The sequence below is a fragment of the Pseudomonas sp. 3HC3 genome (assembly GCF_044904505.1).
In the GTDB taxonomy this organism is placed as follows: Bacteria; Pseudomonadota; Gammaproteobacteria; order Pseudomonadales; family Pseudomonadaceae; genus Aquipseudomonas; species Aquipseudomonas putida_Y.
In genome coordinates this window covers 115344-173014 of the sequence record NZ_JADDRH010000007.1, presented here as the reverse complement: position 1 = coordinate 173014, position 57671 = coordinate 115344, and the positions used below count along the sequence as shown (strand labels likewise).

Here is a 57671-nt window from a genome sequence, read left to right as displayed (position 1 = left end):
GCTGACAGCGGCCGTATTCTGATCGACGACGTTCCGCTTGACGGCCGTTCGGAAGCTTCCTTGGCGCAGTGGCGGCGGGAAGGGATCGGCCTGGTGTTTCAACAGTACAACCTGATCAGTAGCCTGGACGTAGGCCTGAACCTTACTTTCCAGGCGCGCCTGGCCGGGCGGCATGACCCGCATTGGGCGGCTTACCTGGCGCAGCGCCTGGGCCTGGCGGACCTGCTCGGGCGATACCCGGAACAACTGTCTGGCGGCCAGCAGCAGCGGGTCGCCATCGGCCGTGCGCTTGCCGGGCGCCCGGCCTGGCTGCTGGCTGACGAACCGACCGGCAGCCTCGATGAAGCCAGCAGTGACGAGGTGTTGAGTTTGTTGCTGCAGTTGGTCGCCGAAGCCGGCAGCGGGGTACTGATGGTGACCCACAGCCCGCGGCTGGCGGCGCGTTTGCAGCACCGTTGCTACCTGCAGGCCGGCCGTGTGCGGCCCGAGCAGGGATGATGAAGCTTTTGTCGCTGGCGCTGTTGGCGCTGCTCAGCCACTGGCGGCGCCATCGTGTGCAGTGCTTCAGCATCTTCACTGGCCTGTGGCTGGCCACGGCGTTGTGGACCGGTGTGCAGGCGTTGAACAGCCAGGCACGCAGCGACTATGCCCGGGCCAGCGCGGTATTGACCGGGCCGCTGCAGGCGCAACTGATCGCGCGCAATGGCGAGCGCTTCGATCAGGCGTTGTACGTGCAACTGCGCAGGCAGGGCTGGGCTGTTTCGCCGGTACTGGAAGGGCGCTTGCGCTTGCCGGGCGAGCCCGCACGCAGTGTGCGGCTGATCGGCATCGAGCCGTTGAGCCTGCCGCCTGCCAGCCGCATTGCCGGGGTGCAGGTGCAGGCATTCGACCTGCAAGCGTTCATCGGCACGCCCGGGCAAGCCTGGGTTGGGCCAGATACCTTGCGTCAGCTGGGCACAAGCCCCGGGCAGCCGACCCGCGACAGTGAAGGGCAGTTGCTGCCGCCTTTGGTTTTGCAGCCTGCGCTGGCACCTGGGGTCATCGTGGTGGACATCGGCCACGCGCAGACGTTACTGAACGCACCGGGGCAGCTGTCCCGTCTGCTGCTGGCCGATACGCCCGGGCCGTTGCCTGCGGATATCGCCCGCTACCTTGAACTGCAGCCGCGGCAGGACGATGGCGGCTTGCAGCGCCTCACCGACAGTTTCCACCTCAACCTGACCGCGCTCGGCCTGCTGGCGTTCGTCGTCGGCTTGTTCATCGCCCACGCTGCGATCGGTCTGGCGCTGGAGCAGCGCCGTGGGCTGATCCGCAACCTGCGCGCGTGCGGCGTCAGCCTGAAGACCCTGCTGTGCGCCCTGGTGCTGGAGCTGGGCTTGTTCGCGGCACTGGGTGGGCTGGCCGGGGTGGCCAGTGGTTATGCATTGGCCGCATGGCTGCTGCCTGACGTGGCCGCCAGCCTGCGTGGTCTGTATGGCGCCCAGGTCGCTGGCACGTTGAGCCTGCCGGCGGGGTGGTGGCTGCTGGGTGTGCTGGTGAGTGTACTCGGGGCATTGCTGGCTGGGCTGCAGAGTGTAATGCGTGCTGCCCGTTTGCCTTTGCTGGCGCTGGCGCAACCCCAGGCCTGGCGGCTGGCGCAGGGGCCATGGTTGAAACGTCAGGCTTTGATAGCGGGCTTGCTGCTGTTGCTGGCCTTGGCCTGTGGCGTGTTCGGGGCTGGCCTGCTTAGCGCGTTCGGCATGCTGGCAGGGTTGCTGCTGGCAGCGGCGCTGTTGTTGCCGGCCTTGCTTGATCGGGTACTGGCCTGGCTGGCGCGTTGTTGCCACCGGCCATTGGCGCAATGGTTCGTGGCTGACAGCCGCCAGCAGTTGCCAGCCCTGAGCCTGGCGTTGGTCGCCCTTTTGCTGGCGCTGGCTGCCAGTGTTGGCGTGGGCAGCATGACCGAGGGTTTTCGCAAGACCTTTGTCGGTTGGCTTGACCTGCGCCTCTCCGCCGACCTGTATGTCACCCCACGGGATACGGCCCAAGGCTTGCAGATAGTCGAGTGGCTCAAGCAGCAACCTGTGGCCAGCGTGGTCCTGCCCGGCTGGCGCGCAGACATGCAGCTGCAAGGTTGGCCGGTGCAAGTGCAGGGCATTGTCGATCACCCCGCCTATCGAACGCGCTGGCCATTGCTGGAACAGCATTCGCGCGCCTGGCAGCGACTGGCCAGCGGACAAGCCGTGATGCTCAGTGAGCAGTTGGCCAGGCGACTGAACCTGCAACTGGGCGACAGCCTGCAACTGCCCGTAGACACGCCAGCCTTGCCCGTGGTGGGGATCTATGCCGATTACGGCAACCCCAAGGGGCATGTACTGGTCAATGCCGGCTGGTTGCGCGCCCACTGGCCACAGGCAACCCTGGCCGGCTTGAGTGTCGACCTGAGCGCTGAACGGGTGCCGGTGCTCAAGGCCGCGCTGCAACAGCACTTTGCCCTGGATGACAGCCGGGTGGTCGAGCAGGCGCGCCTGAAACGCTGGTCGACCGACGTGTTCAACCGCACCTTTGCCGCCACCGCAGCCCTCAACAGCCTTACCCTTGGCGTGGCCGGTGTGGCGTTGTTCATCAACCTGCTGACCCTGAGCCAGGCCCGGCTGGGCCAGTTGGCGCCGCTGTGGGCGTTGGGGGTGCGGCGCATGCAACTGGTCTGGCTGAGCCTCGGGCAGACACTCATGCTAAGCAGCTTCACCGTGCTGCTGGCAATACCGCTTGGGCTGTTGCTGGCCTGGTGCCTGGTCGCGGTGGTGAACGTGCAGGCCTTCGGCTGGCGCTTACCGCTGTATGTGTTCCCTGTGCAACTGCTGCAGTTGACCGTGCTGGGCATGCTCACCAGCCTGCTGGCCTGCGCCTGGCCGCTGTGGCAGCTGGCGCGCCGCCAGCCGCGCGAACTGTTGAGGCCATTGGCCGATGAAGCTTAATGCGTGGCTGTTGCTGACCGGGTTGTTGTTGTGCGGCTGTGATCAGCCTGCACCACAAAGCTATGCCGGGCTCGGGCAGCAGGCTGGCGAATTCAGCCAGGTGACCCGCGATCATCGTCTGGTATTCCCGCATGACCACGGCCCCCACGACGGCTTTCGTATCGAGTGGTGGTATGTCACCGCCAACCTCAAGGACGCCCAGGGCCGAGATTGGGGCGCCCAGTGGACACTGTTCCGCTCGGCCCTGCGCCCCGGCCCGGAGACCACCGGCTGGAACAGCCCGAACCTGTGGATGGGGCATGCAGCACTGACCGGGCCGGGTGGCCATCAGGCTGCGGAAACCCTGGCGCGGGGTGGTGTCGGCCAGGCCGGCGTGCAGGCCCAGCCGTTTCGGGCATGGATCAATGACTGGGTGTTACAAGGCCAGGGCGGTATTGAACAGCTGCAGATGGCCGCAAGTGGCGACGGTTTTCGCTATGACTTGCAGTTGCACAGCGATCTTCCTTTGGTGCTGCATGGGGAGCAGGGCTACAGCGAAAAATCAGGCAAGGGCCAGGCTTCGTACTATTACAGCCAGCCGTTCTACCAGGTCCAGGGGCAAGTCCAGCGTGGCAGCCTGTGCATCGCGGTTACCGGGCAGGCCTGGCTGGACCGGGAATGGAGCAGCCAGCCGCTGGCGCCCGGACAGACCGGCTGGGACTGGTTTTCCCTGCACCTGGACAGTGGCGCCAAGCTGATGCTGTTCCAGGTGCGGGAGGCCCACGGGGAACCGTATCGCGCCGGGACCTGGGTAGGGCCACAGGGGGAGGTGGTGGCGCTGGACGCGGCACAGATCCGCCTGCAGGCGCTGGCCTGGTCTGCGCAGAAAAACGGCAAGCAGGTACCGACGCGCTGGCGGGTACAAGTGCCGGAGCATGGGGTGGATGTGCAGGTCGATGCCGTTGAGCCGCAGGCGTGGATGCAGACACGGTTCCCGTATTGGGAAGGGCCGGTACGCTTGAGCGGAAGTGCGGGCGGGCGCGGATATCTGGAGATGACCGGGTACTAGTGCAACAACGTTCAAGCAAGACAGTTGCGCCCATGAAGATCGCGCCAGCCCCTTCAATCCTTGATCATCCCTCGCAGCACGGCCCGCGCTTCTTCAGTACGCAAGCATTCGATGAACAGTCGGCTTTCCCGCGCCACCGTGGCCTCCAGCTCCGCCCGCTGGCTGTCCTTGAGCAGCCGCTTGCTGATCCGCAGTGCCGCCTGCGGGTAGCCTTGCAGCTGCCGCGCCAGCGTGCGGGCAGCGTCCAGGCACTGTTCGCCGTTTTCATGCAGCTCATTGGCCAGCCCCCAGGCCAGCATCTGTTCGCCATCCAGCAGCGCATTGGTCAGCAGCAAGCGTGCCGCCCGGGCCTGGCCAAGCACACGCGGCAGCAGCAGGCTGGAACCAAACTCCGGGCACACACCCAGCGGCGCGAAAGGCATGCGCAGCTTGGTCGAGCGGCTGACCAGCACCTGGTCGCAGTGCAGCAACAGGGTGGCCCCGATGCCGATCGCCGCACCACTGACCGCTGCGATCAGCGGCTTGTCCAGGCCCATGACCACCCGCATCAGGCGGAACACCGGGCTGTCCAGGTCGCTGGGTGGGTTGTCGAGGAAGTCGCGAAGGTCGTTGCCAGCGCTGAAGCAGTGCGGCCCACCGGTGATGATGATGGCATCGACAGCGGGGTCCTCACTTGCCGCCAGCAACAGGTCACCCAGCAGCTGGTACATGGCAGTGTTCAGGGCATTGAGCTTGTCGGGGCGGTTGAAGGCCAGGGTCAGCAGGCCTTGGTCCAGCTCGCGTGTGATCAGGTCGTTCATGGCAGCCGCTTTTGTTGTTGTGAGGGGGCCCTGCCGGGCAGTGGCGCTTAGGGTTTATCACGCAGTCCGGCTTGTTGTACAGTCGTTCAGCCCAGCCCCCAAGCAGAGACCCACCGATGACTCAGGAAGCCCGCTACCATCGCATGTTGCCGGAATTGCGCAAAGCCAACCTGGTCGAGGCGACCCTGGTGTGCCTCAAACGCCATGGTTTCCAGGGGGCTTCGATCCGCAAGATCTCGGCCGAGGCCGGGGTCTCGGTCGGGCTGATCAGCCACCATTACGCGGGCAAGGACGAACTGGTGGCAGAGGCTTACATGGCCGTCACCGGTCGGGTGATGGGCCTGTTGCGCGAGGCCATGGCCCAGGCCGCGCCCAATGCCCGCGAGCGGCTGTCCGCGTTCTTTCGTGCCTCGTTCTGCGCCGAGCTGCTCGACCCGCAATTGCTCGATGCCTGGCTGGCCTTCTGGGGCGCGGTGAAGACCGCCGACGCGATCAACCAGGTGCACGACCACTCCTACGGCGAGTACCGCAACGAGCTTGGCCAGCTACTGGCTAGACTGGCCGAAGAGGAGGGCTGGCAGGGCTTCGATGCCGACCTGGCGGCCATCAGCCTGAGCGCCTTACTCGACGGCCTGTGGCTGGAGTCGGGCCTGAACCCCGGCACCTTCAGTCCCGAGCAGGGCGTGATCATCTGCGAGGCCTGGGTCGACGGCCTGCAGGCCGGTGGCCGGAGGCGCTTCAGCCTGCCCGAGGGCTGTTGATCACCTGTTCAGTAACGAGTACGCTGCTGTCGCGAGTGTGTAGAACAACACCAATAAAAAAGAGACAACACGCAATGACGCCTCGGGTATTGATCGTCGATGACGATCCGCTTATTCGTGACTTGCTGCAGGCTTACCTGTCCCAGGAAGGCTACGACGTACACTGCGCCGATACAGCCGAAGGGGCCGAAGCCCTGCTTGCCAGCCAGGATGTCGACCTGGTGCTGCTGGACATCCGCCTGCCCGGCAAGGACGGCCTTACCCTGACCCGCGAACTGCGGGTGCGCTCGGAGGTTGGCATCATCCTCGTCACCGGGCGCAATGACGACATCGACCGCATCGTTGGCCTGGAATGCGGGGCAGATGACTACGTGATCAAACCGCTCAACCCCCGCGAGCTGGTGTCCCGGGCGAAAAACCTGATCCGCCGCGTGCGCCATGCCCGCGAGGCGCACCCCACCCCGGCCTGTGCGCAATCGCTGAAGCAGTTCGCCGACTGGGCACTGGACACCGACCGCCGGCGCCTGATCGACGCCCGTGGCGGGCAAACCCTGCTGACCCACGGCGAGTTCCAGTTGCTCAGCGTGTTCTTGCGCAACAGCGGCCACACTCTCAGCCGCGATCAGTTGATGGACCAGATTCGCAACCGCGAGTGGGTGCCCAACGACCGCTCCATCGACGTGCTGGTCGGCCGCCTGCGGCGCAAGCTGCATGACGACCCGGCCGAACCGCAGTTGATCATCACCATTCACGGCACCGGCTACCTGTTCACCGCCAGCGTGGCAGCATGATTCCTCGCGCCTGGCAGTTGGCGCTGGCCTTGACGTTGCCCACCCTGCACGCCAGTGCCAGTGAGCCGGTGCGCTACTGCGACTACCCGGTGTACCCGCCCATTTCCTGGAGTGACGGCCACCAGGTGCGCGGCCTGGCCCCGACCGTGGTGCGCGAACTGTTCGCGCGCATGGGCTACGAGGTGCAAACCGTGGTGCTGGGCAACTGGAAGCGCTGCCTGATGGACGCCGCCGCCGGGCGGGTGGACGTGGTGCTGGCCTACAACAGCGACCAGCGTGACCAGCGCATGCGTTTTTCCACGGAGCCGGTGGTGCGCGAGGAAGTGGCCGTGTTCTACAACCGCAAGCGGCCGGTCCAGTTCCAGCAGCTGGAGGACCTGGCGGGTTACCGCGGCGGCCTGCTGTACGGTGAAAGCTATGGCGCCGAGTTCGATCGCTTCGTCGCCCGCCACCAGAACATCGAGCGGGTATCGTCCAGCCAGCAGAACTTTGGCAAGCTGATCCGCGGGCGCATCGACTATGTGATTCAGGAGCGGCGCACCGGGCTGCTGTTCATCGAACACCTGCCCGGGGCGCAGGATATTCGCGCATTGCCCACGGCACTGAGCGTGGACTACCTGCGGGTGGCGGTATCGCGACAGTCACCCTTGAGCCAGCGCATGGCTGAAATCGATGCGCAGTTGCAGTGGATGAACCATGCGGGCGAGATCGCGCGTTGGCTGGAGCAAAGTGAGGTCACTTACCGCGACATGATCAACCTGCCGGCGGATGCACGATGATCCGCCTGCGCACCGATGGCCTGCTGCGCCGCCTGCTGCTGTTCATCCTGCTGTTCAGCTTGTGCTTCACGGTGCTGGCCAGCGGCGTGCAGTTGTACTTCGAGTACCGTCGCGAAATGCGGGATATAGAGGCACGCATGGCGTTGATCCGTGCTGGCTACCTGGCCAGCCTGGAACGCAGCCTGTGGGACCTCGACGAGGCGCAGCTGGATGTTCAGTTGCGCGGCCTGGTGGACTTTTCCGATGTGGCGCGGGTGCGTCTGCTCAGTGATGATTTCCCGCTGTTGCGCGGTGAGCCCGCCCCCCAAGGGCCGCTGCGCATCGAGCGCTTTCCCCTCGACTACCAGCCGCCCTCAGGGCCGGTCAGGCATCTGGGGGAGCTGGAAGTCAGCATCGACCTTGGCGCGGTACACCGGCGGCTTTACGCCACGGGCCTTGCCAGCCTGCTATGGATGGGCGTGTTTCTGTGCGGCCTGGCAGTGGCGTTGTCAGGGCTGTTCTACCGCCTGGTCACCCGCCACCTGCAAGTGATGGCCGAGTTCGCCCGCCGCATTGGCGCCGGCCAGTGGCAGGAGCCCTTGCGCCTTGGCCGCCGCCGCTCATCGCGCCCCGACGAAATCGACACTGTGGCCAATGCCCTGGACGATATGCGCCGTGCCATCCTCAGCGATATCGAGCGCCGTGAGCGTGACCGCCTGGAACTGCAGGACAAACGCGACGAATTGCAGGCCATGGTCGAGCGGCGTACGGCCAGCCTGGCTCGGGCCAAGGACGAGGCCGAGGCTGCCAACCTGGCCAAGTCGCGCTTCTTGGCGACCATGAGCCATGAACTGCGCACGCCGCTCAACGGTATTCTGGGCATGGCCGAACTGCTGCGCGGCGGGCGCCTGGAGGTCGCCGACCGCCAGCGTGTCGAGGCCTTGTACAAGGCCGGCGAAGGGCTGTTGGCAATTCTCAACGAAGTGCTGTATTTCGCCCGGCTCGAAGAAGGCGAGAGCCGCGCCGAACGGGTGGTGTTTTCCTTGCGGCAGTTGTGCCAGGAAGTGCTGGCGTTGCTCGAACCCATGGCCATGGAGAATGCCGACACCCTGCAACTGCAGGTCGATGAGCAACTGGCTGCGTACCAGTACGGTGCAGAGCAGTACCTGCGACAGGTGCTGAGCAATCTGCTGGCCAATGCCATCAAGTTCACTGAACACGGCCAGGTACAGCTTACGGTGCAGGTGCTTGCCGGTAACGAATGCTCGCAGCGCTTGCGGCTGTCGGTACGTGACAACGGTATCGGCATCGAACCCGCCGTTCAGGCAAAGATCTTCGACCGTTTCGTCCAGGCCAGCGAAGCGGTGACCCAGCGCTATGGCGGCACTGGCCTGGGCCTGGCGATCTGCAAGCACCTGGTGGAAAAACTGGGCGGTAGCATCGGCCTTGAGAGCGTTCAAGGGCAGGGCAGCTGCTTTTGGTTCGAGCTCGACATGGCTCGCGGGCAGCCTGCCTCGGCGGGTTTACCAGCCCCTTCGCCCTTGCCCAGCCTGGATATCCTGGTGGTCGAAGACGTTGCGCTGAACCGTGAGGTTGCCGGTGGCCTGCTGATGCGCGACGGTCACCGGGTAAGCTTTGCCGAGGACGCCGGGCAAGCCCTGCAGGCATGCGCGCAGCGGCGCTTCGACCTGGTTCTGCTGGACGTGCACTTGCCGGGCATGAGCGGGGTGGCGTTGTGCCGACAGTTGCGTACCTCGCCTGGGCCGAACCGCCACAGTCGGATCCTGGCGCTGACGGCCGGTGTGCAACCGGGCCAGGTAGCGGGTTATCTGGACGCTGGCATGCAGGGCGTACTGGCCAAGCCTTTGCGGCTGGACAACCTGCGCAGGGCGTTGGCTGACGTAGCGCCCGCTGCAGTGGCCAGCGCTGGCGCAGACATGGACTGGTCATTGCTCGACACCCACCGTTCACTGCTGGGGGAGCAGAAGTTGCAAGGCCTGCTGAAGGTCCTGCGCCAGTCACTGCAGCAGCACGCCACGGCGCTGGCCGAGGCGCTGCCAGCCCAGGACTTCACCGAAGTGCTGCACCTGGCCCACCGCCTGGCTGGCAGTTGCGATTCCCTGGGGTTTAGCGGGCTGGCTACGGTGTTGCGTGGTCTGGAGGAGGCGGCCCGGCAGCATGACCTACAGGCCATGCAAGCCCTCGGCAAGCCGCTGACCACCCAGCTAGGTCAGGCCAGTGCCACGCTGGAACAGTTGATCCAGGGCTGACGTACAAAAAACTTACGACTTTTTACATCTTCGATCCGTTCGTACAACGGCGCCTTACATCCGTTTCCAATAATCCATGGCAACCGTGTTGCACGCGGTCCATGAGGCTTATTGGAGACAAGAATAATGACATGCCGTAGCGCTCATCCCCTCATTCGAACCCTCCCACGCACCGGCCGCAAAGGCGAGGTGTGCCATGACTGACAGCGTTGAAAAGATCCAGCTCACCCGCGCCCTGAAAAGCCGACACATCTTCATGCTGTCGCTGGGTGGGGTTATTGGCACCGGCCTGTTCATGGGCTCGGGCGTAACCATCAATCAGGGTGGGCCGGTGGGCGCGATCCTGGCTTACCTGGTCGCGGGCTTGCTGATGTACCTGGTGATGGTCTGCCTGGGTGAGCTGTCGGTGCAGATGCCGGTGTCCGGTTCGTTCCAGGCCCACGCCACCAAGTACATTGGCCCGGCCACCGGCTTCATGATCGGCTGGGTGTACTGGATGAGCTGGGCCACCACCGTAGGCCTGGAGTTCACCGCTGCCGGCATGTTGATGACCCGCTGGTTCCCGGAGGTGCCGATCTGGTACTGGTCGGCGCTGTTCGTGGTGGTGCTGTTCGGGCTCAACGCCCTGGCCACGCGTGCCTTTGGCGAGGCCGAGTACTGGTTCTCGGGCATCAAGGTGGCAACCATCCTCGGCTTCATCGTCATTGGCCTGCTGGTGATTTTCGGTGCCATCCCCCTGAGCAGCGGGGCACCCGCACCGATGCTGAACAACCTGGTGGGCGAGTCGCTGTTCCCCCACGGCCTGTCGGCAGTGTTCGCGGTGATGATGACTGTGGTCTATGCCTTCCAGGGCTGCGAAATCATGGGGGTGGCTGCCGGTGAGACCGAGCACCCGGAAAAGAGCATCCCGCGGGCGGTGCGCAACGTGGTGTTCCGCGTGCTGATCTTCTATGTGCTGGCGATTGCCGTGCTGTCGGCCATTGTGCCGCACGAGCAGGCCGGGCTGATGGAAAGCCCGTTCGTGCAGGTGTTCGACATGGTCGGCATCCCTTACGCCGCCGACTTGATGAACTTCGTCATCCTCACGGCCATCCTCTCGGTGGGTAACTCCGGGTTGTATGCCTCCACGCGCATCCTCTGGGCCATGTCCAAGACTGGCATGGCACCGAAAAGCCTGTCGCCGCTGAGCAAGCGCGGCGTGCCGCTGCGGGCGCTGAGCATCACCCTGTGCTTTGCGCTGATCTCGCTGATGACCAGCTTCGTTGCGGCTGACACGCTGTTCATGGTGCTGATGGCGGTGAGCGGTATGTCCGGCACCGTGACCTGGATCGTCATCGCTTTGGCGCAGTACCGCTTCCGCAAGGCCTGGCTGCGCGACGGCGGGCAAGTGCAGGACCTGAAGTACAAGGCGCCGCTGTACCCACTGGTGCCGCTGCTGTGCATCACCCTGTGCAGTTCGCTGTTCGTGTTCCTGGCGCTGGATGAAACCCAGCGGCCGTCACTGTACTGGGGCTTTGGCTTCATTGCCCTGTGCTATGCGGCGTACTTCTTCGTCAACCGCCGCCGGCAGGGGGCCTTCGAGCCCAGCGCACCAAGGGTTTGATGCCGTAGCTCGTCGGCGGCAGGTGTTGGTCGCTGCATTTTCAGTACCTGTAAGGTCTTGCGCCGCCCGTGCGGCGCGCGATCTCACAGGCCATAAAGCCGTCATGACGAACGCCCTTGTGTAACGCCAAACACCGAGTTGTGCGAAGTTGTAACAGCCCATCCCGCCTTGTTGAACACTCGTTTAGTATCTCTCTCGTCAAGCCCTCCAAAACCATCACAACAACACCGAGGCCCCCCATGACCACCCCGTCGTCGTCACTGTTGAGCAAGGTCGAAGCCGGCGTTGCCTGGATCACTCTCAACCGCCCCGAGCAGCGCAACGCGCTGGACATTCCCACCCTCAAGCAACTGCACGCCTTGCTCGACAGCCATGCCGACGACCCCGCCGTACGCGTGGTGGTGCTGACCGGCAGCGGCCGCAGCTTCTGCGCTGGCGCCGACCTGGCCGAATGGGCAGCCGCCGAAGCGGCGGGCACCCTGGAAAGCTACGGCTGGACCGAAACTGCTCATGCCCTGATGTTGCGCCTGCACAACCTCGACAAACCCACCATCGCCGGCATCAACGGCACCGCCGTGGGCGGTGGCATGGACCTCAGCCTGTGCTGCGACCTGCGCATCGCCGCCGCCTCGGCGCGCTTCAAGGCCGGCTACACCAGCATGGGCTACAGCCCCGATGCCGGCGCCAGCTGGCACCTGCCACGGCTGATCGGTAGCGAGCAGGCCAAGCGCCTGCTGTTCCTCGACGAGTTGTGGGGCGCCGATCGCGCCCTGGCCGCCGGTTTGGTCAGCGAAGTCTGTGCCGACGAGCAGTTGCCTGCCGTCGTCGCCGAGCTGGCCGGGCGCCTGGCCAACGGCCCGACCTTCGCCTATGCGCAGACCAAGCGGCTGATACGCGACGGTGCCCGGCGCACGCTGGCTGAACAGCTGGAAGCCGAGCGCCACGCCGGCCTGTTGTGTGGCCGCAGCCAGGATGGCGCCGAGGCCCTGCAAGCCTCGGTGGAACGTCGCGCCCCCCGTTTTACCGGCCAGTAATCCGATACCCGACCCTCATCAGGACCTTCGCAGATGAATTTCCAACTGACCCAAGAACAAGAAATGTTGGTGGAAGCGGTACGCAGCTTTGTTGCCAAAGAGCTGCTGCCCCATGAGGAAGCAGTGGACCGCGCCGACGCCGTGTCACCCGAGCTGGCAGCGCAGATCCGTGGCAAGGCCATCGCTGCCGGGTTCTATGCCTTCAACATGCCCGAGGAAGTGGGAGGGGGTGGCCTGGACTACCTGTCCCAGGCGCTGATCGAACGTGAGCTGTCCAAGGTGTCCTGGGCGCTGCATGTCTTCGTTGCGCGGCCGTCGAAAATCCTCATGGCCTGCAAGGACGAGCAGATCAACGACTACCTGTTGCCGTGTGTACAGGGCGAGAAGATCGACTGCTTCGCCCTCACCGAACCGGGCGCCGGCTCTGATGCCAACGCCATCAAGACCCGCGCCGTGCGCCAGGGCGATGACTTTGTCATCAACGGTAGCAAGCACTTCATCAGCCACGCGGGCCACGCCGATTTCGCCATTGTCTTCGCTGTCACCGACACCTACGAGCACAACGGGCGCAAGCGCAATGCGGTCACCGCCTTGCTGGTCGACCGGGGTACGCCGGGCATGACCATCCGCCGTGGTCCCAAGTGCGTGAGCAACCGTGGTTATCACACCTACGAGTTGTTCTTCGACGACTGCCGGGTGCCGGCCAGCAAGGTGCTGGGCGAAGTCGGCAAGGGCTGGGAAGTGGCCAACGCCTGGCTTACCGCCGGCCGGGTGATGGTCGCCGCCAACTGCGTGGGCCAGGCTCAGCGCGCCCTCGACCTGTCACTGCAATGGGCCGCCGACCGCAAGCAGTTCGGCCAGGCCATCGGCAGCTATCAGGGGGTGTCGTTCAAGCTGGCCGACATGGCCACTCAGATCCGCGCGGCCGAGATGCTCACCCTGCACACCGCCTGGAAGATGGACCAGGGCAACATGACCGACGGTGAGGCCGGCATGGCCAAGCTGTTTGCCAGTGAAGTGCTGGGCAAGGTCGCCGACGAAGCGGTGCAGATCTTCGGTGGCATGGGCCTGATGGATGAAGGGCCGGTTGAGCGCATCTGGCGCAATGCGCGTATCGAGCGCATCTGGGAGGGGACCTCGGAAATCCAGCGGCATATCATCGCCCGCGAACTGCTGCGCCCGCTGCTGCGCTGAGCGCCAGGAGAACACCCATGTCGCAATCGATTCGTGACAACCTCAAGCGCCTGCTGGCGCCCCGGCACCTGGCTTTTATCGGCGGGCGCAGCATGGCGCGGGCGCTCAAGCGCTGCGCCGAAGGTGGCTTTGCCGGTGAGCTGTGGCTGGTCAACCCGCAGCATGAAAGCCTCGAAGGCATCCCTTGCGTGGCACGGGTGGCCGACTTGCCCTACGCCCCGGACGCAGTGTTCATCGCCACCAACCGTGAGCTGACCCTGCAGTGCGTTGCCGAGCTGGCTGCACGCGGGGCCGGTGGCGCCATCTGCTACGCCTCGGGCTTTGCCGAAAGCGGCGAGGAGGGCTGCCAGTTGCAGCAACGCCTGCTCGACGTCGCCGGCAACATGGCCTTGCTCGGCCCCAACTGCTATGGCTTGCTCGACTACCTGCACGGTGCCGCCCTGTGGCCGGTGGCGCATGGTGGCCAGCAAGTGGAGAAGGGGGTGGCGATCCTTACGCAAAGTGGCAACTTCGCCTACAACCTGTCCATGAGCGACCGCTCCCTGCCGGTGGCCTACATGGCCTCGGTCGGCAACCAGGCGCAACTGGGCGTGGCCGAGCTGATGGATGTGCTGCTCGACGACCCACGGGTAACCGCCATCGGCCTGCACCTGGAAGGCCTGAAGAACGTGCCGGGCTTCGCCCGCGCCGCTTGCAAGGCGCTGCAGCAGGGCACGCCGATCATTGCATTGAAGACCGGCGTTTCGCAGATCGGCGCTGAACTGGCGCTCAGCCACACCAGCTCGTTGTCCGGCTCTGATGCGTTGTACGACAGCCTGTTCCAGCGCCTGGGGGTGATCCGCGTCAGCGGCCCGGTGAGCTTTGTCGAAACGCTCAAGGCCGCAGCCTGCGGACGCTTGCCGGCAGATGGCGAGCTGATTGCGCTGGCCTGCTCAGGCGGCGATGCCGGGCTGATTGCCGACTATGCCGAACGCAACCATCTGCAACTGCCGAAGCTCGAGCAAGGGCAGGTGGCGGCACTGGCCGAGGTGTTGCCGGGCTATGCCAACCTGGTCAACCCACTGGACTTCACTACGGCCATCTGGGGCGATGAAGCCGCCCTGCAACGTATGCTCGACAGCACCCTGAGCGGCGCCGCCGGTGCGGCGATGCTGGTGCTGGACTACCCGGCGGCGTTCACCGGCGAGCGCAAGGAATGTGACCTGCTGCTGGGGCTGTACTGCGATGCCGTTGAACGCCACGGCAAGGTCGGCTTCGTCACCTCGGCTTTCCCGGAACTGTTGCCTGCCAGTGCGCGTGAGCGCCTGCATACGCGGGGCATCGCAGCGCTGCAGGGCGTAGAAGACGGCCTGGCGGCCTGGGGCCGTCTCGTCGCTTACCAAAGGAACCGCCAGCGGTTGCTGGACCAGGGCGAGGCTGTGCGGGTACCGCTTTGCCCGCAGTCCCTCACGGGCGAAAGCCGACTGTTGGACGAATGGCAATCCAAGCAGGCCCTGCGCGCCTTCGGCCTGCCCGTGCCTGCGGGCGTGCTGAGTACACCCGAATGCGCCGTGGCAGACGCCGCCCGCGTGGGTTACCCGCTGGTACTGAAGGCTGTCAGCGCGCAGCTGCCGCACAAGACCGAAGCTGGCGCCGTGGCGTTGAACCTGCGCGATGCCCGCGCCCTGGAAGCTGCACTGGTGCAGATGCGCCAGTGCATCGCTGACTACGCCCCGCAGGTTGCGTTTGATCAGGTGCTGCTCGAGCCCATGGCCGAGCCGCCCTTGGCCGAGCTCATAGTGGGCATCAAGCGTGAACACGACTTTGCCCTGGCCCTGGTGATCGGTGCCGGCGGCGTGTTGGTCGAACTGCTCAAGGACAGTGTCAGCCTGTTGTTGCCCACCACCGACAGCGCCATCCGCGCCGCACTGCTGAACCTGCGCAGTGCCAGCCTGCTGCAAGGCTTCCGTGGCCGTCCGGCCGCCAACCTCGATGCCTTGGTCTCGGCCATCCGCGCAGTCGCCGATTACGCCTGCGAAAACGCCGGGCAGTTGCTGGAGCTGGATGTGAACCCATTGATGGTCGGTGCCAACGGCACCACCGCGGTCGACGCGCTGATCCGCCTTGGCCAGGCGCAAGGAGAACGACATGAATGACCTTACCCTGACGGCCGGCCAGGCGCTGGTGCGGTTGTTGGCCAACTACGGCGTGGAGACCGTGTTCGGCATCCCCGGGGTACACACTCTTGAGCTGTACCGTGGTCTGCCGGGCAGCGGCATTCGCCATGTATTGACCCGCCACGAGCAGGGCGCCGGCTTCATGGCCGATGGCTATGCGCGGGTCAGTGGCAAGCCGGGGGTGTGCTTCGTCATTACCGGCCCGGGCGTGACCAACGTCGCCACCCCAATCGGCCAAGCCTATGCCGACTCGGTGCCGATGCTGGTGATTTCCAGCGTCAACCACACCGCCAGCCTGGGCAAGGGCTGGGGCTGCCTGCATGAAACCCAGGACCAGCGCGCGATGACTGCGCCCATCACGGCGTTTTCTGCGGTGGCCCTGCGGGGCGACGACTTGCCCGAGCTGATCGCGCGTGCCTGGGCAGTGTTCGATAGCGAACGACCGCGCCCGGTGCATATTTCGGTGCCCCTGGACGTGCTGGCGGCATCGGTCAGCCGGGACTGGAGCGATGAGGTGGTACGTCGGCCGGGGCGTGGCCAGCCGTGCCGCGAAACCCTCGAACAGGCTGCCCTGAAGCTCGCCGCCGCCAAGCGGCCGATGATCATTGCCGGTGGGGGCGCGTTGCACGCGGCTGAACAGTTGCAGCAACTCAGTGCACGGCTGGCGGCGCCTCTGTTCACCAGCGTGGCCGGCAAGGGCTTGCTGCCGCCAGATGCGCCACTCAATGCCGGCGCCAGCCTGTGCGTCGAACCCGGCTGGCAGTTGATCAGCCAGGCTGATGTGGTGCTTGCCGTAGGCACCGAAATGGCCGACACCGACTTCTGGCGCGAACGCCTGCCGATCCGCGGCGAGCTGCTGCGCGTCGACATCGACCCGCGCAAGTTCAACGATTTCTACCCCTGTGGCATTGCCCTGCAGGGCGATGCCCGGCAAACCGTGGACGGTTTGCTCGAACACCTGCCCGCACTTCAGCGTGACCCGGCTCAGGCCAGTGAGGCGGTGGCCAACCTGCGCCAGGCCATCCGCAGTGGGCATGCCCCGTTGCAGGCCACGCACCAGGCCATTCTGGACCGTATCGCCGCCGTACTGCCCGACGATGCCTTCATCAGTAGCGACATGACCCAGCTGGCCTATACCGGCAACTACGCCTTCGCCAGCCGGGCACCACGCAGCTGGCTACACCCCACCGGCTACGGCACCCTCGGCTACGGCCTGCCGGCCGGCATTGGTGGCATGTTCGCCAGCGACCACCGCCCCGGCCTGGTACTGGTGGGTGATGGCGGCTTCCTGTACACCGCGCAGGAACTGGCCACTGCCGTCGAGGAGCTGCACCGGCCGCTGGTGGTGTTGCTTTGGAACAATGACGCCCTCGGCCAGATCCGCGACGATATGCTCGGCCTGGATATCGAGCCGGTCGGCGTGCTACCGCGCAACCCGGATTTCATCGGCCTGGCCCGCGCCTTCGGTTGCACAACGCACCAGCCACGCGACCTGGACGCGTTGCAGGCCGACCTGGCCAGCGGCTTCGCCACACCCGGCGTGACGTTCATCGAACTCAAACACACCTGCGTCTGTTAAGGCGCGCACAACGACAAGAACACGAGTAACCACCATGCCCTTTCGCCGTACCCTTCTGGCTGCATCCCTGGCACTTCTGATCACCGGCCAGGCCCCCCTGTATGCGGCACCCCCGTTGTCGATGGGCAACGGCACCAACGCCCTGACCGTGCAAAACAGCAACGCCTGGGTCGAGGTCAGTGCCAGCGCCCTGCAACACAACATCCGCACCCTGCAGGCTGAATTGGCTGGCAAGTCCAGGCTGTGCGCCGTGCTCAAGGCCGATGCCTATGGCCATGGTATCGGTCTGGTGATGCCGTCGATCATCGCCCAGGGCGTGCCCTGCGTGGCGGTGGCCAGCAACGAGGAGGCCCGGGTGGTCCGCGCCAGCGGCTTCACCGGGCAACTGGTGCGGGTCCGTGCGGCCAGCCTGAGCGAGCTGGAAGATGCCTTGCAGTACGACATGGAAGAGCTGGTTGGCAGCGCTGAGTTCGCCCGCCAGGCTGATGCCATCGCCGCGCGCCATGGCAAGACCCTGCGCATCCATCTGGCATTCAACTCCAGCGGCATGAGCCGTAACGGAGTGGAGATGGCCACCTGGTCCGGCCGCGGTGAAGCGCTGCAGATTACCGACCAGAAGCACCTCGAACTGGTTGCGCTGATGACCCACTTCGCCGTGGAAGACAAGGACGATGTACGCAAGGGCCTGGCGGCATTCAACGAGCAGACCGACTGGTTGATCAAGCACGCCAGGTTAGACCGCAGCAAGCTCACCCTGCACGCCGCCAACTCGTTCGCTACGCTGGAAGTGCCGGAAGCGCGCCTGGACATGGTACGAACGGGGGGCGCGCTGTTCGGCGACACCGTGCCGGGGCGCACCGAGTACAAACGTGCAATGCAGTTCAAATCGCGCGTGGCGGCGGTGCACAGCTATCCGGCCGGCAACACCGTGGGCTATGACCGCACCTTCACCCTGGCCCGTGATTCGCGTCTGGCCAACATTACGGTCGGGTACTCCGACGGCTACCGCCGGGTATTCACCAACAAGGGCCATGTGCTGATCAACGGCCACCGTGTGCCGGTCGTGGGCAAGGTGTCGATGAACACGCTGATGGTCGATGTCACCGACTTCCCTGATGTGAAGGGGGGTAACGAAGTGGTGCTGTTCGGCAAGCAGGCCGGGGGCGAAATCACCCAGGCCGAGATGGAAGAAATCAACGGCGCGTTGCTCGCCGATTTGTACACCGTATGGGGCAGTTCCAACCCGAAGATGCTCGTCGACTGAAATTGCCATTGAAAGGAGATTGCCATGCGCTACGCCAAGCTCACCCAACGCATCGCCGGCGACGGGGCCGCGGCCTGGGACATCCACTACCGCGCCCTGGCGCTGCAGGCCGAGGGCAAGGACATCCTGCTGCTGTCGGTGGGTGACCCGGACTTCGACACGCCCGCGCCTATCGTCGAGGCGGCCATCGACAGCCTGCGCGCTGGCCATACCCATTACGCCGATGTACGCGGCAAGCTGGCGCTGCGCCAGGCCATCGCCAACCGTCACCGGCAACGCAGCGGCCAGGCGGTGAGCGCCGACCAGGTGACGGTGCTGGCGGGTGCCCAGTGCGCGTTGTTCTGCGTGGCCCAGTGCATACTCGACCCAGGCGACGAGGTGATCGTTGCCGAACCGATGTATGTCACTTACGAGGCCGTGTTCGGTGCCTGCGGCGCCAAGGTGGTGCCGGTACCGGTCAAGCCCGAGAATGGCTTTCGCGTGTGCCCGCGTGACGTCGCCGAGTGCATTACCCCGCGCACCCGCGCCCTGGCCCTGAACAGCCCGCACAACCCTTCAGGGGCGAGCCTGCCGCGCGCCACCTGGGAAGCGCTGGCTGAACTGTGCGTTGCCCATGACCTGTGGCTGATCTCTGACGAGGTCTACAGCGAGCTGCTGTATGAAGGCGAGCATGTCAGCCCCGGCAGCCTACCGGGCATGGCCGAGCGCACCGCAACGCTGAACAGCCTGTCGAAATCGCATGCCATGACCGGCTGGCGTATTGGATGGGTGGTCGGTTCGACAGCGCTGGCCACGCATCTGGAAAACCTCGCCCTGTGCATGCTCTACGGCTTGCCGGACTTCGTCCAGGATGCTGCCGTGGTGGCGCTGGAGCAGCCGTTGCCCGAGCTGGCCGCCATGCGCGAGGCCTACCGCCAGCGGCGCGATCTGGTGTGCGAGCAGCTGGCTGGCTGCCCGGGCCTGAAGGCGTTGAAGCCCGATGGTGGCATGTTCGTGATGGTCGACATCCGTGAAACCGGCGTTAGCGCCCAGGCCTTTGCCGACTACCTGCTGGACAGCCAGGGCGTGTCGGTGCTTGCCGGCGAAGCGTTCGGCCCCAGTGCTGCCGGGCATATCCGCCTGGGCCTGGTGCTGGGCAATGCGGCGCTGGTCGATGCCTGCCAGCGCATTGCCCGCTGTGCCGGCGAACTGATGCACGGGCAGACGGTTGCGTGAGCACTCTGTCCAGCGTACGCGCCGCCTGTGCCTGGAGGAAGGCGCGTGCTGCTGAACCACTGCGGCAAGATAACCTGTTTTGTGTGAGGAGAATGCTTGTGAATGTACTGATCGTCCATGCTCACCCCGAGCCGCAATCGTTCACGGCTGCCCTGCGTGATCAGGCGGTGGAAACCTTTCGCGCCCAAGGCCATCAGGTGCAGGTCAGCGACTTGTACGCGATGGGCTGGAACCCGGTAGCCAGTGCCGATGACTTTACCCAGCGCGAGAACCCTGAGTACCTCGTGTATGCGCTGGAGCAGCGTCAGGGCGTCAAGCGCGGTGCCCTTGCCGCAGACATCCAGCAGGAGCTGGACAAACTGTTGTGGGCCGATTTGCTGGTGTTGAACTTCCCGATCTTCTGGTTCTCGGCACCGGCCATGCTCAAGGGCTGGATCGACCGGGTGCTGGTGTCGGGGGTGTGCTATGGCGGCAAGCGCTTCTACGACCAGGGCGGGTTGGCCGGCAAGAGGGCGCTGGTGACCGTGACCCTGGGCGGGCGCGAGCACATGTTTGGCGACGGCGCGATTCACGGGCCGCTGGAAGACATGCTGCGGCCGATCCTGCGTGGCACGCTGGCCTATGTCGGGTTCGAGGTGCTGCCGCCGTTCGTGGCCTGGCACGTGCCTTACATCAGTGCGGATGCGCGGCAGGACTTTCTGCAGCAATACCGGCAGCGTCTGGAGCAGCTCTCGGACGACCAGCCACTGGTGTTCCCGCGCCTGGCGCAGTTCGATGAAGCGTTGTACCCCCTCAGCTGACACCCCACGCTGCTCTCAAGGCTGGCGGTAAGCCTGCAGAAGGTTGCCCAGCCTTTGGAGCCCTCGCTAAGTCAACGCATTAGCGGTTGTTCCCTGAGAGCGGCACTAAATACGGCTACCCACACATTCGGGGTATGTCACCCTTGGGCGAATCCACCGATAGTGAACTCATCGGCTCGATCCGGAGCACTCACACGATGGAGTTGCCATGCGCAAGGTACTGAAGGTGATGGGCGGTCTGCTGCTGGCGTCTGGCGCCAGCCTGGCCCAGGCGGCAGAGGTGGACAGCGGTAACACGTTACGGTTGTACAACTGGACCGACTACATCGGCGAAACCACCCTGGCCGACTTCGAGAAGGCCACCGGCATCAAGGTCATCTACGACACCTTCGATGGCTACGAAACCGTGCAGACCAAACTGCTCACCGGCCGTTCCGGCTACGATCTGGTCATGCTCAACGCCTCGCTTGTCCCCCCGCTGATCAGCGCCGGCGTGTTCCAGGCACTGGACAAGCAGCAACTGCCTAGCTGGCACAACCTCGACCAGCAGGTGGTAAACAACCTGCAGGGTTACGACCCCGGCCTGAAGTATTCGGCGCCCTACACCTGGGGCAGTTCGGGAGTCACCTACAACGTCGACAAGATCACCGCACGCATGCCCGACGCGCCGATCGGTTCGCTGGCCATGTTGTTCGACCCCAGGATCGTCTCGCGCTTCGCCGACTGCGGCGTCACCCTGATGGACGCGCCCACCGAGGTCATCCCGCTGGCCCTGCAGTACCTGGGCAAGGACCCGCGCAGTGCGTCTCCGGCCGACCTCAAGGCGGCCGAACAACTGCTGCTGGGTATCCGCCCCTACATTCGCAAGTTCGACTCGGTCAACTACCTCACCAGCCTGCCCAACGGCGATGTCTGCCTGGCGCTGACCTGGTCCGGTGACTACGCCACCGCCCAGGCCCGTGCGGTGGAAGCGAAGAAGGACATCAAACTGTCGTTCTTCATCCCCCAGGAAGGTTCGCTGATCTGGTTCGACAACCTGTACATCCCCAAGGATGCGCCGCACGCGGCCAACGCGCACCGCTTCATCGAGTTCTTGTTGCAGCCGCAGACCATGGCCAAGGTCACCAACTACATCCACTACGCCAACAGCAACGCTGCCGCTACCGCGCTGGTGCGTGATGACATTCGCCAGGACCCGGCCATCTACCCCGACGCACCCACCCGCGAACGGCTGTTCGCACAGAAAACCCAGAGCCCGAAGGACATGCGCGCCATCACCCGGGTCTGGAGCACGGTCAAGACCGGTTTCTGAACACCGCCCAACGATTCCCGCCAAGGAGCTGCCCATGGCCACCCCAAGCAAAGCATTCGCCATTGCCCACGACCCGCTGGTGGACGCCGACAAGGCCCACTACATGCACGGCTACCATGTGTTCGACGAGCACCGCGAGCAAGGTGCATTGAACATCGTCGCCGGTGAGGGCGCCTACATTCGCGACACCCATGGCAACCGTTTCCTCGATGCCGTCGGCGGCATGTGGTGCACCAACATTGGCCTGGGCCGTGAGGAAATGGCCGTGGCCATCGCTGACCAGGTGCGCCAGCTGGCCTACTCCAACCCGTTCTCCGACATGGCCAACGACGTCGCCATCGAACTGTGCCAGAAGCTCGCGCAGCTGGCGCCGGGTGACTTGAACCATGTGTTCCTCACCACAGGCGGCTCCACCGCAGTCGATACGGCTTACCGGCTGATCCAGTACTACCAGAACTGCCGCGGCAAGCCGCACAAGAAGCACATCATCGCCCGTTACAACGCCTACCACGGCTCCACCACCCTGACCATGTCGATTGGCAACAAGGCCGCCGACCGGGTGCCGGAGTTCGATTACCACCACGACCTGATCCACCACGTCTCCAACCCCAACCCGTACCGCGCGCCAGACGACATGGACGAGGCGGAGTTCCTCGACTTTCTGGTAGCGGAGTTCGAGAACAAGATCCTTTCGCTGGGTGCCGACAACGTGGCGGCGTTCTTCGCCGAGCCGATCATGGGTTCGGGCGGGGTGATCATTCCGCCCAAGGGGTACTTCCAGCGCATGTGGCAGCTGTGCCAGACCTACGACATCCTGTTCGTCGCCGACGAAGTGGTGACCTCGTTCGGGCGCCTGGGCACCTTCTTCGCCAGCGAGGAACTGTTTGGCGTCATCCCTGACATCATCACCACCGCCAAAGGCCTGACCTCGGCATACCTGCCGCTGGGCGCGTGTATTTTTTCCGAGCGCATCTGGCAAGTGATTGCCGAGCCGGGCAAGGGCCGTTGCTTCACCCACGGTTTCACCTACAGCGGCCACCCGGTGTGTTGCACGGCGGCGCTGAAGAACATCGAGATCATCGAGCGCGAGCAACTGCTCGATCATGTCAAGGACGTGGGGGGTTACCTTGAGCAACGTTTGCAGAGCCTGCGCGAGCTGCCGCTGGTGGGGGATGTGCGCTGCATGAAGCTGATGGCCTGTGTCGAGTTCGTCGCCAACAAGACCAGCAAGGCACTGTTCGCCGATGAGGTGAACATCGGCGAGCGGATCCACAGCAAGGCGCAGGAAAAAGGCTTGCTGGTGCGTCCGATCATGCACCTGAACGTGATGTCGCCTCCGTTGATCATTACCCATGCACAGGTGGACGAGATCGTCGAGACCCTGCGCCAGTGCATCATCGAAACCGCGCGTGAACTCACGGCGCTTGGCCTGTACCAAGGCCGATGAACCTGGCGCAAAGGGCTGTGCGCGGGCGTGCCTGGCAGGCTAGACTGCCGGGCATGACCCAGGCCTCTCCCGACACCCCGCTTACCCTCACAATGGGCGCGCTGCAGCAGTGGCACGCGGCGTTGCAACGCGCCCTGGCCCATGGCGAAACCCCCGAGGCGCTGGAGTATGTGGCCGCTGCCATCGGCCAGTTGGTGCAGGTGGAGTCGATGATGATCAGCCTTGAGTGCCAGGGGCGGGCACCGCAGTTGCTGTACCAGCAAGGCATCCCCGAACGGCACCGGGCCGCCGTGCTGGAGCGCTATTTCAGTGCCGGCTACCTGCTGGACCCTTTCTGCCTTGCCGTGCAAAGCGGCCTGGCCGAAGGCTTCTACCACCTGCAGGAAATCGCCCCCGACAACTTCTTCGACAGCGACTACTACAAGGCCTATTACCTGGGTACAGGTTGCAGTGAGGACAGCTACTACATCGTCGACCTCAGCGCAGGCCGCAAGCTGTCGCTGAGCCTGTTCCAGGGCTGCAGCGGCACCCGCCTGAATGCCGGGCAAGTCGACCTGTTGCGTGCACTGGAGCCGATGGTACGCGAACTGCTGGGGCGCTATGCCCGGCACAACCTGGAACCGGGCGCTGCATCAACCGAGCGTGGCAGCCTGCAGGCAGCGTTCGACAGCTTTGGCTGCCAGGTGCTGACCGACCGCGAGCGGGAAGTGGCGCACATGATCTTGCGCGGGCACTCGGTGAAGTCTACCGCGCTGGAGCTGGGTATCTCGCCGGAGACCGTGCGCATGCACCGCAAGAACCTGTACATGAAACTTGAGATCAACTCGCAATCTGAGTTGTTTGCACGGTTTATCGACTGGTTACGCGGTGATCAGCTGGAAATCCATAGCGTAACGCGGTGATCAATGCCCTGCGGCTGACGTACATGCCGTCGGGGCATTTCACAAGGCGCACCGGTATCTTCTTCGCTGCTCAGCCCTCGCGGAACAATGTCCGGCCGAGGGCCTTTCCTGGCTAACTGGAGTCACTCGTCGCCGGCCACTGGCTAGTGGCGCTATGGTGGCTAAGCTTAGCGTTCTGTACGCTGCTCAACTGAGCAATCTGGTGCGCAATTTACAAGGACGAAGTCATGGACGCTGAAAGGGATAGCAGAAACATTACCGGTATCATTCGGGCCTACGGCGGGAGCGCGTTGTCGTTGTCTCCTGGTCAAAATGCTGAAGTACAAAGCCCGGGCATCTATGTGATCTATTTTGTCACGGACAGCAGGCAGGGCACTTGTCTCCCCCTCTACTGCGGGTTCACTTCGCGCTCAATCAGTCAAAGGCTTTATGAGCAATCCCAGCCTGGCGGCCAGATCCACAAAATGCGTACTCTTGGCGGGGTCGAGACTAACAATGGCCTAAAGATTGCGACTGCTGGAGGCGAGGTCTACGTTGGCTACATCGAATGCCAGGGCATGCTTGGGAAATTGATCGAAAGCAGCTTGCTCCTGAACTACGATTTCTTACTCAACGCGTCGGAGAATGAGCGACGGCGTCAACTCGATGTCACCGGGCTTCTGGATACCGAGTCCACCTGGGCTGCGCTCACGGATACAGATGTTGCCAGAGCTGCGATTGGCGATGACTGGAATGACGGTGTTGAGAATACTGTCAACGAAGCTATCGATGATGCGAGGACGATGAAGCTTTACCTGGAACAATTCAGGGGTCTTGCGTGAGCGTGCAGGGCCTGACTTCGAAATATGGTGTGCTCCGGACCCTCCCGGAAGGCTGCTCGCAGGAGGCGGTATCAGTCCGACTTGAGGAGGGCTGTAGCCTCTGCGACCAGGGGGATTATGAGGCCGCTGAGGCCTGCTTTCGTGCCATTGTGCAGCAGATCCCTCACTCGGCTGCTGGCCACAACAATCTTGCTTGGGCCTTACAGCAGTTGGGGCGCAATGAGGATGCGATTTCGAGCTACAAAGTTGCAATCAGCCTGCAGCCAACGTTCAACCTAGCCAGGGCTAACTTGGCCTTTCTACTTGCAACACTATATGGCTACATAGGGCAACATGACTCGGCCCGAGCTATGTGGAGGATGCTGGAAGAACTGTACCCGCGCGATCCAGAAATCCTGGATAACCTCGTCAGCACCTCATTGCGGGCTCACGACCTTGTCGACGCAGGTGTGTGGGCCGCGCACTATGCCACTGTAACTCGCGGGGTTGAGCGAACGTTATCTCAACCCGATACTTCCCAGCGTCCTGGTGTTCCAACTGGGGCTTCGCGGGCGAAGCTGGCCCACGACCTCGAACAGTTACGCTATTTGCGAGACCATGGGCTGATTGGTCCGCAGCTTGTGGCGGAAATTGCCGCGTATGAGGCAGTTCTCCAACGATACGATCACGCTGACAATTCTTTGAGGCCCCCGGTCGTGGTCGCGCCACTGCCAGCGTGCTACGGGCGGAATGTCTACCAACTGAACGCGCCGCGCCTGCCCGAAGGGGCCTTGAACCTGAGCCCGGCTCTGCTCCAGGCAGAGCGGGATTACCAGGAAAGCCCGCTGGGCCTTGTCGTGATCGATGACTTTCTGTCAGCAGATGCGCTGGCGCTCCTACAGGCGTTCTGTTTGCAATCCACCATCTGGCACACCGACCGCTATGCACATGGTCGACTAGGGGCGTTCTTCAGGGATGGCTTCAACTGTCCGCTATTGCTGCAGGTCGCAGAGGAAATTCGGCGTTTCTTCCCCGAACTGATAGGCGTGCATCACCCACTACTGCAGATGTGGGGATTCAAGTACCAGCATGATCAGCCAGCGACAAACCCACACGCTGACTTCGCCGCTGTGAACGTGAACTTTTGGATTACACCTGACGAGGCCAATCTTGATCACGATTCTGGAGGGCTTGTGATCTACGACGTCGAAGCGCCCCTGGACTGGGACTTCGAAACCTACAATCGGCACGGTGACCGGATTGTGGCGTTCCTGGAAGAGTCTGGGGCTCGCCCAGCGATCATTCCCTACCGTTGCAATAGAGCCATCATCTTCAATTCCGACCTGTTCCACGCGACCGCGCCACTGGCTTTCCGCACGGGCTACGTCAACCAACGGGTGAATGTGACCCTGCTCTATGGCGAGCGTGACCGATCACAGGGGCAATGAGACTGCCGAGCCCGGTTGGGAAGGGCACCGGGCTGGCAGTTTCGGTCATTCGCTTTGTGTCTCGATCTTCACCTGCAGACTTCCCTGGTTGTCTTTCAGGCCCGCCCCATAAATCCCGTTGATGTCATCGTTGATGCACAGCAGCAATAGACCAGACTGTCCTGCTGGCACTTTGACCTGCGGTCCGACCAAGAACGGAGCGTTGTTCCCGAGGCGTCCGATCAACGCCCCCTCAAACGCACCGGGCAACGTGTAGCCTTCTTTTGCTCGGTAGCTAGTGTTGCCAGCGGGGCCTACCTTCCCTGTGGCAGGGTTGGCCGTCCAGGAACCCTCCGCAGTTATGAGGGTGATTTGACGACCCGTCACTGTGACACCAGTCGACTGCCAGGCTTGGTTAGCCTGGATAGTCACGGCGACCGGGTACAGGATGTTGACCGCATCGCTGACGCTCTCTGCGCTGAAGCCTGCTTTCGTGAGTGCTTCAGTCATCTCAGTAGCCGCAGTGGCTGGTAAAACCTTTGGGCTGAGAATGGTCGTCCCGACCTCAAGTGCGGTCATGGCGGGATAGAGCGAATGCAGGATGGTTGCCAGCTGAGTCGCGGTCAGGGGGGAGAAGACTTCAATGACGGCTTCAGCCACGGTGGTACTGTCCTCGGTTGATCCAAGGGCCCGAGACTGCGACTGGGGCTGGGAAAGAGCGCTTCTTATCGCATCTAGAGGGCTCAGGCCTTGCTGTTTCAACGACTGCAGGATGCTGATCAAAGACTCGGTGCTCATGTTGGATTCCTTTCGTAGACACTGACTGTTATCGGGGTGGGTGACGCATGTGAACGGGTAGATCCTGTTGCTCGTTGTAGCGGTACAGCGGTGCGCATGAATGCTCAGGAGCGTCAAAAGCTCCCGCCTTTACCGATATGCGCTGACTAGTGCAGTTGATAGCTCTGCGGGCGAGATATCGCTGAAGGCAGCCCTGAGTCCGGTTGCCGTGTCTGTCACGAGGTAGCCTGCTTTTGCCATAGCGCTTGCCAGTTCTGCAGCGCCAAGCTGGGGGAATGCTTTCAACAGATTGACTGCACACGCCTCACCCGTGATGCCTTGGGCATACTGAGAGGCTGCAAACTGCACCGGGTCCGGGTACGCCAGGGCAAGCGCAGCTGCCAACTCAAGTGGGGGTGTGCCCGGCCATACAGCGAGCAGTGCCTTACTGGTTTCTAAGGATGCGTATCCACCCTGGGCTAGGGCATTGGCCAAGGAACTCAGCGTGAGGGATTTGAACCTCTGTACCAGCTGACTCGCGCACTCAGTAGCTGGAACACCCTGGGCGAACATGCGTCGCGCCCAGTCCACTGGGCCGGAGTATGCGAAGGCCAATGCCGCGGCAAGGTCCGAGGGTGAAGTCTTTGGCCAGACGGCCATCAGGCCCTGGCTCGTGTCTTGCGCAGCGTAACCGCCTTGTGCCATTGCGCTGGCCAAAGTGTTCGGGGTGAGCGCCGGGAACGCCGCGAGCAACCGAGTGCCGCATTGGCTGCCTTCGATATGGAGGGCGTTGAGCGCTGCCGCCATTTCTGCTGCGGTCGAGTAAGACGTGATCGTCACGTCGACTACAGCCGATGGCACACCCGCGACGTAGTCGACCTGGCCGGCGCCGGGCAGGGCCTGGACCTGCAGATGATAGACAATAGGGGTGTTCGAGACACTCGCCAAGGCGAACTCGGCATGCACTACGCCACCTTCGTCGCGGGTTTGCAGATCGATGACCAGAAGAGAAGATCCCTCCCTCTTGGCCAAAACCTGGTAGCGGAATACTTGGGCCACGGCGCGCCAGCGCAACACTACGCTGCTGCCGGCACTGCTGGCTTGCAGCTCCTGAGGCTGATCTGGACGAACCAGTGTCAGAGTCTGGCTGTCAGGGCTGTCTACGGACGTATTCCCGCCTTGTGCCGCAACGCTGAAACCGTAATCACCTGCCGGCGAAGCCTCGTTGAAAATGAACGCGTATGTCGTGGGTGGAAGGGGCTGTTGCTGGTCAGGCCTGATTGGTTCTTTTTCGATTCCGCTTCCTGGTTGGGTAATTGAAAGCTCGTAGGACGAGGCACCCGCAACGGCAGGCCAGTTCAGTTGCACGCCGTAATCCGGCGCATTGACGGTTGGTTTTTGTTGAGCGCGTGGTTGTTCTGGCGCAGTCAGTCGATTGAATGGGGCCCCCGCCCAATCCGTGGCTGATTCACCACGAACACCTTGGACCTGTGCTTTGTAGGGGCCGGACGGCCACTGCACGTCAAATTCAAACGCACTATTGCGGGTGGCGCCATCTAGGCCCGGTCTATCGAGCAGGACCTTCGCAGCGCTGTCGAGCAATTGCGCGTGATAGCCTGCGTTGCCTTGGCCTCCACCCCAGGTCAGGGTAACGACGCGATTGCTGATGCTGACTCGCGGATTTTCGGGTGGGCTCTGTGTCGCGGTACCGGTACCGGTACCGGTGCCTGTCCCAGTCCCAGTCCCAGTTCCTGTCCCCGTGCCAGTCCCAGTCCCACCGAAGAAACTGGTGACAGCGGCTACAGCGCCGGCCACCAATGCTCCGGCTGCGGCGCCTCCGGCCTCGGCGGCCGTGGCCGCTGCAAATGCCTCGGCTGCGGTCGCAACAACGGCATCTGCTGCTGCGCCGTCTATCAATGACTGGCATGCAAGGGTGGCCGCATAGGACGCTGCGGCCTTGCCCGCCGTCAGGCCGATGACGGCAGCAATGGCCTCACGGTTCTTCAGCAGGCCTCGGACAAATGACTCTGCTGCTGACGCAAGCGCGCGCTCTATGTAGTCGCCAAGTTCCGAGAACTTAATTGTGTTTGGTAGGGGGAAGCTCACGATCTCAGGAAAGGGTATTGCCACGGCGGTGAGTGAGGTATCCGCGACGGACAGGGTGTAGGTCCCGTTGAGTAGCAGGTTCACGCCCTTATCATTCTCCTGAGTACTGAACGAGACACTCATCTTGAATGTTGACTGCAGCAACTTCTCGAATGCGAATCCGACCAGCTTGCCGCAACCGGGGCTGCCTTCCTTGGACAGTTCTTGTAAGGTCTTGATGAAGTCGATGGCTTTGGTCAGGTACTCGAAGCTCGGCCAGTTCGTGACCTGGAAACCTCCGTCCTTGCTGTATCGAAGTCCCAGGGAAGTGCCCTTGGGCAGAAACGGCGAATGATCGGACAGGGCCGTGAGCGCGCAGTCGATCTGTGAGTTGCCCTTGGCATTCTTGATGGTCTTCACACTGACGTCGACACCGAATGACGCCTGCATGAACCAGATGCTGCCGACGAACCCCATCGATGACTTACCCTCGACCGTGGACAGCTCGAAGGCCGGCCCGCCGCTGGGTTCGCTGGCGTGTGCGGCAGCGATGGTGACGATGAAGAGGTTGATGGGCTTCCCTAGGCCGATGTCGGCAGTGACGCCATTCTTCCCAATCTGGATAGTGCCGATCACTTCCAGGGTCTCGACCAGCTTCAGTTCGAACAGCGCTCTGATGTTGAACCCGTTCTGATAGTCGATGCTGCTCGCGAGGGAGGCTGAGGGAAGCTCACCTGAGGCAGGGCAGGTGAATGTCTCCAGCCTTTCAGGCTGCTTGTCGCTTGCTAAGCGGTAGTACAGCTCGGTGCCCGCCATGAATGTGATGTCGATGAGGGAAGTGGGCCACAGCGCTCCGGGGATGCATTGGTTGAACACATCGCCGATCGACAGGGTCTTGTCGACCTTGACGCTGGCCACCTGGGGTTTGCCGTTCTGTAGGTAGATGTACCCGGTAAGCTGGGCCGAGCCGACCTGAACTGTACCCTGCACTTGGATGCTTCTCTGCGCGTCGGTGCTGCCATACTTGGCGAACACCCCGAAGACCAGGCGCCGGAACGAAATACCGCGCATCTGGCCGTCGAAAAGCCGGGGGACGCTTTCGTCTGGCTCGACGCTCTGCAGGCAGGCCGAGAACGTCTTATTGACATCGTCTGAAATCAGCGCCCCTTGGAACAGATACTCCTTCTGATCGAAAAGTGATACACGCAGCAAACCTTTGACAGCAAGCTGTCTGGCAGTGCTAAAGCGGTAATGGACCTCGACGTTCTCGAAGCCGAAAATCTTGAACAGGCGGATGTTGGGCAAACTTGCCGAATAGATGGCCTCTTTGACTGCGGTGCCGGCAACGGTCCCTTTGGACAGCACCGCCGACAGTGAAAGCTTGTCCCCCGCGCCTGCTGGCGAGTCGTAGCCGATTTCAATCAGACTACCGAATAGCTCGATGTCCTTTAGGCTAACCGTCAGCCAAAAGCCCGCGGTATTGTCCATCGGCGCGGTGGTCCCGGACACGCTGGATGGGACCGGTGACTGCGGGAAAATACTATCCAGGTAGGTTTTAGGGGGGGGCGATCCTTCGCCGAAGTGGCTGAAGGTAAAAAAACCGGCATCGTTGACCCGTAGATGCCCGGTGGGAAGGTCAGTTTTGAAGGCTCTGTTTATTACGGCAAAAACATCCCATCCCTCTGCTAACCCTGTTCCCAAGTCTGCATAGATCAGGCTGTACTGACGTGACAGGTCAAGCTGGCACTTGCTCTGGGTGGCAAACGTGCCACCAAAAATCTCCGACCAGGCAAAGTGCGCCGTAATGCGGATATCCATGGGCAAGGTGCCCTCCCGCAGGCTGGTGAGTCAAAGCGGTAGGGCATAGAAGTATGCCCCACCGAGGAGGGGTCAAGGGGTGACTACGAATTTCCCGTTTTTGTAGGTGCCTTCGGAGACCTCCACATTCAGCGCCTGGACGACCTTGGCGTCACCGCCAATGGCGTCAGAGATGAGGTCCATTGGTGGCGCAACTGCAACGTATACCTGGTTGGTGGCGCCCACAGCGACTTCGAGAAGCTTCTGTTCTACAGCCCCTGCTTCAGGGCCCTTCGAGGTAACAGTGAAAGTGAACGGCTTATCGGCAGTGGGTGCGGAGTCAGGGATGGTGAGCGAAGCCTCGTAGGTCTTCTTGTCGATCAAAAATTCAGCGTTAACTTTGGCACTGATAGCCATTCTGAGAGCTCCATTCTGCATTGATTGGCGGGTATGAGGGGCCACCTTCCTGGTGACACGATGGCGGCGCTTAAAGAATCTAGTAGGCATTGGGAGATGTAGCAAATGGCCATGTTCATTTTGGCAATGACTGCAAGCTCATTGGCCCCAAAACCTCATTGACCGCCGAAACCTTGAAATTGCGCTGCCCGTGTTCGCGGGCGCGCCCGCGTCCACAAGGGGCATGGTGTGTTCATATGGCCTGTTGCTCGATCAACGCCAGGCACCGCTGCACGATCGGGCTTACATCACCCTTGCGTCGGCTGAGGATGATCGGGCTGACGGCGCCGCTATCAAGCAGGCCAACATACTCGATGTCGGGACGGTGCTGCTGCTGTACCGATGCCGGTACCAGAGTCACGCCGACGCCAACCGCTACCAGTCCGATGGCGGTCTGCAATTCGTTGGCCCACTGGCTGACACGAATGCTCATGCCGTGGTGGGCGAACAGCGCCAGCACGTGGTCGGCATAGCTGGGCCGGGGATTGGCCGGGTAGAGGATGAACGCTTCGCCAGCCAACTGGGCCAGACTGAGGGGGCTGCCCGCCAGGGGGTGGCCCTTGGGCAGCACGGCCACCAGCGGGTCCTCGCACAGCACCTGCTGGTGAATCACTGGGTCGTCGATGCGAATGCGCCCGAAGCCAATGTCGATACGCCCGCTTTTCAGCGCCTCCACCTGTTGCAAGGTGGTCATCTCGTTCAAGCCCAGTTCCAGCTCGCTGTCCTGGCGCAGCTCGCGGATCAGTTCCGGCAGCACGGTGTACAGGGTCGAGGGCGCAAAGCCGATGCCCAGCCACTGGCGCTGGCCCTGGCCGATGCGGCGGGTGTTGTCGCTGATGTTCTGCAACTGCTGCAGCACGGTGCAGGTCTGCTCGTAGAAGAAGCGGCCGGCTTCGGTCAGCCGCAGCGGACGTTCGCGTACCACCAGCAGGGTGCCGAGCTGGTCCTCCAGTTGGCTGATCTGCCGGCTCAGTGGTGGCTGGGCGATGTGCAGCAGCTCGGCGGCGCGGGTGAAGTTCAGGGTCTCAGCCAAGACTTTGAAGTAACGCAGGTGGCGCAGCTCCATCAGACCTCCAGGGTATGGTGGGAGATTCATTTGATATTGGACGGTCGTCAGGGTCTCGCGCAATCCTTCAACAATCAAGTAAACGCATCACTCGGGCCTGCAACTGAAAGCCCGACCTGACGGGACCTGGCAACAATGACAAGCGCGCTGATTGAACACATAGATGCAATTATCGTCGATCTCCCGACCATTCGCCCGCACAAGCTGGCGATGCACACCATGCAGCAGCAGACCCTGGTGGTATTGCGCCTGCGCTGCAGCGATGGCGTGGAAGGCATCGGCGAAGCCACCACCATCGGTGGTCTGGCTTATGGCTACGAAAGCCCCGAAGGCATCAAGGCCAATATCGACGCGTACCTCGCCCCGGCGCTGATCGGCCTGCCAGCAGACAACATCAACGCCGCCATGCTCAAGTTGGACAAACTGGCCAAGGGCAACACTTTCGCCAAGTCCGGTATCGAAAGCGCCTTGCTAGACGCCCAGGGCAAACGCCTGGGCCTGCCGGTCAGCGAACTGCTGGGGGGCCGCGTGCGTGACAGCCTGGAAGTGGCCTGGACCCTGGCCAGCGGCGACACCGCCCGCGATATCGCCGAAGCCCAGCACATGCTGGAAATTCGCCGGCACCGCGTGTTCAAGCTGAAAATCGGCGCCAACCCGGTGGCCCAGGACCTCAAGCATGTGATCGCGATCAAGCGCGAGCTGGGTGACAGCGCCAGCGTGCGGGTCGACGTCAATCAGTACTGGGACGAGTCCCAGGCCATCCGCGCCTGCCAGGTATTGGGCGAAAATGGCATCGACCTGATCGAGCAGCCGATTTCGCGCATCAACCGCGGTGGCCAGGTGCGCCTGAACCAGCGCAGCCCGGCACCGATCATGGCCGATGAGTCAATCGAAAGTGTCGAGGACGCCTTCAGCCTGGCCGCCGACGGCGCCGCCAGCATCTTCGCCCTGAAAATCGCCAAGAATGGTGGCCCGCGCGCAGTGCTGCGCACTGCACAGATCGCCGAGGCCGCCGGCATCGCCTTGTACGGCGGCACCATGCTCGAAGGTTCGATCGGCACCTTGGCGTCGGCCCATGCATTCCTCACCCTGCGCCAGCTCACCTGGGGTACGGAGCTGTTCGGGCCGCTGCTGCTGACCGAGGAAATTGTCAACGAGCCGCCGCAGTACCGCGACTTCCAGCTGCACATCCCCTATACCCAAGGCCTTGGCCTGACTTTGGACGAACAGCGCCTGGCGCGTTTCGCCCGTCGCTGATCAGCAAGCAAGGAGATAACCATGTTGTTCCACGTAAAGATGACCGTGAAGCTGCCGGTCGACATGGACCCGGCCAAGGCCGCCCAGCTCAAGGCTGATGAAAAGGAACTGGCCCAGCGCCTGCAGCGTGAAGGCACCTGGCGCCACCTGTGGCGCATTGCCGGGCATTACGCCAACTACAGCGTGTTCGATGTGCCCAGCGTCGAGGCGTTGCATGACACATTGATGCAGCTGCCGCTGTTCCCGTACATGGACATCGAGGTCGACGGCCTGTGTCGGCATCCCTCGTCTATTCACAGCGACGATCGCTGATTCGCACCTGTATGCCTGACAAGAACAATACGAGGTAAGCACGATGACCGTGAAAATTTCCCACACTGCCGACATTCAAGCCTTCTTCAACCAGGTGGCTGGCCTGGACCATGCCGAAGGAAACCCGCGCTTCAAGCAGATCATTCTGCGCGTGCTGCAGGACACCGCTCGGCTGATCGAAGACCTGGAAATCACCGAGGACGAGTTCTGGCACGCCGTCGACTACCTCAACCGCCTGGGCGGCCGTAATGAGGCGGGCCTGCTGGCTGCTGGCCTGGGCATCGAGCACTTCCTCGACTTGTTGCAGGATGCCAAGGATGCTGAAGCCGGCCTTGGCGGCGGCACCCCGCGCACCATCGAAGGCCCGTTGTACGTTGCCGGGGCGCCGCTGGCCCAGGGCGAAGTGCGCATGGACGACGGCACTGACCCAGGCGTGGTGATGTTCCTTCAGGGCCAGGTGTTCGATGCCAACGGCAAGCCGTTGGCCGGTGCCACCGTCGACCTGTGGCACGCCAACACCCAGGGCACCTATTCGTACTTCGATTCGACACAGTCCGAGTTCAACCTGCGCCGGCGTATCATCACCGATGCCGAGGGCCGTTACCGCGCGCGCTCGATCGTGCCGTCGGGGTATGGCTGCGACCCGCAGGGCCCAACCCAGGAATGCCTGGACCTGCTCGGCCGCCACGGCCAGCGCCCGGCGCACGTGCACTTCTTCATTTCGGCACCAGGGCACCGCCACCTGACCACGCAGATCAACTTTGCGGGCGACAAGTACCTGTGGGACGACTTTGCCTATGCCACCCGTGACGGGCTGATCGGCGAACTGCGTTTTGTCGAGGATGCGGCGGCGGCGCGCGACCGCGGCGTGCAAGGCGAGCGCTTTGCCGAGCTGTCGTTCGACTTCCGCTTGCAGGGTGCCCAGTCGCCTGACGCCGAAGAGCGAAGCCATCGGCCGCGGGCGTTGCAGGAGGACTGAGTCCGAGGTTTTGTCACTGTGATTTTGCCTGGGGCTTTCCGTGCGGGGAGGTCCCGGGCTTTTTGCTGCAAAGGCCTGGTGATCTAGAATCGTCTTTTTGCTCAGGCCCCACACCATGCTCCCCCTCGCGCTGCTGCCAACCACCATCGACCAGGCTCCACTGATCCGCAATCTCTACCAGTTCTATTGCTACGAGTCCTCCGACTGGGAGCAGGAAGACGTCGAGGCGGATGGCCGCTTCTACATCCACGAGCAGCACCTGCAACGTTACTGGCAGGACGACGGCTGGGGCGCGTATCTGGTGCTGGCAGACGGGTTCATCGCCGGCTTCGTGCTGGTCGAGCGCAGCGAACTGCCTGGCATCGATGCGCAGGAGCTTGCCGACCTGTTCATCTTGAAGAAGTACCGTCGCCAGGGCATCGGCCAAGCGGTGGCGTTGCAGTTGCTGGGGGGCAAGGGCGACTGGCTGCTGCGCTGCTACGCACAGGATCTGGCCGCCGTGGCTTTCTGCAATGCAGTGCTGACGAGCCTGCCGCGGCCGGCGCAGGCTATCGCTTTGGGGGATGAGCCGGACTTGCTCAATTTTCTGGTGACTGGCACCCGCCATTGAGGGGGCGTGCGCTTTCGTTCGGCCTGATAACGGGAAGCGTCATTTTTGTGAGTTGCTTCACAAAATTTTCATTGGCAGCATAATGCCATTATCGCTTTTCAAGACCCGGCCGCCGCTTGCCGGGGTCCCTTTTCATGCGTTTCGAAAGTTCAGGTAAAGTTCATGTCGCTCGCAGCAAACCCCGACATCATGTACCGGCTATTGATCCAGAGCGTGGTGGATTATGCCATCTACCTGCTTACCCCTGAAGGTATCGTCGCCAACTGGAACCCCGGCGCCCAGCGCGCCAAGGGGTACCATGCCGAAGAAATCGTCGGCCAGCACTACTCTGTGTTCTACACCGATGCCGAGCGCGCAGCCGGGTTGCCGACATTTAACCTGGAGCAGGCGCGCAGCACCGGACGCTTTGAAGAAACGGGCGCACGCCTGCGCAAGGACGGTACGGCCTTCCACGCCCATGTGGTCATCGAAGCGGTATACGACGATGCCGGACACCTGGTGGGTTTCGCCAAGGTCACCCGCGACATTTCCGAACGCCACCGCCAGGAACTCGAACTGCTGCAGGCCAAAGAGCTGGCCGAGCAGTACAGCCAGGAGATGGCCAAGCTGTCGCAGTTCCTCGATTCGGTCATTGCCAACATTCCCGCGAGCGTCATCGTCCAGGACCTGGAAAGCCAGCGCATCCTGTTGGCCAACCAGCAGGCCGAACGCCTGTTCGGCGGGCCGCAGCGCAGCATGATTGGCCAGTTGCCCAAGGAATGCCTGGCACCGGCTGCCGGTGACTACCTGGAGCAACAATTCGTGCGTGGTGCCCGCAGTACCAAGGGGCATGCCGCCGAAACCCGCGTGGAAACTGCCCGTGGTCCACGCACCCTGCGCAGCCGTACCCTGCTCAGCCAGAGCCGCGAGGGGCAGGCCGATTACGTGTTGTTCGTGGCTGAAGACGCCACCGAAGAGCTGGCCGCCCATGCGCAGATCCACCACATGGCGCACCATGACGCGCTCACCGGGCTGCCCAATCGCACGCTGTTCCACGAACGGTTACGCCAGGCCCTGTTGCGCGGCAGCGAAAACGCCAAGCTGACCGCTGCCCTGTGCCTTGACCTGGACAACTTCAAGAACATCAACGACTCCCTTGGCCATGCTTTCGGTGACAAGCTGCTACGCGAGTTGGGCAAGCGTCTGCGCCGCGAACTGCGTGAGCACGACACCTTGGCCCGCCTGGGTGGCGATGAGTTTGCCGTGGTGCTGACGGGCCTGGAGGGGCGGGATGCCGCATGTAATACCGCGCAACGCCTGATCAAGGCCATCAGCCCGCCGTTCCAGATCGAAGGGCATCAGTTCGCGGTGGGGGTGAGCATCGGCATCGCCATCGCGCCTGATGACAATGACCAGGCAGAGCAGCTGTTGGGCTATGCCGACATGGCGCTGTACCAGGCCAAGCGTAACGGCCGTAATCGTTATGAATGCTTCGATGTCGAACTGGACGTTGCCGCCCGCCAGCGCCGTCTGATGGAAACCGACCTGCGCACAGCGCTGCACCTGGGGCAGTTGCAGCTGCACTACCAGCCGGTAGTCGATCATCAGACCAGCAGCGTTACCGGTTATGAGGCGCTGCTGCGCTGGGAACACCCGACCCGTGGCATGGTCATGCCGATGGATTTCATCCCCATTGCAGAAGAAACCGGGTTGATCCACGAACTGGGCAACCGTGCGCTGAACCTGGCCTGCCAGGAGGCGGCCAGTTGGGACGGTGAGCAGACGGTGTCGGTTAACCTGTCGGCGGTGCAGTTCAAGAACGGCGATCTGGTGCATACCGTCGCCCTCGCGCTGGCAGACTCGGGCCTGCCGCCGCAGCGGCTGGAGCTGGAAATTACCGAGTCGGTACTGCTGGGTAACAGCGAGGAAAACGTGCGCACCTTGCGCGCGCTGAAAGACCTGGGCGTGTCCATTTCACTGGATGACTTTGGTACCGGCTACTCATCGTTGGGCTACCTGCGTTCGTTCCCGTTCGACCGGATCAAGATCGACAAGTCGTTCGTGCATGACATGTGCGACAGCCGCGAGGCCATGTCGATCATTCGCGCCATTACCGAGCTGTCCAACAGCCTGATGATCAAGACCACGGCCGAAGGCGTGGAGTCGGAGGAGCAGATGCGCCGGCTCGCGGCGGAAGGCTGTTCGCACTTCCAGGGCTACTTTTACGGGCGGCCGGCACCGGCGAGCGAGCGGTTGAAGCAGGTCATCACGCAAGAACAATGACTTGCGCGGCGGCCTCAGCTGTTCCAGTCCGGCGCAAACGGCGGGCTGACCACGCGCTGGTCTTTCGGCAGCCCGGTAATGGCTGCGCGGTCTTCGTCATCAAGCTGCACGGTCAATGCGGCCAGGTTGGCCAGCTGGTTTTCGCGGCTGCTGGCTTTGGGGATCGCCGCCACGCCGTCCTGGTCCAGCAGCCATTTCAGCGCCACCTGGCTGGGCAGCACGCCATGCTTGCGGGCAATCGCCTGGATCACCGGCTGCGCCGCTGCCTGGCCGCGTGCCAGCGGGGTATAGGCGGTGAGCAACAAATCATGGCTGCGGGCGAAGTCGAGTAGCGGCTGCTGGCTGAGCAGAACATGGTATTCCACCTGAATCGCCGACAACGGCGCGCCCAGGGTTTCCACCACCTGGCGCAGTAACCCCAATGGGAAGTTGGCCACCCCGATGTGGCGCGCCTTGCCTTCGTCACGCAGGGCTACCAGGGTGTCGATGCTGCGGGCCAGGTCCCAGTCTGTGCCTGGCCAGTGGATGTGGAACAGGTCAACCTGTTCGGTACCCAGCGCGCGCAGGCTGTCTTCCAGCGACTGACGCATGGCTTTGGGCTGCAGACGGTCCCACCAGACCTTGGTGGTCAGGTGGATCTGCTCGCGTGGCACGTCGCTGTCACGCAGCGCCTGGCCAACGGCCGCTTCGTTTTCGTAGGCGGTGGCGGTGTCGATGTGCCGGTAACCCACGTCCAGTGCCTGGCGCACGGCCTGGGTGCATTCACTGCCGGTCATTGGCCAGGTGCCCAGGCCGATGGCGGGCAGGTCCAGGCCGGTGCGGGTGGTGAGCCTTTGCATGTAAATTCCTTGTAGGGTGCAGGGGTCGGTCGATGGTCAGCGATCAACCGTGCACGGGCCATGCATGCCAGGTGGAAAGTGGTCGATCAGCGAACAGAAATTGCACTTGGCCGGGGCAAGCGGCAAATGAACTTCCTTATTCTGCGGCATCTCTTCTAGAATCCCAGCTGTTACATCCGCCGGGCAATGCCTGCGCGTCCTTCCCCGGGCGCGGCTTGCTGCCGCGCCGTCATCGAGAGAGCCATGAGTTCCAGCACACCGCTGTCCGGCGTCAACCAACCCCTGCGCGGCATCGCGTTGGTGGTGGTGGCGACGTTCCTGTTCGCCAGCCACGATGCCTTGTCCAAATTCCTGGGTGGCCTGTACCCGATAGTCATGGTGGTGTGGGCGCGTTATGTGGTGCACACGTTGCTGATGGCCGGCATCTTCCTGCCCAAGTCTGGGCTCAACGTGTTGCGCACCCGCCGGCCGGTATTGCAGACCTTGCGGGCCCTGAGCCTGCTGAGCACCAGCCTGCTGTTCACGACCGGCTTGCAGTACCTGCCACTGGCGGAGGCCACGGCCGTCAACTTTCTTGCCCCGGTACTGGTCACCGCGCTGTCGGCGCCACTGCTGAAAGAGCGAGTGACAGTGGGGCAGTGGGTGGCGGTGGTGATGGGCTTTATTGGCGTGCTGGTGGTGGTGCACCCTGGTGGGGCGATGTTTACCCCGGCCATTCTGTATCCGTTCGGTTCGGCATTGGGCTTCTGCTTCTATCAGTTGCTGACGCGCATTCTGGCAGCGCATGACAGCCCGACCACCAGCAACTTCTATGCGGGGTTGTGCAACACCTTGGCGATGAGCGCACTGGTGCCGTTCTTCTGGGAGGTGCCACGCTGGGACCATGCCCTGCTGATGCTGGCACTGGGCGGTTTTGGCATGACTGCGCACCTGCTGTTGACCCAGGCCTTCCGCCATGCAGCGCCAGCGTTGCTGGCGCCGTTCAGCTATTGCCAGATAGTGTTTGCCGGGTTGCTCGGCTTCGTGGTGTACAGCCAGGTGCCGGATACCCTGAGCCTGGTGGGGATTTTGGTGATCTGCCTCAGTGGGCTTGGTGCAGCGTGGATGCAGCGCGGCAAATAGCAGCCGCGTGCTTCAGGCTGTATGGGCGGTAGGCACAGCGTTGCGCTGCGAAGAGGGCATCACTGCGTGGCCATGAACTGCAGGATGCGGTCGCGCAGCCAGCGCTCGGCGGGGTCGTTGTCCTGGGCGCCGCTCCAGACCATCGACAGCTCGGCCTCGGTGATGTCGAACGGCGCCGGGTCGGCGCGCAGGCTGCCGTCGTCGGCGAGAGCGCAAGCGGCATAGTCCGGCACCGTGGCGATCAGCTCGGTGTTGCGCAGCAGGGCGCGCAGGCTACCGAATTGCGGCACCGCCAGCACTACCTTGCGGCAACGACCGATGCGCGCCAGGTCGAGGTCGATGTTGCCGCTCATGTCACCGGAGAACGACACCATCACATGCGGGCGGGCGCAGTATTCGTCGAGGGTAAGCGGCCCCGGGCGGTCGTCGGCGCGCAGCACCCGTACGCCGATGTCGCGTAGTTTGCGGCGTTTGGCGGTGGCCGGCAGGTCGGTGGTATAGCTCACGCCTACCGAGATCTCGCCGCTGGCCAGCAGGCCGGGCATCAGCAGAAAGTTGGCCCGCCGCACTACCACGCTAATCTCCGGGGCCTCTTCGCGCAGGGCCTGCAGCAGGGCCGGAAACAGGCCGAACTCGGCATCGTCAGAAAGCCCCAGGCGGAACACGTTGCAGCTGTTGGCCGGGTCGAACTCGCGGGCGCGACTGATGGCGGCGGAAATCACGTCCATGGCCGGGCCAAGTTCGGCAAAGATCTGCAGGGCCCGTGGGGTGGGTTCCATGGCCCGGCCGTTGCGTATCAGCAGCGGGTCGTCGAACAGCTCGCGCAGGCGGGCGAGGGCGGCGCTGACGGTGGATTGGGTGATAAACAGCTTTTCGCCGACGCGGGTCAGGTTGCGTTCGATCATCAGGGCTTCGAACAGCACCAGCAGGTTCATGTCGACGCGGCGCAGGTCGTTGCGGTTCATGAGGGCTCGGCGTCCGGGGCAAAGGGTATGGCTGTGTATTTAAGCAGGGTGCCGGGCCTTGTGCCTTGTATGGATGTGCCGGCCTGGTCGCGGGCTTGATCGCGATGCGGCCGATACAGGCCAGCGCCTGACAGAGCCAGCCTATCAGGCTCCAACAGCCACTCTATTAGAACTCTGCCCAAGCTCGACTAGTCTTTCCCGTGGCCCCGCGAATTCCGCGACCGGGCAGCGCGTCAGCACCTGTGTGCAAGACCGTGGCCCCCCGGCGTGACAGCTTCGCAAGCCCCGTGTACACCTGATGAGGGGTAGTACGAGCCCACCCGCTCGGCTGAAAGAACACTGGCATAGACCGGAAATCTGGATAACCGACCCAAAGGTACCCGCAGATGTCGAACGAATCGAAATGCCCGTTCCATCAAACCGCAGGTGGCGGCACCACCAACCGTGACTGGTGGCCTGACCAGCTCAACCTGAGAATTCTTCACCAGCATTCCTCCAAGTCCAGCCCCGACCCGGACTTCGACTATGCCAAGGCGTTCAAGAGCCTCGACTTCCAGGCCCTGAAGAAAGACCTGACCGCCCTGATGACCGACTCGCAGGACTGGTGGCCGGCCGACTTCGGCCACTACGGCCCGCTGTTCATCCGCATGGCCTGGCACAGCGCCGGCACCTACCGCATTGGTGACGGCCGTGGGGGGGCGGGCTCCGGCCAGCAACGCTTCGCCCCGCTCAACAGTTGGCCGGACAACGTCAGTCTGGACAAGGCCCGGCGCCTGCTGTGGCCGATCAAGCAGAAGTACGGCAACAAGATTTCCTGGGCCGACCTGATCGTACTCACCGGTAATGTTGCCCTCGAGTCCATGGGCTTCAAAACCTTCGGCTTCTCCGGCGGGCGTGCCGATGTGTGGGAGCCGGACGAAGACGTGTACTGGGGGTCGGAAAAGGAGTGGCTGGGCGGCGATACCCGTTACGGCAAGGATCAGGCCAAGGCGCAGGCGCCAGGGCAGGGTGACCTGGTGGCCGAGCCGGCCAAGCATGGCGAAGAGCAGAATCGCAACCTGTCGGCCGAGCGTAACCTGGAAAACCCGCTGGCCGCCGTGCAGATGGGCCTGATCTACGTGAACCCGGAAGGCCCGGAAGGTAACCCGGACCCGGTGGCCTCAGGCAAGGACATCCGTGAAACCTTTGGCCGCATGGCCATGAACGATGAGGAAACCGTGGCGTTGATCGCCGGTGGGCACGCGTTCGGCAAGACCCACGGTGCCGGCCCTGCCGACAACGTCGGCCCCGAGCCGGAAGCGGCAGGCCTGGAGATGCAGGGCCTGGGCTGGCATAACACGTTTGGCTCCGGCAAAGGCGGGGATACCATCACCAGTGGCCTGGAAGTGACCTGGACCTCCACCCCGACCCGGTGGAGCAACGAATACCTGAATAACCTGTTCGACTTTGAGTGGGAGCTGACCAAAAGCCCGGCTGGCGCGCACCAGTGGCGGCCGAAAGACGGTAAAGGCGCAGGCATGGTGCCAGATGCACACGATCCCGGTAAAAAGCATGCACCGTCGATGTTGACCTCCGACCTGGCATTGCGCTTCGATCCCATCTACGAGCCAATCGCTCGCCGCTTCAAAGAAAACCCTGACCAGCTGGCGGATGCTTTTGCCCGTGCGTGGTACAAGCTGATTCACCGCGACATGGGCCCGCTGGCGCGCTACCTGGGCCCGGAAATGCCCAATGAAGAGTTGCTGTGGCAAGACCCGCTACCCAAAGCCGACCCAGCCACGATCAGCGAGCAAGACATCGCGACCCTCAAGTCCAGGATCCTGGCCTCGGGTTTGAGCGTGGGCGAACTGGTCTCCACCGCCTGGGCATCCGCGTCGACCTTCCGTGGCTCCGACAAGCGCGGTGGTGCCAACGGCGCCCGTTTGCGCTTGGCCCCACAGAAGGACTGGGCTGCAAACCAGGGCGTGGACAAGGTGCTGGCGGCATTGGAGAAGATCCAGGCCGAGTTCAACAACAGCGGCAAGAAGGTTTCCCTGGCTGACCTGATCGTGCTGGCCGGTACCGCGGCAGTCGAAAAAGCTGCCAAGGATGCGGGCTACAGCGGCAGCGTAGGGTTCCGCCCGGGGCGGGTCGATGCGTCCCAGGAGCAGACCGACGTCGAGTCGTTCGCCGTGCTGGAGCCGCTGGCCGATGGCTTCCGCAACTTCACCAAGGCACGTTACAGCGTCAAGGCCGAGAAACTGTTGCTGGACAAGGCGCAGTTGCTGACCCTGACCGCGCCGGAGCTGACCGTGCTGATCGGCGGCCTGCGCGTGCTCGGTGCCAACCATGGTGGCAGCAATCTTGGCGTGTTCACCGACAAGCCGGGAACGCTGAGCAACGACTTCTTCCGCAACTTGCTGGATATGAGCGTGGAGTGGAAACCCACCTCGGCGGACAACGAAACCTTTGAAGGCCGCGACCGCAAGACCGGGCAGGTGAAGTGGAGCGGTAGCCGGGTCGATCTGGTGTTCGGTTCGCATGCCCAGTTGCGGGCGTTGAGCGAGGTGTATGCCAGCAGTGATGGCGGTGACAAGTTTGTCCGGGACTTTGTGGCCGCCTGGCAGAAGGTCATGGAGCTGGACCGCTTTGATTTGAAATAGCGTTGCCTGGCGGGGGGCGCTCAGCGCCCCCTTGGCCATTGGTCATTCCGCCAATTCCAGGTCGGATAGATACAAAAGTGTCCTCGTCGGTTCTGTTGCAATGCTTCTCAGGCGGCCGGCCTGAACAGCGTGCTCACAACGACAAGGAACCCCGACCATGCAAATGCCCAAGACCCTGAAAATCCGCAATGGCGACAAGGTACAACCAACCTTCTCCGCCCAGGAATACGCTGCTCGCCACGCCCGGCTGCGGGCCTATATGGCTGAGCAGGATATCGAGGCGGCAATCTTCACCTCGTATCACAACGTCAACTATTACAGCGATTTCCTCTACTGCTCGTTCGGCCGCCCTTATGCGCTGGTGATTACCCAGGACAAGGTAGTCTCGATCAGCGCCAACATCGACGGCGGGCAACCCTGGCGGCGCACGGTCGGCACTGACAACATCGTCTACACCGACTGGCAGCGCGACAATTACTTCGTCGCCATCCAGCAGGCGTTGCCGCTGGCCTCGCGCATTGGCGTGGAGTACGACCACCTGAACCTGCAGAACCACGGCAAACTCGCCGCCTGCTACCCCAAGGCCGAGCTGGTGGACATCGCTGCGCCGTGCATGCGTATGCGCATGATCAAGTCGGCCGAGGAGCAGGCGCTTATCCGTCACGGTGCGCAGGTGGCCGACATAGGCGGGGCGGCAGTGGTCGAGGCCCTGCGTGAGCAGGTGCCCGAGTACGAAGTGGCACTGCATGCCACCGAGGCGATGGTGCGCGAAATTGCCAAACGCTTCCCCGACGCCGAGCTGATGGACACCTGGACCTGGTTCCAGTCCGGGCTCAACACCGATGGCGCGCACAACCCGGTCACCAGCCGCCGTGTGGGCAAGGGCGAGATCCTCAGCCTCAACTGTTTCCCCATGATCGCCGGTTATTACACTGCGCTGGAGCGCACCCTGTTCCTTGACCACTGCCCGGACGAGTACCTGCGCCTGTGGCAGGCCAACGTCGAAGTGCACGAAGCCGGGCTGCAACTGGTGCGCCCGGGCATGCGCTGCAGCGATATCGCCCGCGAACTGAACGAGATCTTCCTGCGCCACGACCTGCTGCAGTACCGCACCTTCGGGTATGGCCATTCGTTCGGCACGCTCAGCCATTACTACGGCCGTGAGGCGGGGCTGGAGCTGCGCGAGGACATCGATACCGTGCTGGAGCCGGGCATGGTGGTGTCGATCGAGCCGATGATCATGCTGCCTGAAGGGCGACCGGGGGCGGGCGGTTATCGCGAGCATGACATCCTGATCGTCAACGACAACGGCGCCGAGAACATCACCAAGTTCCCGTATGGGCCGGAGCACAACATCATTCGCAAATAAGCATCGGCGTCGGCTGCTTCGCGGGTGAACCCGCTCCTACAAAGATTTCACCGTTTTCGTAGGCGCGGGTTCACCCGCGAAGAGGCCGGCCCAGACAACAAGATCCCCGTATGACCACCAGACCCTGCCTCCAATTAAAAGAATCAGAGGGTACCCGTCATGTCCAGCACCACCCTTGACCCGTCCGCTATTGCCGGCCCCGCACACAACGCCGAACGCCAGGCGCTGCGCAAGGCCGCCCGAGCCAGCTTCATGGGCAACTTCGTCGAGTGGTTCGACTACGCCGCCTACGGCTATCTGGCCACCATCATCGCCGCCACCTTCTTCCCGCAAACTGACAAGACCACCGGCCTGCTGGCTACCTTCGCGGTATTCGCGTTGTCTTTCCTGGTACGCCCGCTGGGCGGTATTGTCTGGGGCCATTTCGGCGACCGACACGGTCGGCGCAACGCGTTGTCGTGGTCGATCCTGATCATGTCGGTATCCACCTTCTGCATCGGCTTGTTGCCGGGCTATGCGCAGATCGGGCTGTGGGCGCCGGCCTTGTTGTTGCTGATCCGCCTGGTGCAGGGTTTTTCCGCCTCGGGTGAGTATGCCGGGGCCGCTGCGTTCCTGGCCGAGTACGCGCCGCCTGGGCGGCGTGGCTTGTACACCAGCATCGTGCCAGCCAGCACGGCAGCGGGGTTGTTGTTCGGTGCGGCGTTCGTCGCGGTGCTGCATGAGCTGCTCAGCAGTGAAGCCCTGCATGAGTGGGGCTGGCGCCTGCCGTTTCTGCTGGCGGCGCCGTTCGGCCTGGTAGGGCGCTATATCCGCATGAGCCTGCAGGACACGCCCAAGTTCCTGGAGATGGAACAGCGCCTGGAAACCAAGGCCGGCATGGCTACGACGCCGCTGCGCGAACTGCTGGGCCAGCACCGGCGCAGTCTGGCGATCGGCATAGGTGTCACCTGCCTGAATGCGGTTGCGTTCTACCTGTTGCTCAGTTACATGCCGACCTACCTGTCCAGTGAAATGGGCATGAGCGAGCGGGATTCGTTCATCGCCTCGACGGTGTCGCTGGCCACCTATATCGGCTTGATCTTCCTGATGGGACGGTTGTCCGACCAGTTTGGTCGCAAGACCATGCTGGTGGTGGCCTCGCTGTTGTTCCTGGGGTTGACCGTGCCATTGTTCCGCCTGCTGGACGGCCAACCGCTGCTGGTGATTCTGGCCATCCAGATTCTTTTCGGTGCGATGCTGGCGATGAACGACGGGACCTTGCCGTGCCTGCTGGCCGAAATCTTTCCGACCCGGGTGCGCTTCAGCGGGTTTGCCCTGAGCTTCAATGTGGCCAATTCGCTGTTTGGCGGGACTGCGCCGTTCATTGCCACCTGGTTGATTCAGGTGACGGGCAGCAAGCTTGCCCCGGCAGGATACTTGCTGGCGGCAGCACTGGTGGCGCTGGTGGCCATGCTGATGTGTCGGGAGACGGCGCACGCGGCCCTTGAAGATTAGTTGACCTGCACTGGCCTCTTCGCGGGCAAGCCCGCGCCTACAACGGCCTGTGTCGGACCACCGATGTGCGTGTAGGAGCGGGCTTGCCCGCGAAGAGGCCAGCCAAGCCAGTACATGACCCCATTCAATGGAGAGAGGCCTGCCGCCGCTCCCCTAAAGGCGACAGCCCGAAGAACCGGCTATAACTCTTGGAGAAATGCGCAGGCGAACTGAAGCCGCAGGCCAGCGCTACCTCACGTACTTGCACGTCACTGCGCAGTAGTAACTCCCGCGCCCGCGACAACCGAAGCTCCAGGTAATACTGGCTGGGTGTGCGCTGCAGGTACTTGTGGAACAGCCGCTCCAGTTGGCGCACAGTCACTTCGTTGAGGCTGGCCAGTTCCTCCAACCCCAGCGGTTCCTCCAGATTGGCCTCCATGATCGCCACCACCTGGCTCAGTTTGGGCTGGGCGCTGCCGAGCAGGGTGCGCAGCGGCACACGCTGGCGCTCACGCTCACCGCGTACGCGGTCGCACAGCAACAGTTCGGCGGCCTTGGCCGCGATGTCCTGGCCGCCCGTGTCCCGGGCCACCAGTTGCAGCATCATGTCCATGGCCGCCACGCCACCTGAGCAGGTGTAACGGTCGCGGTCCAGTTCGAACAGCTGGCTGGAGATCACGATACCGGGGAAGTGCGCCTGCAACGTCGGCAGGTCTTCCCAGTGGATGGTGCAGCGGTAACCCTTGAGCAATTCGGCCTTGGCCAGCAGGTAGCTACCGGTGCAGATACCGCCCAGCGGCAAGCGCTGGCGGGCCAGTTGGCGCAACCAGTCGATCAGAGGGCGGTTGCTACGGCTTCGGTCGATCGGGTTGGCGCCGACCACCAGCAAGGCATCCAGCGCGGGGGCGTTGGCGATGTTGTAGTCGGGCAGCACGCGCATGCCGTTGCTGGCCACCACCGGCGCGTCGTCTGCGGCGATCAGCACACTGCGATACAGTGGCTTGCGCGCGGCCAGGTTGGCCATGCGCAGGGTCTCCACCGCGGACGCAAGGCCGATGGTGGTGAAATTGGGCAAAATCAGGAAGCCAAAGGTCTTTGCCGAACAACCCTTTACAATAGACGGCGATAGGTTTGCAGAAGCGGGGTGGACCATTGCGCTGTTCCTGTGCAAGCTGAGGCCTGGTTGGTCAGGGGCAGTGAGAAAGCAGAGCCTCGCGTGGTTCTTGTTGTTATGTGTCGTTGCGGGGTCGATCATACACCCCGGATGCAGCGGCCAGGAATGGCCCGCCGGCTGGCAGGGCCGACAGTGATTGCACAGAGAAGGTGAGCGTCAGTGAACCCCGAATCCATGCTGGCGGGCTTGTCAGGCTACGCCATGCCCCCCGAAGCGATACAGGTGCTGCCCGATGCCAAGGCTTACCGCGCCTGCCTGTTCGAGCGCATCCGTACGGCGACTCGGCGCATCGTGATTGTCGCGCTGTACCTGCAAGAGGACGAGGCTGGCCAGGAAGTGCTGGATGCCTTGTACCAGGCCAAAGCCGCGCGGCCAGGCCTGGAGATCACCATTGTGGTCGACTGGTTCCGCGCCAGGCGCGGGCTGCTGGGGGCCGGGCGTCAGCCGGGCAATGCCGCCTGGTACCAGGCCCAGCGCCAGTTGCGCGGGCTGGATATCGCCATCCATGGCGTGCCAGTGCAGACCCGCGAACTGTTCGGGGTGTTGCACCTCAAAGGCAGCATCATCGACGATTGCGTGATCTACACCGGTGCCAGTCTGAACAACGTCTACCTGCATCGTTTCGACCGCTATCGCCTGGATCGCTACCACCTGTTCCAGTCACCGGCACTGGCTGATGCCATGGTCGGCCTGGTGCAGCGTTTGCTGCATCACACTGCCACACCGCGCCTCGACCTGCCGGCGCCACCTTCTACCCGCAGCTTGCGCGGCGACATTCGGCGCTTGCGCGCACGGCTGCGACGCATGGCCTACGAGGTACCGGCCAGCGTGACGGGGCAGGGCCTGCAGGTGATCCCCCTGCTGGGTGTGGGCCGTGGCAATCCACTGAACCGGGCGCTGTGCGCCTTGCTGGCAGTGGCGCGCACGCAGATCATCATCAGTACGCCGTACTTTAACCCGCCCCAGGTCGTGATGCGCGAACTTGACCATGCTCTGGCGCGAGGGGTTGGGGTGGAACTGATTGTCGGTGACCGCACCGCCAACGACTTCTACATCGCCCCTGGCGAACCGTTCAGTGCCAGTGGTGCATTGCCCTATCTGTATGAGGACAACCTGCGCGCCTTCACCCGCCGCCGCCACGCCGCGATTGCCAGTGGCCAGCTGCAAGTACGTATCTGGAACGATCCCGGGCATACCTTCCATGCCAAGGGCGTGTGGATCGACCAGCGTTATTCGCTGCTGACCGGCAACAACCTGAACCCGCGCGGGTTCAACCTGGACCTTGAGAACGGCCTGCTGATCGACGACCCGCAGGGGCAATGGCTGGCGCCACGGGAAGCGGAGTTGAGCGAACTGCGGCGCTTTGCGCCGAGAATCGGTTCGGCAGAGGCGCTGGGGGAGAAGGCCGAACATCCCAAGCAAGTGCGCAAGTTTCTGCGTCGGTTGCGCTATAGCCGGTTGGAACCGTTGATCAAGCGGGTGCTCTGACGTCGCCTGTACTGGCCCTGTCGCCGGCAAGCCAGCCACAGGGCCAGAGTGGTGCGCACCGCGCATTGATGTCATTATGATATTGCTGCCCACGGCCCTTTGTCAGGGGCTGGTTTACAATGTGCAGGCAACCGTGCAAGGCCCCTCTGAACGTGATCACGATCGCACACAGTCGGGCCTTTTCCCGTTAACCAGACAGGCCAATGCGTATATGGCGTTAGATCCACCCACGATGCTGACTATTTCAGTCGCTTTGGCCGCTGCGGCCGCCTTGTACCTGGCGATTGAATGGCGCAGTGTGCGCGAAACCTCGTTGCTTTACTGGAGTGCGGGTTTCGCCACTATTACGGTTGGTTGCATCCTGGCATTGTTGCGCGGGATCGGTTTGCTGTTCATCGGTATCTGGTTCGCCAATGGCTTGCTGGTGGTGGCCCACGTTTTTTTCCTGATCGGCGTGCTGCGCTTCACCCAGGAGCGCTTGTCACGCGCCTGGCTGATGATCGTGGTGGTCTGGTTCGCCTTGCTGCTGCTGCCCGTGGGCCCGCAGTGGTCGAAGGTGATGCTGATGGTCAACTCGTTGTTGGTGGCCTCGCTGACGCTCAAGGCCAGCTTCCTGCTGCGGCCACATGGCAAATCGCTGAGTGTCGGCGCCGTGCAACTGCGCTACGTGTTGCTGATCCATGGGCTGTTCTATGTGGCCAAGGCGGCCATCGCGATCACGCCAGGCACGCTGATTGACCTGGCGACCTTTGGCGGGCTGATCATTCAGGTTTCGCTGGTGGAAGGCGCGATGGCGATCATGCTGATTGCCTTGTCGATGACCGGCACCGTACGTTACCGGCGTGAAGAGCGCATTGCCCGGCTGGCAGCCCGTGACCCGCTGACTGCGCTGTACAACCGGCGTGCGCTGGAGGTGCGGGCGGGGCATTTCTTCAAGGACGTAAGCCCGGCGCAGCCCGGGGCATTGCTATTGATCGACATCGACAACTTCAAACTGGTCAACGACCTGCACGGGCATATAGCCGGCGACCGATTGCTGATTGCCTTGAGCGAGATGATTCGTACGGCGCTGCCCGAGCGCTCGCTGGCGGCGCGTTTGGGCGGGGATGAGTTCGTCATCTTGCTGAGTGGCGCGAGCAGTGAACGGGTCATGGAACTGGGAAGTGGGCTGCGTGAGCAGTTCCAGCATTACGCCGACAAGACTGTGCCTACGCCCCAGGCGGTTACCTTGAGCATTGGTGCCAACGTGTTCGATCAGCCGCCGGCGAGCCTGGCGGCGTTAATCGAGCAGGGGGATGTGGCGCTGTACCAGTCCAAACGTGGGGGACGCGACAGCATTCGGTTTTTCGAGCGGGCGATGGTTGAACTCCGCCAGTGAGCGAGCCACCTGGGTGGCTGAGCTTTCATGAAACCCATGTGGGTGATCCGTACAGGCGCACCCGTCACCCGGCCCCCGCCTTTGACGGGCATCCACGCCCGTCATCAGCAAAACAGCGTGGTCAGGTTGCCACCTGATAGCACGGCACATACTCCGCGCCACCGGGCAGCTTCATCCGGTGCTGGTCGACGAATGCCTGCAGCAGCCGGCCCAGCGGGTCCAGTACGGCGCTGTCGCCGTGGATCTGATACGGCCCGTGTTCCTCGATCAGGCGGATGCCTTTGTCCTTGACGTTGCCTGCGACAATGCCGGAAAACGCCCGGCGCAGGTTGGCCGCCAGTTCATGGGGCGGCAGCTCGCGGCGCAAGTCCAGTTCAGACATGGCCTGGTGGGTCGGGTCGAACGGTCGCTGGAAGCTCTCCTCGATCTTCAGCAGCCAGTTGAAGTGGAAGGCATCGTTGCGCTCGCGGCGGAACTGCTTGACCGCTTTGAGGCCGTCGACCATGTGCCGGGCGACTTCCGCCGGGTCGTCGATGATGATTTCGTACAGGCGATGGGCGGCTTCACCCAGGGTGGCGCCGACGAAAGCGTGCAACTGTTGCAGATAAGGCTCGGCGCTGCGCGGGCCGGTAAGCACCACCGGGAACGGCAGGTCGTGGTTGTCCGGGTGCATGAGGATGCCCAGCAGGTACAGGAATTCCTCCGCTGTGCCGGCCCCGCCCGGGAAGATGATGATGCCGTGGCCGACACGCACGAAGGCCTCCAGGCGCTTCTCGATGTCTGGCAGGATCACCAGTTCGTTGACGATCGGGTTGGGCGCTTCGGCGGCGATGATGCCGGGCTCGGTCAGGCCCAGGTAGCGGCTGCCATGCATGCGTTGCTTGGCGTGGGCGATGGTGGCGCCCTTCATCGGGCCTTTCATCACGCCCGGGCCGCAGCCGGTGCAGACATCCAGTTTGCGCAGGCCCAGTTCGTGGCCGACCTTCTTGGTGTACTGGTATTCCTCGGTGCTGATCGAGTGGCCGCCCCAACACACCACCATCTTCGGCTCCACGCCCGGGCGCAAGGTGCGCGCGTTGCGCAGCAGGTGGAAAACGTAGTCGGTGATGCCCTGGGAGCTTTCCAGGTCGATGCGCTGGCTGGCCAGCTCGCTTTCGGTGTAGACGATGTCGCGCAAGGCGCTGAACAGCATTTCACGGGTGCTGGCAATCATTTCGCCATCGACGAAGGCATCGGCCGGGGCATTGAGCAGCTCCAGGCGCACGCCGCGGTCCTGTTGGTGGATACGCACCTCGAAGTCCTTGTAGGCCTCAAGGATGGTCTTGGCATTGTCGACATGGGCGCCGGTGTTGAGGATTGCCAGGGCGCACTGGCGGAACAGCGTGTAAAGGCTGCCGGTACCGACTTCACTCAGTTGCTGCACTTCACGTTGTGACAGCGTCTCCAGGCTGCCTTTGGGGCTGACGGATGCATTGATGACATGGCGTTGAGGCATCTAAGTCTTTCCTGTGCGGGTAAAACATCCTTCTTTGACACCACCATACCGAGAAATGTGGGCGGCAACGAGGGGGGCGTGGAAAAACCTTGAGACCGAGCGGCCTGCTTCGCGGGTAAACCCGCCCCTACAGGGGCCTTGCCGTCTTCAGGGCAGCACCCACCTGTAGGAGCGGGTTTACCCGCGAAGCAGCCGACTCGGTCTCCAGTCAGCCCAACAGCTTCTGCACCCCCAGGGTAATCGCCAGCCCCCCGCCAACCAGCCACAGGTTGAGGATCGCCCCGGTGGCCAGCGCCCGTGGCCCGGCCTGGCGAATCTGGCTGAAGCGCGTTTCCATTCCCAGTGCGGTCATGGCCATGGTCAAGGCAAAGGTGTCCAGGCTGTTCACTGCCTGGGTCACGCTGCCAGGCAGCACGTGTAGCGAATTCACCAGGACCAGTGCCAGGAAGCCGAAAGCGAACCAGGGCATGGCAATGCGCCCGTTGCCCTGCGCCTGGCCAGCCTTGCGCGAACGGCTGATCCACAGGCCCACCACCAGCAGTACCGGTACCAGCAGCATGACCCGGGTCATCTTGACGATGGTGGCGACGTGCGTGGCTTCGGGGCTGACATTGCTGGCCGCGCCTACCACCTGAGCCACTTCGTGGACAGTGCCGCCCAGCAACAGCCCGGCGCCCATGGTATCCAGATGCAGCCAGCCGGCATTGATCGCCAGTGGGTAAAGGAACATGGACAAGGTACCGAACAGCACCACGCTTCCGACTGCCATGGCGCTTTTATGGGGGGCGCTGCGCAGCGCCGATTCGAATGCCAGCACGGCGGCAGCGCCGCAGATGGCGCTGCCGGCGGCGGTCAGCAAGGCGGTATCGCGGTCGAGCTTGAACACTTTCATGCCACACCACAGGCCGATCAGCAGAGTACTGGTGACGACCAGCACCGACACGACAAGCCCCGACCAGCCGACTTCGGCAATTTCCTGCAGGCTTACCCGCAAACCAAAGAACGCCACGGCAATGCGCAACAGGCCGCGAGCGGAAAAATTGATACCGGCTGCCCAGCTTGCCGGTACGCCGTCACGCAGCGCGTTGCCATATAAGGCACCTGCGACAATACCCACGATCAGCGGGCTGATGCCCAGGTTGGCGATAGCGGGCATGGCCGCCAGTTGCGTGACTGCGACCGCGAACAGCGCGACGAACAGGATGCCATTGAGCCGCCCTCGAGTGGAGAGGGTAGGGGCAAAGGCGGGGTTGGACGGAACCGTGGCCATGTGAGTCCTCCGGAAAAGGTGTTTCGACAAGGCCTACGTTAATCTGGTTATAAGCTTATAAAAAATCGTAATTTAGGATGGCAAATATCCGCTTAGCTGATATTTTTGAATCATGACCCCAGAACAGCTGATAACATTCGCCACGGTTGCCGAGCACGGCAACATCAGTCATGCGGCTCAAGCCCTGCACCTGTCGCAGCCGGCAGTGTCCGGCCAGCTCAAGCTCTTGCAAGAGGCGTTTGGCGAACCCCTTTACCAACGCGCCGGCCGCGGTGTGCGGCTGACTGCGGCTGGTGAGCAATTGTTGGCGCATGCCGAGCGCCTGCGCGAAACCTTCCGCCAGGCCCAGGCGCTGCGCGAGGCCATGCGCGGGCTGGAGCGCGGCACCTTGCGCATCGGCGCCAGTACCACGCCCGCCAGTTACCTGCTGCCTTACCTGATCGCCGACTTTCACGGGCGTTATCCGGATGTGCTGGTCAGCACCTCGCATGGCAATACGGCGGAGATTGTCGCCGCCCTGGACAGTGTCGATATTGCCCTGATCGAGGGGCCGCCGGGGCAGGAGTTGCCGTTAGGTACGCAAGTGACGCCGTGGCGCGAGGACGAGATCGTGGCGATTGTGCCCCGTGGGCATCCCTTGGCGGGCAGTGACCAGCAGATGCTGGCGGCGCTCGGCGATTACCCGTTGGTACTGCGTGAAAGCGGCTCGGGCGTGCGACAGATTGTCGAGCGGGCGTTTGCTCGTGATGGCGTGGCGATGCGTGTGGCGCTGGAGATTGCTGGCGTTGAGGGGGTAAAAGAGGCGGTCCGGGCCGGGATGGGCGTTGGCTTTGTTTCGGCGATGTCCATTCGTCATGAAGATGGGGCGCTGCACCGGTTGCAGGTTGCGCCGCAGGCGCTGGTGCGGCGCTTTTCCATTCTGTTGCCGCATGCGGCTACGCCTTCGCGGGCTGCCTCGCGGTTTCTTGAATTGTGTGTTGCCATGCAAGAGGTGGGTTGATTGTAAAGGTCTCTTCGCGGGCGCGATCCAAAACGTTTTGCAATAAAAAACAAGGAGTGTTGACATCTGGCATAGTGATATTGGTACAGAGACATTCTGTGGGCTTGTATGCTTTGCAAGGCAGCCTTCGGTATCAAGTTAGCAACGGAGCCCCGGATGGATTTTTCTGCCCACAAAGGCACCACGTCGATCAGCCTCGTGCGGGACGCACTTCAAGGAGCAGAACTGCGTGGCCTGGATGTTTCGACTGTACTCCGCCACGCACATATTGATCCGCTGTTGCTGGCCCAAAACTATGCCAGGGTACCTGCTGGTACGTTCTCCAGATTGTGGATTGCGTTAGCGGACTTGCTCGACGATGAGTTTTTTGCGGCAGACAGTCACCCCCTTCGCAGAGGTAGCTTCAAGCTGATGGCTCAGTTGGCCCTCGGCTGCGACACCATTGGACAGGCGCTCAAACGGATTCTGGCGTTTCTCAGGACTGCCCTGGATGACATCTACGGGGCGGTGGAATGCGAGGGAGAGCATGCTGCAATTATCATTCATGATCATGGTGAGTTGCGAAGGGTGTTTTGTTACGGTGCCTGGCTGGTGCTCGTGCACGGCCTGCTTTGCTGGCTGTGCGACAGGCGCATCCCTATTTTGAAGTTATCGATGCGTCCTCCTCAGCCGGTGGACGACAGCGACTATCGAATGCGCTTTTGTGAGGAAATCGAGTGGAGGGCCGATAGAACCACCGCTGTTTTCGAGAAGAGCTTTCTGGAGTACAAGGTTTGCCAAACACCTGGTTCTCTTCCTGCCTTTTTAAAAGGAACGCCAAGTAACTTCCTTGTGAAATACCGTAACGACGACAGTACGAGCATTATGATCCGGCGGCGATTGAAACTGCTCTCTCCCCACACCTGGCCTGAACTTGATGAGCTCGCACGCGACTTGAGCATGTCCAGTTCCACCCTGCAACGAAGGCTCTATGCTGAGGGTTTCACCTACCAACGGCTCAAAGATAATCTCAGGCGGGATATTTCCATCAGTCTGCTGTGCCGGGCAGGCATGACGGTGGATGGTGTAGCGTCAGAGGTTGGCTTCATTGAGACCAGTGCGTTCCACCGGGCATTCAAGAAATGGACGGGTATCACCCCAGGTGCTTACAGACGCTCGTTGCGTAGCCCTCGAGGGAACTAGTCCTCTACGCGTGGGCTGATCACATTCAGTCTGAAGCCATCGGGTTTCCAAAACTGCCCGTTCCGGTCAAGCAGAATGATGCCATTGGGCATGGTTGGAGCTTGCCATTAGGCCTACGATTTTTCTCGGGCGCCGTCTAGTCGGTGCCTCTCAACTCTCCCGACCAACAAGCGGACCCATGCGTACCAGTGCGTGTGGTCGAGTTGTGCCAGATCGCTATACATATGTGGACTTCAAAAACACAACAATAAGATTGAAGGAGACACGGTATGAGTTCTTTGAATATGTACACGTTGACCGAAGAGTCGAAGTTTAACCGCTTTCATGGAATTATTCTGTTCTGGTGCGTGTTGATTCTGATTATCGATGGTTACGACTTGGCAGTGGTGGGGGCTGCCCTGCCAGCCATCATGGCCGATATGCAAATTGACGCAACCAGCGCCGGCGTCATGGCTGGCTCAGCATTGTTTGGGACAATGCTGGGCGCCATTTTTTTAGGCACATTGGCAGATCGAATTGGCCGGCCGAAAATGATCGCGATGTGTGTAGCGCTGTTCAGCGTTTTCACCGCTGCGGCAGGGTTCACTGACAGCCCGCTGACCTTCAGTATCATGCGCTTTATCGCCGGCTTGGGAATCGGCGGTGTGTTGCCCATCTGTACGGCGCAGATGGGTGAGTTCTCACCCTTGAAAGTTCGCACCCGGCTGGTGACCATCGTTTTCGCAGGCTATTCGGTGGGGGGAATTCTGGTAGCGCTTACGGGTAAACAACTGATCGAAAGCTACGGTTGGCAATACGTGTTTTATGTGGCGGTCCTGCCAGTGGTATTGATTCCTTTCATTCTCAAGACAATGCCCGACTCTATCGGCTTTATGTTGAAGCAGGGTCGACAAGACGAGTTGAAAGTCATCGCGCGCCGCCTTCGTCCTGACCTTGTGATCAAGGATGACACGCAGCTCGTCGGCAATCCGCAGGTTATCTCTGCTCAAGACAAGCCGGTACGAAGCCTTTTCCTGGAAGGCCGTGGATACAGCACGGTCATGATCTGGATGGCATTCATGACCGGGCTGTTCATGGTGTATGCACTCAATTCGTGGCTCACCAAGTTGATGGCCATGGCGGGCTTCAGCCTCGGTTCAGCCCTGAATTTCGTCATCGTGTTCAACCTCGGTTCGATCTTCGGTGCAATTCTGGGTGGATGGCTTAGCGACAAATTCAGCATCAAGCACGTCTTGGTGGTGTTCTATGTAGTGGGCGCGGTCGCACTCACCTTGTTGGGATATACCCGCTCCACCGAACTGCTCTTTGTCGTCGTGTTCATCGTGGGTGCCTCGACTCTTGGCACCCAGCTTCTGGCCTATGCATACGCCGGCGATTTCTATCCCTCCACCATCCGCTCAACTGGCGTCGGTTTTGCATCGGGGGTCGGTCGCGTCGGGGCGATTGTCGCACCTGTTTTGATTGGTGCCTTGGTGTCGATGGCGTTGCCGCTGGAGCAGAACTTCATGGCAATCGCGCTCGCCGGCCTGGTAGGGGCTGTTGCAGTGACCATGATCAACCAATCTCGCTCGGACTCGGCTGTAGTGAGGAAGAAGGCCACGGTTGCCCACGAGCTGACCTGACCGTAATTCTGAGAGACAGGTTCCACGTATGCTTATTGATCGTTTGCGCAAATCACCGGTAGGTTCGGACGAAACAGCCCGTTTGATCGACTGGGCAATCGTCTCACGTCGGAGCATCAGGTCGTTCCTCCCAACCCCGGTTCCGCTAGAGGAAATCGAAGCGATGCTGAACGTTGCTCGCTTTAGCGCAACAGGCGTCAACCTCCAGCCCTGGAATGTGCATGTTGTTACAGGTGATACGAAGGCACGGTTGTCCGCAGCACTTGCTGAGGTTGATGACCATCCGGCTGATGACCAACGCTTTTCTGATCCCTACGCGTATTACCCCAGGGAGTGGACGTCTCCCTACATCGAACGGCGCAGGGAGGTAGGGTGGGGGCTCTATAGCCTGTTGGGCATCAGTCGAAGCGATAAACAAAGGATGCACGAGCAACACGGCCGGAATTATCGCTTCTTCGGGGCGCCTGTTGGCCTGTTCTTCACGATTGACCGCGTGCTTCAGGAAGGGAGCCTGCTGGACTATGGCATGTTCCTGCAAAGCCTCATGATTGCCGCACGGGGAAGAGGCTTGCACACCTGCCCGCAGGCAGCATTCCTTAAATATCACAGCATCATCACTGAAATGCTGGAAATACCGAAGAGCCAAATGCTCGTCTGTGGGATGAGCTTGGGTTACGCCGATGATGGCAGCATTGAGAACACGTTAGTTACTGGCCGTGAACCCGTGCGTGCATTCACTACCTTTCACTCAGAATAAAAACCTGGCGTCCGCCCTGTCCAGGTTTGGCTTCGGGCAGGGTGATGTTGTTTCGATCATTCCGCTAAAGCGGGCCTTAACCCATTTGTAGGACTGGCATTGCATGGGGCGCTTCGCTGCGGTCCATGCTCAAGCACACAACAAGAACAAGGTGCCTGTGATGTCTATTGCTTTTA

Annotated in this window: 46 protein-coding genes and 1 pseudogene (2 of these 47 cut by a window edge); 37 read left to right on the top strand and 10 right to left on the bottom strand. The window is 62.5% G+C overall.

Translation table 11 applies throughout. The features are described from left to right. The 3 genes in view from INQ47_RS13360 to INQ47_RS13350 are tightly spaced (each overlapping or abutting the next) and all read left to right on the top strand, a layout consistent with a single transcriptional unit that may run on beyond the window. Window positions 1–498 carry the 3' portion of an ABC transporter ATP-binding protein gene (locus INQ47_RS13360; RefSeq protein WP_404701873.1) on the top strand. Its footprint begins 168 nt before the window's first position, so only the last 498 of its 666 coding nucleotides appear in the window; its start codon lies off the left edge, out of view; its stop codon occupies window positions 496–498. Beyond that, entirely contained in the window at window positions 498–2957 is a 2460-nt protein-coding gene (locus tag INQ47_RS13355; RefSeq protein ID WP_404701887.1) for an ABC transporter permease, read from the top strand. Before INQ47_RS13360 ends, INQ47_RS13355 begins: the two co-directional genes overlap by 1 nt. Further along, the gene (locus INQ47_RS13350) at window positions 2947–4005 is read left to right on the top strand and encodes a lipocalin-like domain-containing protein (protein WP_404701872.1); all 1059 of its coding nucleotides are present in this window, start codon (window positions 2947–2949) and stop codon (window positions 4003–4005) included. The genes INQ47_RS13355 and INQ47_RS13350 overlap by 11 nt, the downstream gene beginning before the upstream one ends. A gap of 53 nt (window positions 4006–4058) precedes the next feature. Here INQ47_RS13350 and INQ47_RS13345 read toward each other — a convergent pair whose 3' ends face one another. Further along, on the bottom strand, window positions 4059–4805 hold the full coding sequence (locus INQ47_RS13345; RefSeq protein ID WP_404701871.1) for an enoyl-CoA hydratase-related protein: 747 nt from the start codon (window positions 4803–4805) through the stop codon (window positions 4059–4061). A gap of 116 nt (window positions 4806–4921) precedes the next feature. Between INQ47_RS13345 and INQ47_RS13340 the strand changes: the two genes are divergently transcribed. The 18 genes and pseudogenes from INQ47_RS13340 to INQ47_RS13255 all read left to right on the top strand — a co-directional run bounded on the left by INQ47_RS13340 (window position 4922) and on the right by INQ47_RS13255 (window position 26139). Further along, a complete protein-coding gene (locus tag INQ47_RS13340; protein WP_014756232.1) occupies window positions 4922–5566 on the top strand; it encodes a TetR family transcriptional regulator C-terminal domain-containing protein in 645 nt (214 codons plus the stop codon). A gap of 74 nt (window positions 5567–5640) precedes the next feature. Further along, window positions 5641–6357, top strand: coding sequence for a response regulator (locus INQ47_RS13335; protein ID WP_103462352.1), 717 nt, complete (start codon window positions 5641–5643; stop codon window positions 6355–6357). Further along, complete coding sequence (locus INQ47_RS13330; RefSeq protein ID WP_404701870.1) at window positions 6354–7136, top strand: substrate-binding periplasmic protein; 783 nt, start codon at window positions 6354–6356, stop codon at window positions 7134–7136. The genes INQ47_RS13335 and INQ47_RS13330 overlap by 4 nt, the downstream gene beginning before the upstream one ends. Next, entirely contained in the window at window positions 7133–9385 is a 2253-nt protein-coding gene (locus INQ47_RS13325; protein WP_404701869.1) for an ATP-binding protein, read from the top strand. The genes INQ47_RS13330 and INQ47_RS13325 overlap by 4 nt, the downstream gene beginning before the upstream one ends. 196 nt (window positions 9386–9581) lie before the next feature. Then, window positions 9582–10988, top strand: coding sequence for an amino acid permease (locus INQ47_RS13320; RefSeq protein WP_021782066.1), 1407 nt, complete (start codon window positions 9582–9584; stop codon window positions 10986–10988). 239 nt (window positions 10989–11227) lie between these two features. Next, a complete protein-coding gene (locus INQ47_RS13315; protein WP_404701868.1) occupies window positions 11228–12022 on the top strand; it encodes an enoyl-CoA hydratase/isomerase family protein in 795 nt (264 codons plus the stop codon). Between the two features lie 33 nt (window positions 12023–12055). Beyond that, window positions 12056–13216, top strand: coding sequence for an acyl-CoA dehydrogenase family protein (locus INQ47_RS13310; protein WP_021782064.1), 1161 nt, complete (start codon window positions 12056–12058; stop codon window positions 13214–13216). Between the two features lie 17 nt (window positions 13217–13233). Next, window positions 13234–15351, top strand: coding sequence for an acetate--CoA ligase family protein (locus tag INQ47_RS13305; RefSeq protein WP_404701867.1), 2118 nt, complete (start codon window positions 13234–13236; stop codon window positions 15349–15351). Then, window positions 15344–16951 (top strand): 5-guanidino-2-oxopentanoate decarboxylase, encoded by a 1608-nt coding sequence (locus INQ47_RS13300; RefSeq protein ID WP_404701866.1) that lies wholly within the window; start codon window positions 15344–15346, stop codon window positions 16949–16951. Before INQ47_RS13305 ends, INQ47_RS13300 begins: the two co-directional genes overlap by 8 nt. 34 nt (window positions 16952–16985) lie before the next feature. Further along, entirely contained in the window at window positions 16986–18215 is a 1230-nt protein-coding gene (gene alr, locus INQ47_RS13295; RefSeq protein WP_404701865.1) for an alanine racemase, read from the top strand. A gap of 24 nt (window positions 18216–18239) precedes the next feature. After that, complete coding sequence (locus tag INQ47_RS13290; RefSeq protein ID WP_404701864.1) at window positions 18240–19430, top strand: pyridoxal phosphate-dependent aminotransferase; 1191 nt, start codon at window positions 18240–18242, stop codon at window positions 19428–19430. A gap of 98 nt (window positions 19431–19528) precedes the next feature. Then, complete coding sequence (locus INQ47_RS13285; protein ID WP_021782059.1) at window positions 19529–20230, top strand: NAD(P)H-dependent oxidoreductase; 702 nt, start codon at window positions 19529–19531, stop codon at window positions 20228–20230. Window positions 20231–20438: 208 nt separating this feature from the next. Then, window positions 20439–21542 (top strand): polyamine ABC transporter substrate-binding protein, encoded by a 1104-nt coding sequence (locus INQ47_RS13280; protein WP_274119171.1) that lies wholly within the window; start codon window positions 20439–20441, stop codon window positions 21540–21542. 34 nt (window positions 21543–21576) lie between these two features. Then, a complete protein-coding gene (locus INQ47_RS13275) occupies window positions 21577–22989 on the top strand; it encodes an aminotransferase (protein ID WP_404701863.1) in 1413 nt (470 codons plus the stop codon). Between the two features lie 53 nt (window positions 22990–23042). Then, complete coding sequence (locus tag INQ47_RS13270) at window positions 23043–23891, top strand: helix-turn-helix transcriptional regulator (protein ID WP_404701862.1); 849 nt, start codon at window positions 23043–23045, stop codon at window positions 23889–23891. Between the two features lie 227 nt (window positions 23892–24118). Continuing rightward, entirely contained in the window at window positions 24119–24712 is a 594-nt protein-coding gene (locus INQ47_RS13265; protein ID WP_404701861.1) for a hypothetical protein, read from the top strand. After that, window positions 24709–24969, top strand: a pseudogene (locus INQ47_RS13260) (tetratricopeptide repeat protein); the annotation flags it as partial. The gene INQ47_RS13265 and the pseudogene INQ47_RS13260, both read left to right, overlap by 4 nt. Window positions 24970–25071: 102 nt before the next feature. Further along, complete coding sequence (locus tag INQ47_RS13255; protein WP_404701888.1) at window positions 25072–26139, top strand: hypothetical protein; 1068 nt, start codon at window positions 25072–25074, stop codon at window positions 26137–26139. A 45-nt stretch (window positions 26140–26184) separates the two neighbouring features. On the opposite strand, the gene INQ47_RS13250 is transcribed toward INQ47_RS13255, so the two are convergent. The 4 genes from INQ47_RS13250 to catR form a co-directional block, all read right to left on the bottom strand. Continuing rightward, window positions 26185–26916 (bottom strand): hypothetical protein, encoded by a 732-nt coding sequence (locus tag INQ47_RS13250; RefSeq protein WP_404701860.1) that lies wholly within the window; start codon window positions 26914–26916, stop codon window positions 26185–26187. Window positions 26917–27045: 129 nt separating this feature from the next. Continuing rightward, a complete protein-coding gene (locus INQ47_RS13245; protein WP_404701859.1) occupies window positions 27046–30798 on the bottom strand; it encodes a hypothetical protein in 3753 nt (1250 codons plus the stop codon). Between the two features lie 72 nt (window positions 30799–30870). Continuing rightward, the gene (locus tag INQ47_RS13240) at window positions 30871–31194 is read right to left on the bottom strand and encodes a hypothetical protein (protein ID WP_404701858.1); all 324 of its coding nucleotides are present in this window, start codon (window positions 31192–31194) and stop codon (window positions 30871–30873) included. Between the two features lie 232 nt (window positions 31195–31426). Then, the gene (gene catR / locus INQ47_RS13235; protein WP_010954552.1) at window positions 31427–32299 is read right to left on the bottom strand and encodes an HTH-type transcriptional regulator CatR; all 873 of its coding nucleotides are present in this window, start codon (window positions 32297–32299) and stop codon (window positions 31427–31429) included. Between the two features lie 135 nt (window positions 32300–32434). Between catR and INQ47_RS13230 the strand changes: the two genes are divergently transcribed. The 5 genes from INQ47_RS13230 (at window position 32435) to INQ47_RS13210 (ending at window position 37719) form a co-directional block, all read left to right on the top strand. After that, window positions 32435–33556 carry a muconate cycloisomerase family protein gene (locus INQ47_RS13230; protein ID WP_404701857.1) on the top strand — a complete coding sequence of 374 codons (1122 nt, stop codon included), beginning with the start codon at window positions 32435–32437 and terminating at the stop codon, window positions 33554–33556. A 21-nt stretch (window positions 33557–33577) separates the two neighbouring features. Further along, window positions 33578–33868, top strand: a complete 291-nt coding sequence (catC, locus tag INQ47_RS13225) for a muconolactone Delta-isomerase (RefSeq protein WP_003256111.1) — start codon at window positions 33578–33580, stop codon at window positions 33866–33868. Window positions 33869–33911: 43 nt separating this feature from the next. Continuing rightward, window positions 33912–34847: a catechol 1,2-dioxygenase gene (gene catA / locus INQ47_RS13220; RefSeq protein ID WP_404701856.1), complete on the top strand. Its 936-nt coding sequence runs from the start codon at window positions 33912–33914 to the stop codon at window positions 34845–34847. A 115-nt stretch (window positions 34848–34962) separates the two neighbouring features. Beyond that, a complete protein-coding gene (locus INQ47_RS13215; protein ID WP_404701855.1) occupies window positions 34963–35457 on the top strand; it encodes a GNAT family N-acetyltransferase in 495 nt (164 codons plus the stop codon). 162 nt (window positions 35458–35619) lie between these two features. Further along, window positions 35620–37719 (top strand): putative bifunctional diguanylate cyclase/phosphodiesterase, encoded by a 2100-nt coding sequence (locus INQ47_RS13210; protein ID WP_404701854.1) that lies wholly within the window; start codon window positions 35620–35622, stop codon window positions 37717–37719. Between the two features lie 14 nt (window positions 37720–37733). Here the strand turns inward: INQ47_RS13210 and INQ47_RS13205 are convergent, their stop codons facing one another. Continuing rightward, window positions 37734–38558, bottom strand: a complete 825-nt coding sequence (locus INQ47_RS13205) for an aldo/keto reductase (protein WP_404701853.1) — start codon at window positions 38556–38558, stop codon at window positions 37734–37736. Window positions 38559–38801: 243 nt separating this feature from the next. Between INQ47_RS13205 and INQ47_RS13200 the strand changes: the two genes are divergently transcribed. Next, entirely contained in the window at window positions 38802–39680 is an 879-nt protein-coding gene (locus INQ47_RS13200; RefSeq protein ID WP_010954509.1) for a DMT family transporter, read from the top strand. 59 nt (window positions 39681–39739) lie between these two features. Here the strand turns inward: INQ47_RS13200 and INQ47_RS13195 are convergent, their stop codons facing one another. Continuing rightward, complete coding sequence (locus tag INQ47_RS13195) at window positions 39740–40645, bottom strand: LysR family transcriptional regulator (RefSeq protein ID WP_021782048.1); 906 nt, start codon at window positions 40643–40645, stop codon at window positions 39740–39742. A gap of 386 nt (window positions 40646–41031) precedes the next feature. On the opposite strand from INQ47_RS13195, the gene katG reads away from it, so the two are divergent. From katG to INQ47_RS13180, 3 genes are all read left to right on the top strand, one after another. Then, window positions 41032–43287, top strand: coding sequence for a catalase/peroxidase HPI (gene katG / locus INQ47_RS13190; RefSeq protein ID WP_404701852.1), 2256 nt, complete (start codon window positions 41032–41034; stop codon window positions 43285–43287). Window positions 43288–43444: 157 nt separating this feature from the next. Beyond that, entirely contained in the window at window positions 43445–44656 is a 1212-nt protein-coding gene (locus INQ47_RS13185; RefSeq protein ID WP_404701851.1) for a M24 family metallopeptidase, read from the top strand. Between the two features lie 159 nt (window positions 44657–44815). Then, window positions 44816–46150 (top strand): MFS transporter, encoded by a 1335-nt coding sequence (locus tag INQ47_RS13180; RefSeq protein ID WP_103462361.1) that lies wholly within the window; start codon window positions 44816–44818, stop codon window positions 46148–46150. Between the two features lie 124 nt (window positions 46151–46274). Here INQ47_RS13180 and INQ47_RS13175 read toward each other — a convergent pair whose 3' ends face one another. Continuing rightward, window positions 46275–47282 (bottom strand): GlxA family transcriptional regulator, encoded by a 1008-nt coding sequence (locus INQ47_RS13175; protein WP_103444257.1) that lies wholly within the window; start codon window positions 47280–47282, stop codon window positions 46275–46277. 180 nt (window positions 47283–47462) lie between these two features. Between INQ47_RS13175 and pssA the strand changes: the two genes are divergently transcribed. After that, complete coding sequence (gene pssA, locus INQ47_RS13170; RefSeq protein WP_404701850.1) at window positions 47463–48791, top strand: CDP-diacylglycerol--serine O-phosphatidyltransferase; 1329 nt, start codon at window positions 47463–47465, stop codon at window positions 48789–48791. A gap of 232 nt (window positions 48792–49023) precedes the next feature. Next, on the top strand, window positions 49024–50169 hold the full coding sequence (locus INQ47_RS13165) for a GGDEF domain-containing protein (protein WP_404701849.1): 1146 nt from the start codon (window positions 49024–49026) through the stop codon (window positions 50167–50169). A gap of 121 nt (window positions 50170–50290) precedes the next feature. Here INQ47_RS13165 and ppnN read toward each other — a convergent pair whose 3' ends face one another. Beyond that, window positions 50291–51664 carry a nucleotide 5'-monophosphate nucleosidase PpnN gene (gene ppnN, locus INQ47_RS13160; RefSeq protein ID WP_404701848.1) on the bottom strand — a complete coding sequence of 458 codons (1374 nt, stop codon included), beginning with the start codon at window positions 51662–51664 and terminating at the stop codon, window positions 50291–50293. 208 nt (window positions 51665–51872) lie between these two features. Continuing rightward, complete coding sequence (locus tag INQ47_RS13155) at window positions 51873–52934, bottom strand: YeiH family protein (RefSeq protein ID WP_021782040.1); 1062 nt, start codon at window positions 52932–52934, stop codon at window positions 51873–51875. Between the two features lie 112 nt (window positions 52935–53046). Here INQ47_RS13155 and INQ47_RS13150 point away from each other — a divergent pair, with 112 nt between their 5' ends. The 5 genes from INQ47_RS13150 to INQ47_RS13130 form a co-directional block, all read left to right on the top strand. After that, entirely contained in the window at window positions 53047–53934 is an 888-nt protein-coding gene (locus INQ47_RS13150) for a LysR family transcriptional regulator (RefSeq protein WP_404701847.1), read from the top strand. Between the two features lie 156 nt (window positions 53935–54090). Beyond that, the gene (locus INQ47_RS13145; RefSeq protein WP_404701846.1) at window positions 54091–55116 is read left to right on the top strand and encodes an AraC family transcriptional regulator ligand-binding domain-containing protein; all 1026 of its coding nucleotides are present in this window, start codon (window positions 54091–54093) and stop codon (window positions 55114–55116) included. Between the two features lie 269 nt (window positions 55117–55385). After that, complete coding sequence (locus INQ47_RS13140; RefSeq protein WP_404701845.1) at window positions 55386–56738, top strand: MFS transporter; 1353 nt, start codon at window positions 55386–55388, stop codon at window positions 56736–56738. A gap of 28 nt (window positions 56739–56766) precedes the next feature. Next, window positions 56767–57495: a nitroreductase gene (locus INQ47_RS13135; protein WP_209966771.1), complete on the top strand. Its 729-nt coding sequence runs from the start codon at window positions 56767–56769 to the stop codon at window positions 57493–57495. 103 nt (window positions 57496–57598) lie between these two features. Next, window positions 57599–57671 carry the 5' end (the start) of an OprD family porin gene (locus tag INQ47_RS13130; protein WP_209966770.1) on the top strand. 1247 nt of this gene lie beyond the right edge of the window, so 73 of the gene's 1320 nt are visible here — the first part of the coding sequence; its start codon is at window positions 57599–57601; its stop codon lies beyond the right edge, outside the window.

Coding starts and splice junctions, on each gene's coding strand:
- catC (WP_003256111.1), top strand. CDS start 33,578: ATGTTGTTCCACGTAAAGATGACCGTGAAGCTGCCGGTCGACATGGAC.
- INQ47_RS13280 (WP_274119171.1), top strand. CDS start 20,439: ATGCGCAAGGTACTGAAGGTGATGGGCGGTCTGCTGCTGGCGTCTGGC.
- INQ47_RS13240 (WP_404701858.1), bottom strand. CDS start 31,194: ATGGCTATCAGTGCCAAAGTTAACGCTGAATTTTTGATCGACAAGAAG.
- INQ47_RS13150 (WP_404701847.1), top strand. CDS start 53,047: ATGACCCCAGAACAGCTGATAACATTCGCCACGGTTGCCGAGCACGGC.
- INQ47_RS13270 (WP_404701862.1), top strand. CDS start 23,043: ATGACCCAGGCCTCTCCCGACACCCCGCTTACCCTCACAATGGGCGCG.
- INQ47_RS13325 (WP_404701869.1), top strand. CDS start 7,133: ATGATCCGCCTGCGCACCGATGGCCTGCTGCGCCGCCTGCTGCTGTTC.
- INQ47_RS13140 (WP_404701845.1), top strand. CDS start 55,386: ATGAGTTCTTTGAATATGTACACGTTGACCGAAGAGTCGAAGTTTAAC.
- INQ47_RS13255 (WP_404701888.1), top strand. CDS start 25,072: ATGCTGGAAGAACTGTACCCGCGCGATCCAGAAATCCTGGATAACCTC.
- INQ47_RS13185 (WP_404701851.1), top strand. CDS start 43,445: ATGCAAATGCCCAAGACCCTGAAAATCCGCAATGGCGACAAGGTACAA.
- INQ47_RS13275 (WP_404701863.1), top strand. CDS start 21,577: ATGGCCACCCCAAGCAAAGCATTCGCCATTGCCCACGACCCGCTGGTG.
- INQ47_RS13345 (WP_404701871.1), bottom strand. CDS start 4,805: ATGAACGACCTGATCACACGCGAGCTGGACCAAGGCCTGCTGACCCTG.
- INQ47_RS13310 (WP_021782064.1), top strand. CDS start 12,056: ATGAATTTCCAACTGACCCAAGAACAAGAAATGTTGGTGGAAGCGGTA.
- INQ47_RS13165 (WP_404701849.1), top strand. CDS start 49,024: ATGCTGACTATTTCAGTCGCTTTGGCCGCTGCGGCCGCCTTGTACCTG.
- INQ47_RS13250 (WP_404701860.1), bottom strand. CDS start 26,916: ATGAGCACCGAGTCTTTGATCAGCATCCTGCAGTCGTTGAAACAGCAA.
- INQ47_RS13335 (WP_103462352.1), top strand. CDS start 5,641: ATGACGCCTCGGGTATTGATCGTCGATGACGATCCGCTTATTCGTGAC.
- INQ47_RS13135 (WP_209966771.1), top strand. CDS start 56,767: ATGCTTATTGATCGTTTGCGCAAATCACCGGTAGGTTCGGACGAAACA.
- INQ47_RS13300 (WP_404701866.1), top strand. CDS start 15,344: ATGAATGACCTTACCCTGACGGCCGGCCAGGCGCTGGTGCGGTTGTTG.
- katG (WP_404701852.1), top strand. CDS start 41,032: ATGTCGAACGAATCGAAATGCCCGTTCCATCAAACCGCAGGTGGCGGC.
- INQ47_RS13215 (WP_404701855.1), top strand. CDS start 34,963: ATGCTCCCCCTCGCGCTGCTGCCAACCACCATCGACCAGGCTCCACTG.
- ppnN (WP_404701848.1), bottom strand. CDS start 51,664: ATGCCTCAACGCCATGTCATCAATGCATCCGTCAGCCCCAAAGGCAGC.
- INQ47_RS13180 (WP_103462361.1), top strand. CDS start 44,816: ATGTCCAGCACCACCCTTGACCCGTCCGCTATTGCCGGCCCCGCACAC.
- INQ47_RS13330 (WP_404701870.1), top strand. CDS start 6,354: ATGATTCCTCGCGCCTGGCAGTTGGCGCTGGCCTTGACGTTGCCCACC.
- INQ47_RS13210 (WP_404701854.1), top strand. CDS start 35,620: ATGTCGCTCGCAGCAAACCCCGACATCATGTACCGGCTATTGATCCAG.
- INQ47_RS13145 (WP_404701846.1), top strand. CDS start 54,091: ATGGATTTTTCTGCCCACAAAGGCACCACGTCGATCAGCCTCGTGCGG.
- INQ47_RS13355 (WP_404701887.1), top strand. CDS start 498: ATGAAGCTTTTGTCGCTGGCGCTGTTGGCGCTGCTCAGCCACTGGCGG.
- INQ47_RS13155 (WP_021782040.1), bottom strand. CDS start 52,934: ATGGCCACGGTTCCGTCCAACCCCGCCTTTGCCCCTACCCTCTCCACT.
- INQ47_RS13315 (WP_404701868.1), top strand. CDS start 11,228: ATGACCACCCCGTCGTCGTCACTGTTGAGCAAGGTCGAAGCCGGCGTT.
- INQ47_RS13350 (WP_404701872.1), top strand. CDS start 2,947: ATGAAGCTTAATGCGTGGCTGTTGCTGACCGGGTTGTTGTTGTGCGGC.
- INQ47_RS13265 (WP_404701861.1), top strand. CDS start 24,119: ATGGACGCTGAAAGGGATAGCAGAAACATTACCGGTATCATTCGGGCC.
- INQ47_RS13340 (WP_014756232.1), top strand. CDS start 4,922: ATGACTCAGGAAGCCCGCTACCATCGCATGTTGCCGGAATTGCGCAAA.
- INQ47_RS13195 (WP_021782048.1), bottom strand. CDS start 40,645: ATGAACCGCAACGACCTGCGCCGCGTCGACATGAACCTGCTGGTGCTG.
- INQ47_RS13290 (WP_404701864.1), top strand. CDS start 18,240: ATGCGCTACGCCAAGCTCACCCAACGCATCGCCGGCGACGGGGCCGCG.
- INQ47_RS13305 (WP_404701867.1), top strand. CDS start 13,234: ATGTCGCAATCGATTCGTGACAACCTCAAGCGCCTGCTGGCGCCCCGG.
- alr (WP_404701865.1), top strand. CDS start 16,986: ATGCCCTTTCGCCGTACCCTTCTGGCTGCATCCCTGGCACTTCTGATC.
- INQ47_RS13230 (WP_404701857.1), top strand. CDS start 32,435: ATGACAAGCGCGCTGATTGAACACATAGATGCAATTATCGTCGATCTC.
- catA (WP_404701856.1), top strand. CDS start 33,912: ATGACCGTGAAAATTTCCCACACTGCCGACATTCAAGCCTTCTTCAAC.
- catR (WP_010954552.1), bottom strand. CDS start 32,299: ATGGAGCTGCGCCACCTGCGTTACTTCAAAGTCTTGGCTGAGACCCTG.
- INQ47_RS13205 (WP_404701853.1), bottom strand. CDS start 38,558: ATGCAAAGGCTCACCACCCGCACCGGCCTGGACCTGCCCGCCATCGGC.
- INQ47_RS13320 (WP_021782066.1), top strand. CDS start 9,582: ATGACTGACAGCGTTGAAAAGATCCAGCTCACCCGCGCCCTGAAAAGC.
- INQ47_RS13245 (WP_404701859.1), bottom strand. CDS start 30,798: ATGGATATCCGCATTACGGCGCACTTTGCCTGGTCGGAGATTTTTGGT.
- INQ47_RS13200 (WP_010954509.1), top strand. CDS start 38,802: ATGAGTTCCAGCACACCGCTGTCCGGCGTCAACCAACCCCTGCGCGGC.
- INQ47_RS13175 (WP_103444257.1), bottom strand. CDS start 47,282: ATGGTCCACCCCGCTTCTGCAAACCTATCGCCGTCTATTGTAAAGGGT.